At 60.7% G+C, this 57671-nt stretch carries 46 protein-coding genes and 1 pseudogene; 24 read left to right on the forward strand and 23 right to left on the reverse strand.

The genetic code is table 11. The annotated features are described in order from the left end of the window. Window positions 1-59 precede the first annotated feature (59 nt). From M0814_RS10350 to M0814_RS10360, 3 genes are read right to left on the reverse strand one after another with little or no spacing between them, the layout of a single operon-like run. Window positions 60-731: a GNAT family protein gene (locus M0814_RS10350; protein WP_103484641.1), complete on the reverse strand. Its 672-nt coding sequence runs from the start codon at window positions 729-731 to the stop codon at window positions 60-62. Between the two features lie 12 nt (window positions 732-743). Then, on the reverse strand, window positions 744-1190 hold the full coding sequence (locus M0814_RS10355) for a GNAT family N-acetyltransferase (protein ID WP_103484640.1): 447 nt from the start codon (window positions 1188-1190) through the stop codon (window positions 744-746). 10 nt (window positions 1191-1200) lie between these two features. Continuing rightward, window positions 1201-1824, reverse strand: a complete 624-nt coding sequence (locus tag M0814_RS10360) for an FMN-binding negative transcriptional regulator (protein WP_103484639.1) — start codon at window positions 1822-1824, stop codon at window positions 1201-1203. Window positions 1825-1916: 92 nt separating this feature from the next. Here M0814_RS10360 and M0814_RS10365 point away from each other — a divergent pair, with 92 nt between their 5' ends. Continuing rightward, a complete protein-coding gene (locus tag M0814_RS10365) occupies window positions 1917-3470 on the forward strand; it encodes a PLP-dependent aminotransferase family protein (protein WP_103484638.1) in 1554 nt (517 codons plus the stop codon). Window positions 3471-3485: 15 nt separating this feature from the next. On the opposite strand, the gene M0814_RS10370 is transcribed toward M0814_RS10365, so the two are convergent. The 4 genes from M0814_RS10370 to M0814_RS10385 form a co-directional block, all read right to left on the reverse strand. Continuing rightward, window positions 3486-8075: a DUF6543 domain-containing protein gene (locus tag M0814_RS10370; RefSeq protein ID WP_103484637.1), complete on the reverse strand. Its 4590-nt coding sequence runs from the start codon at window positions 8073-8075 to the stop codon at window positions 3486-3488. A gap of 140 nt (window positions 8076-8215) precedes the next feature. Then, window positions 8216-12757 (reverse strand): DUF6543 domain-containing protein, encoded by a 4542-nt coding sequence (locus tag M0814_RS10375; RefSeq protein ID WP_103484636.1) that lies wholly within the window; start codon window positions 12755-12757, stop codon window positions 8216-8218. Window positions 12758-12906: 149 nt separating this feature from the next. Continuing rightward, window positions 12907-14007, reverse strand: a complete 1101-nt coding sequence (locus tag M0814_RS10380) for a polyamine ABC transporter substrate-binding protein (protein ID WP_003229657.1) — start codon at window positions 14005-14007, stop codon at window positions 12907-12909. Further along, the gene (locus tag M0814_RS10385) at window positions 14004-15029 is read right to left on the reverse strand and encodes a histone deacetylase family protein (RefSeq protein ID WP_103484635.1); all 1026 of its coding nucleotides are present in this window, start codon (window positions 15027-15029) and stop codon (window positions 14004-14006) included. The genes M0814_RS10380 and M0814_RS10385 overlap by 4 nt, the downstream gene beginning before the upstream one ends. Before the next feature lie 617 nt (window positions 15030-15646). Between M0814_RS10385 and M0814_RS10390 the strand changes: the two genes are divergently transcribed. Further along, the gene (locus M0814_RS10390) at window positions 15647-16078 is read left to right on the forward strand and encodes a hypothetical protein (protein WP_103484634.1); all 432 of its coding nucleotides are present in this window, start codon (window positions 15647-15649) and stop codon (window positions 16076-16078) included. A gap of 166 nt (window positions 16079-16244) precedes the next feature. Here M0814_RS10390 and M0814_RS10395 read toward each other — a convergent pair whose 3' ends face one another. From M0814_RS10395 to aspA, 4 genes are all read right to left on the reverse strand, one after another. Then, entirely contained in the window at window positions 16245-17237 is a 993-nt protein-coding gene (locus tag M0814_RS10395; protein WP_003229651.1) for an AraC family transcriptional regulator, read from the reverse strand. Window positions 17238-17439: 202 nt separating this feature from the next. Beyond that, complete coding sequence (locus tag M0814_RS10400) at window positions 17440-18444, reverse strand: asparaginase (protein WP_003229649.1); 1005 nt, start codon at window positions 18442-18444, stop codon at window positions 17440-17442. A 170-nt stretch (window positions 18445-18614) separates the two neighbouring features. After that, complete coding sequence (locus tag M0814_RS10405; RefSeq protein ID WP_103484633.1) at window positions 18615-20060, reverse strand: alanine/glycine:cation symporter family protein; 1446 nt, start codon at window positions 20058-20060, stop codon at window positions 18615-18617. Window positions 20061-20665: 605 nt separating this feature from the next. Continuing rightward, entirely contained in the window at window positions 20666-22090 is a 1425-nt protein-coding gene (gene aspA, locus M0814_RS10410; protein WP_003229645.1) for an aspartate ammonia-lyase, read from the reverse strand. 180 nt (window positions 22091-22270) lie between these two features. Between aspA and M0814_RS10415 the strand changes: the two genes are divergently transcribed. Next, window positions 22271-23182 carry a LysR substrate-binding domain-containing protein gene (locus tag M0814_RS10415; RefSeq protein ID WP_045122682.1) on the forward strand — a complete coding sequence of 304 codons (912 nt, stop codon included), beginning with the start codon at window positions 22271-22273 and terminating at the stop codon, window positions 23180-23182. 60 nt (window positions 23183-23242) lie between these two features. On the opposite strand, the gene M0814_RS10420 is transcribed toward M0814_RS10415, so the two are convergent. Then, complete coding sequence (locus tag M0814_RS10420; RefSeq protein WP_003229643.1) at window positions 23243-23812, reverse strand: hypothetical protein; 570 nt, start codon at window positions 23810-23812, stop codon at window positions 23243-23245. 424 nt (window positions 23813-24236) lie between these two features. Here M0814_RS10420 and purE point away from each other — a divergent pair, with 424 nt between their 5' ends. The 4 genes from purE (at window position 24237) to M0814_RS10440 (ending at window position 26805) form a co-directional block, all read left to right on the forward strand. Beyond that, on the forward strand, window positions 24237-24728 hold the full coding sequence (gene purE / locus M0814_RS10425) for a 5-(carboxyamino)imidazole ribonucleotide mutase (RefSeq protein WP_003229641.1): 492 nt from the start codon (window positions 24237-24239) through the stop codon (window positions 24726-24728). Between the two features lie 10 nt (window positions 24729-24738). Continuing rightward, window positions 24739-25821, forward strand: a complete 1083-nt coding sequence (locus M0814_RS10430) for a 5-(carboxyamino)imidazole ribonucleotide synthase (RefSeq protein WP_103484632.1) — start codon at window positions 24739-24741, stop codon at window positions 25819-25821. 111 nt (window positions 25822-25932) lie between these two features. After that, on the forward strand, window positions 25933-26178 hold the full coding sequence (locus tag M0814_RS10435) for a GlsB/YeaQ/YmgE family stress response membrane protein (RefSeq protein WP_003229635.1): 246 nt from the start codon (window positions 25933-25935) through the stop codon (window positions 26176-26178). A 90-nt stretch (window positions 26179-26268) separates the two neighbouring features. Further along, window positions 26269-26805, forward strand: a complete 537-nt coding sequence (locus M0814_RS10440; RefSeq protein ID WP_103484631.1) for a DUF3299 domain-containing protein — start codon at window positions 26269-26271, stop codon at window positions 26803-26805. Between the two features lie 150 nt (window positions 26806-26955). Here M0814_RS10440 and M0814_RS10445 read toward each other — a convergent pair whose 3' ends face one another. After that, window positions 26956-27855, reverse strand: a complete 900-nt coding sequence (locus tag M0814_RS10445) for a D-hexose-6-phosphate mutarotase (RefSeq protein WP_103484630.1) — start codon at window positions 27853-27855, stop codon at window positions 26956-26958. Between the two features lie 58 nt (window positions 27856-27913). Beyond that, window positions 27914-28318 (reverse strand): acyl-CoA thioesterase, encoded by a 405-nt coding sequence (locus M0814_RS10450; protein WP_003229628.1) that lies wholly within the window; start codon window positions 28316-28318, stop codon window positions 27914-27916. A gap of 378 nt (window positions 28319-28696) precedes the next feature. Between M0814_RS10450 and M0814_RS10455 the strand changes: the two genes are divergently transcribed. The 8 genes from M0814_RS10455 to M0814_RS10490 all read left to right on the forward strand — a co-directional run bounded on the left by M0814_RS10455 (window position 28697) and on the right by M0814_RS10490 (window position 39472). Then, window positions 28697-29995, forward strand: a complete 1299-nt coding sequence (locus M0814_RS10455) for an MFS transporter (protein ID WP_103484629.1) — start codon at window positions 28697-28699, stop codon at window positions 29993-29995. 255 nt (window positions 29996-30250) lie between these two features. Next, window positions 30251-31255, forward strand: coding sequence for a phosphate ABC transporter substrate-binding protein PstS (locus M0814_RS10460; protein WP_003229623.1), 1005 nt, complete (start codon window positions 30251-30253; stop codon window positions 31253-31255). 426 nt (window positions 31256-31681) lie between these two features. Beyond that, window positions 31682-33715 (forward strand): ABC transporter permease subunit, encoded by a 2034-nt coding sequence (locus M0814_RS10465; protein ID WP_177434705.1) that lies wholly within the window; start codon window positions 31682-31684, stop codon window positions 33713-33715. A 15-nt stretch (window positions 33716-33730) separates the two neighbouring features. Next, the gene (gene pstA / locus M0814_RS10470) at window positions 33731-35401 is read left to right on the forward strand and encodes a phosphate ABC transporter permease PstA (RefSeq protein ID WP_003229620.1); all 1671 of its coding nucleotides are present in this window, start codon (window positions 33731-33733) and stop codon (window positions 35399-35401) included. A 161-nt stretch (window positions 35402-35562) separates the two neighbouring features. Continuing rightward, the gene (gene pstB / locus M0814_RS10475; RefSeq protein ID WP_103484627.1) at window positions 35563-36396 is read left to right on the forward strand and encodes a phosphate ABC transporter ATP-binding protein PstB; all 834 of its coding nucleotides are present in this window, start codon (window positions 35563-35565) and stop codon (window positions 36394-36396) included. A gap of 72 nt (window positions 36397-36468) precedes the next feature. Then, a complete protein-coding gene (phoU, locus tag M0814_RS10480; RefSeq protein ID WP_003229617.1) occupies window positions 36469-37230 on the forward strand; it encodes a phosphate signaling complex protein PhoU in 762 nt (253 codons plus the stop codon). A gap of 178 nt (window positions 37231-37408) precedes the next feature. Further along, window positions 37409-38368, forward strand: coding sequence for a response regulator (locus tag M0814_RS10485; RefSeq protein ID WP_003229615.1), 960 nt, complete (start codon window positions 37409-37411; stop codon window positions 38366-38368). Between the two features lie 207 nt (window positions 38369-38575). Next, on the forward strand, window positions 38576-39472 hold the full coding sequence (locus M0814_RS10490; protein ID WP_003229614.1) for a M23 family metallopeptidase: 897 nt from the start codon (window positions 38576-38578) through the stop codon (window positions 39470-39472). Between the two features lie 171 nt (window positions 39473-39643). Here M0814_RS10490 and M0814_RS10495 read toward each other — a convergent pair whose 3' ends face one another. From M0814_RS10495 to phoB, 3 genes are all read right to left on the reverse strand, one after another. Next, entirely contained in the window at window positions 39644-40984 is a 1341-nt protein-coding gene (locus M0814_RS10495) for a hemolysin family protein (RefSeq protein WP_103483757.1), read from the reverse strand. A 123-nt stretch (window positions 40985-41107) separates the two neighbouring features. After that, the gene (gene phoR, locus M0814_RS10500; protein ID WP_247868486.1) at window positions 41108-42394 is read right to left on the reverse strand and encodes a phosphate regulon sensor histidine kinase PhoR; all 1287 of its coding nucleotides are present in this window, start codon (window positions 42392-42394) and stop codon (window positions 41108-41110) included. A 74-nt stretch (window positions 42395-42468) separates the two neighbouring features. Next, complete coding sequence (gene phoB, locus M0814_RS10505) at window positions 42469-43158, reverse strand: phosphate regulon transcriptional regulator PhoB (RefSeq protein ID WP_003229608.1); 690 nt, start codon at window positions 43156-43158, stop codon at window positions 42469-42471. Window positions 43159-43309: 151 nt separating this feature from the next. Here phoB and M0814_RS10510 point away from each other — a divergent pair, with 151 nt between their 5' ends. Then, a complete protein-coding gene (locus tag M0814_RS10510; RefSeq protein ID WP_103483755.1) occupies window positions 43310-43693 on the forward strand; it encodes a hypothetical protein in 384 nt (127 codons plus the stop codon). 110 nt (window positions 43694-43803) lie between these two features. Here M0814_RS10510 and ubiA read toward each other — a convergent pair whose 3' ends face one another. Beyond that, window positions 43804-44694: a 4-hydroxybenzoate octaprenyltransferase gene (gene ubiA, locus M0814_RS10515; RefSeq protein WP_103483754.1), complete on the reverse strand. Its 891-nt coding sequence runs from the start codon at window positions 44692-44694 to the stop codon at window positions 43804-43806. Then, a complete protein-coding gene (locus M0814_RS10520) occupies window positions 44694-45254 on the reverse strand; it encodes a chorismate lyase (RefSeq protein ID WP_103483753.1) in 561 nt (186 codons plus the stop codon). Before M0814_RS10520 ends, ubiA begins: the two co-directional genes overlap by 1 nt. Window positions 45255-45454: 200 nt before the next feature. Here M0814_RS10520 and M0814_RS10525 point away from each other — a divergent pair, with 200 nt between their 5' ends. The 3 genes from M0814_RS10525 to M0814_RS10535 all read left to right on the forward strand — a co-directional run bounded on the left by M0814_RS10525 (window position 45455) and on the right by M0814_RS10535 (window position 47257). After that, entirely contained in the window at window positions 45455-45622 is a 168-nt protein-coding gene (locus M0814_RS10525; protein WP_003229600.1) for a rubredoxin, read from the forward strand. Between the two features lie 20 nt (window positions 45623-45642). After that, window positions 45643-46791: an FAD-dependent oxidoreductase gene (locus tag M0814_RS10530; RefSeq protein ID WP_103483752.1), complete on the forward strand. Its 1149-nt coding sequence runs from the start codon at window positions 45643-45645 to the stop codon at window positions 46789-46791. 190 nt (window positions 46792-46981) lie between these two features. After that, window positions 46982-47257, forward strand: coding sequence for an HU family DNA-binding protein (locus tag M0814_RS10535; RefSeq protein ID WP_003213368.1), 276 nt, complete (start codon window positions 46982-46984; stop codon window positions 47255-47257). 96 nt (window positions 47258-47353) lie between these two features. Here the strand turns inward: M0814_RS10535 and M0814_RS10540 are convergent, their stop codons facing one another. Genes M0814_RS10540 through tssI form a run of 4 tightly spaced genes read right to left on the reverse strand, consistent with a single transcriptional unit; the run spans window position 47354 to window position 52417 of the window. Then, window positions 47354-47710: a hypothetical protein gene (locus tag M0814_RS10540; RefSeq protein WP_103483751.1), complete on the reverse strand. Its 357-nt coding sequence runs from the start codon at window positions 47708-47710 to the stop codon at window positions 47354-47356. A gap of 13 nt (window positions 47711-47723) precedes the next feature. Next, window positions 47724-48425 carry a DUF2931 family protein gene (locus tag M0814_RS10545; RefSeq protein WP_103483750.1) on the reverse strand — a complete coding sequence of 234 codons (702 nt, stop codon included), beginning with the start codon at window positions 48423-48425 and terminating at the stop codon, window positions 47724-47726. Further along, the gene (locus M0814_RS10550; protein ID WP_103483749.1) at window positions 48412-49083 is read right to left on the reverse strand and encodes a DUF2931 family protein; all 672 of its coding nucleotides are present in this window, start codon (window positions 49081-49083) and stop codon (window positions 48412-48414) included. The genes M0814_RS10545 and M0814_RS10550 overlap by 14 nt, the downstream gene beginning before the upstream one ends. After that, window positions 49076-52417, reverse strand: a complete 3342-nt coding sequence (tssI, locus tag M0814_RS10555) for a type VI secretion system tip protein TssI/VgrG (protein WP_103483748.1) — start codon at window positions 52415-52417, stop codon at window positions 49076-49078. Before tssI ends, M0814_RS10550 begins: the two co-directional genes overlap by 8 nt. Window positions 52418-53131: 714 nt before the next feature. Between tssI and tssA the strand changes: the two genes are divergently transcribed. From tssA to M0814_RS10580, 5 genes and pseudogenes are all read left to right on the forward strand, one after another. Further along, complete coding sequence (tssA, locus tag M0814_RS10560) at window positions 53132-54694, forward strand: type VI secretion system protein TssA (RefSeq protein WP_003229588.1); 1563 nt, start codon at window positions 53132-53134, stop codon at window positions 54692-54694. 32 nt (window positions 54695-54726) lie between these two features. After that, complete coding sequence (gene tssB, locus M0814_RS10565; RefSeq protein ID WP_103483747.1) at window positions 54727-55230, forward strand: type VI secretion system contractile sheath small subunit; 504 nt, start codon at window positions 54727-54729, stop codon at window positions 55228-55230. Between the two features lie 25 nt (window positions 55231-55255). Beyond that, entirely contained in the window at window positions 55256-56731 is a 1476-nt protein-coding gene (gene tssC, locus M0814_RS10570; RefSeq protein ID WP_003229584.1) for a type VI secretion system contractile sheath large subunit, read from the forward strand. A gap of 9 nt (window positions 56732-56740) precedes the next feature. Next, window positions 56741-57148 carry a type VI secretion system baseplate subunit TssE gene (gene tssE / locus M0814_RS10575; protein ID WP_003229582.1) on the forward strand — a complete coding sequence of 136 codons (408 nt, stop codon included), beginning with the start codon at window positions 56741-56743 and terminating at the stop codon, window positions 57146-57148. Window positions 57149-57159: 11 nt separating this feature from the next. Then, window positions 57160-57453 (forward strand): annotated as a pseudogene (locus M0814_RS10580) (PAAR domain-containing protein); the annotation flags it as partial. Between the last annotated feature and the right edge of the window lie 218 nt (window positions 57454-57671).

Genomic DNA, 57671 nt, shown 5'->3' on the forward strand with positions numbered 1-57671 from the left:
TGGGATTGACGTTCACCCTGTAGGAGCTGCCGCAGGCTGCGATCTTTTGCTTTGACGATTTAACTACGGCATTCAACCAAGGCTTTCAGCTGCCCGTCGGGCGTCTGATTTTCATCGGACAGCCACCTCTCGAAACCTGCCGCAATCGCCGGCCACTCCGCATCCACAATCGAATACCACGCGGTATCGCGGTTCTGTCCCTTGACCACCATGTGCTGGCGGAACACGCCTTCGAAGCTGAAGCCCAGGCGTTCGGCGGCGTATTTGGAGCGGGCGTTGCCGTTGTTGCACTTCCATTCCAGGCGCCGGTAGCCCTGTTCGAAGGCGTATTTGGCCAGCAGGTAAACCGCTTCGGTGCTCTTCGGCGAACGTTGCATCGGCGCGCCGAAGGTGACGTGGCCGATCTCGATGCGACCCTGCGCCGGGACGATCGACATCAGGCTGAGGATGCCCTGCACCTGACCTGTGACGCGGTCGATGACGCTGAAGAAATACGGATCGCTGCTGGCCGCATGATTGTTCAGCCAGTCATTGAAAACGCTGCGCTGCGGGAACGGCCCATAGGGCAAATAATCCCAGAGCTTCGGGTCGGCGCCGGGGCCTTCGAGGGCATTGAATAACTCGTCGCCGTGGCGCGCCGGGTCGAGGCGTTCCAGGCGGATGAACCGGCCTTCGAGCAAGGTGGCGGTGGGGGCGGGGACGCCTTTCCAGTCGGCAAGTGCAGTGGTCATGTACGCGGCTCCTTAAATGGCTTTGCGAAACTGGATGAATCCCGGGCGTTCGGCGATGCGCTCGTAGAGCTGGATCGCGGTGGCATTGGTTTCGTGAGTCAGCCAATGCACCTTGCAGCAACCGTCGGCCTTGGCGGTGGCGTAAACGTGTTCGATCAGCAAGCGACCGACGCCGGTGCCACGGGTATCTGGCGCCACCAGCAGGTCCTGCAGGTAGCAGGAGTTTTCGATGCTCCAGTTCGAACGGTGGTAGATGAAATGCACCATGCCCACCGCTTTGCCATTGGCCCAGGCGAGGGCGGCGTGGGTCGGCTCGCTCGGGTCGAGGAAACGCTGCCAGGTGCTGTGGCTGACGGCGTCCGGCAATTCGCTGTTGTAGAAGCGCAGGTAGGCTTGCCACAGAGGCAGCCAGGCGGCGTGGTCGCCGGCAGTCACCGGGCGGATGTCGATCTGACTCATGCTGATTTCCTTAACGCATCAAGTGGGCGAGGGTCTGGTCATTGATGTCGGGGCTGGCAGCCAGGCCTTCACGCACGCCGGCAATGTCTTCGGCGCTGCGGTTCTGGCTGAGCTTGCGTTTGCCTTCGAGGCGATCGATGGGAATGGCGAAACCGACGATGGCCTTGAGCATGCCGTCGATATAGTCGGCCGGCGCATCGTCGACCTTCCACAGTTGCGCGCGGCCGGCTTCATGGCGATCCGTCAGCGTGCTGACGATGTCGAGCAGGCGCCCGCCGTCGCTGAAGGTTTCGGCGTGACCGTAGGCGTGCACCGCGACGTAGTTCCAGGTCGGCACGACTTTGCCGTGCTCGGCCTTGCTCGGGTAAAACCCCGGGCTGACGTAGGCGTCGGGGCCAGCGAATATCAGCATCGCTTCAGCGCCGTCGCGCAGGTCTTTCCACTGCGGATTGGCTTTGGCCAGGTGCCCGTACAGCGTGCCGTTCGGGCCTTGTTCGCGGTGCAGCAGTACCGGCACGTGGCTGGCTTGCAGGCCGTTTTCACCGTGGCTCACCAGAATCGCGAGACGGCTGGCGAGGATCAGTTCGTGCAGTTGCGACAGTTCGTCGATGGCAAAGGCGCGGGGCGTGTACATGGAGAGATTTTCCTTGGCGAATGCCTGCATCCTAGGCAGGCTATTGGTCTGTTGTAAGAGCCATTGATGACCAATTTCATAGGTCCATTGTCATGCCCGAATCGCCCACGCTGTCCATGCCGTTCAATCCGGCCGGTATCGAGCTCGACCGCCGTCAGGGTTTGAGCCGCCAGCTCTATCAGGCGCTGCGTCTGCGCGTGCTGGACGGGCGTCTGGCCAGTGGCACGCGGCTGCCGGCCAGCCGTGATCTGGCGACGGCGTTGGCGATTTCCCGCAACAGCGTGGTGCGCGCCTACGATCAGTTGTACGCCGAAGGCTTCATCGAAGGCCGGGTCGGGGACGGCACGTATGTCGCCCAATTGCCGCAAAGCGCATTGCCCACGAAAAAACTATCCACAAAAGTATCCACAGGGTTTTCAACAGGCTTACCCACAGCCTTATCCACAAATTGGCTGGATTTACCTGTGATTCCATCCAGTAAAGTTATCCACAGCGGTGCTGCGCAGCGCCTGGAAAACAACCATTTATCGTTACCGCCAAGTGGCCCGCCGAAGGCTTTTCGGGTCGGTGTGCCGGCCTTCGATCTGTTCCCGTTCGAGGTCTGGGCCAAGCTCAACGCGGCTTTCTGGCGCAAACCCGATCTGCAGCAACTGTGTTACGGCGATCCGGCCGGGGATCAGCGTCTGCGCGGATTGATCGCCGCGTATTTGCGCAGTTCGCGCGGCATGCAATGCACCGCTGAGCAAATAGTGATCACCAGTGGCGCGCAGCAGGGCATCAGCCTTTGTGCACAGCTGCTGGTGGAGCCGGGCGATGCGGTGGGCATCGAGAATCCCGGCTACCGCGCAGCCGGACATGCCTTTGCGGTAGCCGGGGGCCGGTTGCACGGGGTGCCTGTGGATCAGGACGGCATTGATTGCACAGCGCTGGGGCAAATTGCCGACTGCCGCCTGGCCTATGTCACACCTTCCCACCAGTACCCGACCGGTGTGGTCATGAGCCTCGCCCGGCGGCTTGAACTGCTGGCCTGGGCCGAGCGCAGCCAGGGCTGGATCATCGAGGACGATTACGACGGCGAGTACCGTTACAGCGGCGCACCGCTGGCACCGTTGGCGGCACTGGATCGTCAGGGCCGGGTGCTCTACGTCGGCACCTTCGGCAAAGTCGCCTTTCCGGCGCTGCGTCTGGGCTATCTGGTGTTGCCGCAGGGGCTGGTGCAGGCCTTCGCCCGACGCCGCGCGGTGGACGTGCGGCATTCAGAAGTCAGCACCCAGGCGGTGATGGCCGAATTCATGGCCGCCGGACATTTTCAACGGCATATCCGCCGGATGCGGCGCGCCGCCCTGAGTCGGCGCAACTGTCTGCTGGCGCACTGGCCGGAGTCCATCGAAGGCGTTGGCGGGCTGCCCGCGGTGGCCGCCGGTTTGCACCTGACGGTCGCCGTGGACAGCATTGCCCGTGAGCGTGAGCTGATTGCCCAGGCCGAGAGCGTCGGTGTCGAGGTCAATGGCCTGAGCAGCTACTGGTTGCCTGACTCGCGCACCCCGATGGATCGGCGCGCCGGTCTGGTGCTGGGTTTCGCCGCCGTGCCGGAGGCCGATATTCAAGCGGCTCTGGCACGGCTGCGCAGGGTCTGGTGCGCCTGATCGCGTCGACGCTTTTCAGCCAGCGGCCGGGTCCTGCTGGCGGGGGTGGATAAACAGGTCCCTGATGGTCGGGCTGACGATCCGCCGCAGCGCGTTATCCACGGCATCGAATCGCTCCAACTCCAGCCGGGTTTTAGCCGGCAGTTCCTGCAGATAGCCATCGGCGATTTTCAGGTGTGCGGCGGTGAAGCGGTCGCTCGGATCGGTCAGCGAGTTGTAGTGGAAATGGGCGACCCACAAGGGTTTGTTCTGGCGACGCTGGTCGAGAATCTGATACTCCTGAAAGTAGTCCTTGCGCTTTTTGGTGCGGATCCGCCCGTGGTCGTTTTTGACGATCTGTACCAGACCGTGTTGATGCAGCCATTGCAGATAACTCTCCCGGGGTCTGCGCCCGGTGAGCATGCTGCCGTAGACGCTGATACCTTCGCGACGCAGGCGCGCCGCCGCCTCGCGCAGTTCTGTAGGGAGACTGCCCACCGGCAGTTCGGCGCGCCGCCGGGCGAGTATCGCGTCGATATCTGCCGCCCGCTGATCGAGGCGGGTGGCCTGCTGGTCGAAGAGATCCTGCATGTCGGCGGGAATGCGCGACGGGCGCTGGGCATCGGTGCGCCAGCGCCGGATCAGCGGCTCAAGTTCCTGGAGCATCTGCATGGCACTGCCGACCATTTGCTCATCGCTGAGGTTTGGGGTCGTAGCCGGTTGTTTGTGAATGGTCCTGATCAGCGGCAGTTCTTCCTGTGCATGCGCCGTGGAGGTTGCGCTGGACGCGGGCCTGGAGGTTTCGATGACCCGCGGCCGGGACTTGTTGACCTTGCCGGTGGCGCGGGAAGTGGAGGGCGTGGGTTCGGCTCTGGCGGTGACGGTCGCCGGCAACTCTTGCGGTTCCGGCAGGAGCTTGAGCAAGTGCTCGCGCGCGATCTGGTGAAAATCGCTGACCAGATACTGAATGCGCTGGAAGCGAACCGGCTCCAACTGTGCGGACGAGCTTGCAAATACATCCTCAAGGCGGCGCTCTGCATCGGCGAGCCGGTCGACCACGCTGCTCAATTTCTCGACGTTCGGCGTGAGCTGGTGACGCCGCTCGACCAGTTGATGGCCGGCGTCCGCCGCGCTCTCGAAAATCGGTCCGATCAGCTCCCGTAACGGGTCCAGCACGCTGTCCGGCGCCTCCAGCATCGACAGCTCGATGGACATGCCGATCTCATTGGCGTGCAGGTCGCGGCGGCTAAACGAAGGCATCAGCCGCTTGAGATCAGCGGCCACCTTGCGCGTGGCTGAGGTGTGCTTTTGCAAGGTGTTCAGCGAGCTGTACAGATGCTCGAGACGCTCGACCATTTCGTCGCTGACGGCGATGGCCTTGCTCGCGGCCTGCATCTGCACTGACCGCGAACGGGTCTGTGCCGGCTCCAGCGGGCTGATTTGCGGCGCGACAATGTGCGCGTATTCGCGCAATTTCATGCGCATCCAGCCGCTTAGGAAGCGGTGCTGTTCGACGGTCATGCGCATTAATTCAGCTTGATAAACACCTCCGGTGCCGCCCGCCTCGCGCCACTTTTCCAGCTCTGCCAGGGCCTGACGGTAGCCTGTGGACAAATCGTCGGCCTTGGCGATGTAGGTGCTGATCGCCTCTTCAGACAACGGCGTGTTCTGGTCGCCAGTGTCCAGGGGCAACAGGGCCTCGTCCAGACCGGCCTTGCGGGGGGCCTCCTGTGCGAAGAAACGACGCAGTGCCGCCCAGGCTTCGTCCTTGCGCGCCTCCCGTTCCCGGACAAAGGCGTCGATACGCCGCGTGGGGCCACCGCCACGCAGGCGCAGGCGCAAATCCCAGTGCCAGCGCAGGGTTTTGGGGTCGAGCCGGATGCACAGGCCGGGGCGCGCCGGATGCTCCGGGTCGAGGATCTGCACCGGCTCGTCCGTCTCGGCGCGGACCTGGAACCAGCGTTCGCCGACCTGGGCGTACAGCTTTCCGGCGAACTCGTAGAGATGACGGGCGTTGGCCTGAGCGTTGGCGGCAAGGGCCGGCCTCGGCACTTTCAAGCGCTCGATCGTCAGCAGGAACGAGGGCTGCGTGTTGCGCGTGAGCGGGGTGGATACCAGCAGCGACGGCTGTGGCGCGGGATCAACGGACGTCAGTTCCACGGGGTCGTGAACGACGCGGGGTGGTGCCTCGTGGGGCATCGCGATCGCCGGCAATCGGTCGGAGCGCAGGCGGTATCCCGCAGTATTTTCGCTGCGCGGGCCGGAGGGCTGGATGCGCCGAATCGCCACCTTCTGCACCAGCAGAATGCTCAGTGTCAGCAGCACGTCGCCGATCGACGACCATTCAACCGAGGTTGCGCCTTGTTCATGGGCATCCAGCGCCTGCTGGATCTGGCTGATGGTTTGCCAGACCCAGACCGCCGCGCCCGCCGGGCCGCTGAGGAAGTTGGCGGCAACGCCGAACAGCGCCCAGCCGCTGTCCACCAGCAGGGCCCAGCGGCGCTCGGCGTTGGAGGTCGACTGGCGATCGGCAAGGTCGGCCATCGCCTGACTGTTGCTGGCAAACAGCGTGGCGAAGATATCGCCGCTCAGGGGAGTGTTGGCGAGGTCGACGGCGGCGGTCAGGTCGAGGTGAATGAACGGCTCGAAGGCCAGTTCGGTCACGGTCCATGGCGAGGGCAGGCCGCTGGAAAACACGTACTGAGCGTACTCGAAGCTCAGTGCCCGGGTCGGCAGCCAGGCGAGTATCGAGTCCTGCAGTTCGCCGGGCTGGTAAAACGCGTACAGCAGGTTCTGCGCGGAGGGGAACTGGCGCAGCGGTTGCTCGAGCAGCGGTCGATACAGCAGACACGGACCGCTGCTGCCGTCCCGTGGGCCGATGATGTACATGTTCGCCACGGTGTCGGACGTTTGGCTCAGACGAAAGCGCGGGACGAACGCCAGCGGACGGATCTGCACCGGCCACTGCGCGACGGGCGTCTGCGCGGTGATCGAATCGAGCAACTGGCGAACCAGACGATAACCCTGCTCGTCGACATCGCCCTGATGCTTGAGTTTGCACTCCAGCGCCAGGATCGACAGCAGCCATGGCAACTGGCGGCAGTAGCGGGTTTTGTGGCGCCGGGCTTGAACCGGGTCATCAATCAGGGTGCGCTTGATCAACTGCGGGTAGTGTTCACCGATGTTCACCTCACCGGCGATGCGTTGCAGCAGTTTGACCGTCAGCCAGGCTGGCGCGGAGGTGCCGTCGGCGTAGTCGATAGTCGTGAGGTAGGCAGGCGTGTTGCGCAGGGCAAATTCGCCGAGGCTCAACTCGCGGATGCTGTGCGGATCGGGCAGAACGAATCCGCCGGCCTCGAAGCTGTCAGTGAGGGTGATCCGCAGGTCATCCAGGCGCAGCAGTGAAGCCTGTTCAGGAGGCTGCTCGGCGAGGATGGCGGCGCGCATCTTCTGCTCGGCATAGTCGAGGATCAGCGGGACTTCCCGGACATCGAACGCGTCGCTGTCGGGGCCGCCCCGCAAGTTGCCCAAGGCGCTCAGGTCAGTGCTGTAGCGCTGGATATCTTCAAGCGATGCGTTCTTGAGCCATTCGGGGATGGCCTGCTCCAGCTGTTCGAAGCGTGCGTTGTCCTGCGACTCGATGACCTCGCCATAGGGCTGGCGTGCGCCGAACCGGGCCAGCGGCGAACGGCTGGCGGGATCCAGAGACTCGATTGCGTCGAGCTGACAACCCACCAGCGCCTGGACCATGGCATCGAAAATATTGCCGTCGGGTTCATACAACCGCCACTTCAGACCCCGGCCGCTCAAATCCATGTCGATGCGCTCAGGCAACGTGGCGGCCAGTTGCGCCAGTGAACTGAACGATTCGTAGCCATCTTCGATGGTGTACAGCGCGATCAGCTCTCGATCGCCGGCTGTTGCGGTCAGCACCAGCGCACCGGCGAGCATCAGGTGCCGGGTGCGGCTGCTCTCCGCCAGGTCGAAGACCAGATCGAGGTCAACCAGACGCGCGCGTATGTTGGTCAAACCGCCACCGGCCGTCGCGCGCAGCGTCTTCTCCGGCTGTTGCGCGACGTGCCGGGCGAGGCTGCACTCATCGACCGTCCAGCCGTTGGCGGTGCGTACGTTCAGGGCATTTCTCAGGTTGTCGGACAGCTGTTGCCAGCGCGGCTGGCGGTCAACGGTTTCATTCCAGTAGTGCAACTGGCTTTTGGCAAAACCGAGGAACAGTGCCGGGGCCGTTTCGTTGAGGATTGTGGTGATCGCGTCCATGCCGACCGGCAGGTGCACCGGCTCGGCGTCGTTCGGGGACAGGGTGAGGAAGTGCTCGCCTTCGATGTAGTTGGCGCTGTCCTGGGTGAACGCCTGCCGCGCCAGCGCATGGGTCAGCGATTCGAAGTGGCTGCTGTGGCTCACCAGACGTTCTCCCTGCGCCTGCCAGAGCGGGGTGATCAGCATGGCTTTGTCCGGGTCGATCGGCAGTTGCGGAATATGCTGCTTCAGGCTGATGCGCAACAGGTGTGCGGCGGCGTCGTGGAGGATCGGTCCGCCGCTGGTCTGCTCGATCAGGCGACTTTTGTTCTGCAGTTGGGGGACAACGTTGGTTCGGGTTGTGTCACTCATGGAATCTGCACCGGTAGGAGGGTGGATGGCGCGGCACCTGCCGCATGCAACCGACAGTAGCGAGGCCTCCACCGGCCCGGGTGGTAGATATGTATAGGGTGCATCCAGACCCGCGCGGTGTGCGCGGGCTTGGATGCCGGTCAGGCGAAGAACACCGCAGCGGCTTGCGTATGGCTGATGCTGCTGCGGTGAATCGCGATCAGCTCCTGGTTGCTGCGGTTGTCGCGTTCGACGTAAGCGCCGCCCAGGAGCCGTTGCTCAACGGTTTTCAGGTGCGCGGCGGTGAAGGCGGTCAGCGGGTCTGTCGGCGCAGCGTAGTGAAAGTGCGCGTACCACAGGACTCGGCCGCTCGGTCGGTCGAGAATCGAGTATTCCAGCAGGTAATCCTTGCGCGGCCCTTTGAGGCGCCGGCGCTCGGTGGTTTTGCCGATGCTCACTTCGCCCTTGCCGAGCAGCCACTCGACGCGCGCGGCCGTGGGCGGTTGTTGTTTGGTCAGGCTGATTCGGGCGCTGCGCCCGGTGGCATACAGTGCCTTGGCCTCGGTATCGAGTTGCTGGCGCAACGCCGAAGCGGAGACCGTGCGGCTCTCGGTGTGGTTGCCGGCGACCAGTGCCTGATCGACTTTTTCCATGGCCTCGTGCAATCGCGTGGCGTGCAGATAGTAGGTTTCCTCGATCTCCGTCGGATTGCGTTGCGCCCGATCAATGTGCGCCTGGGTACGCCGGCGAAACACCGGCAAGCCGTCGATCAGGGCTTGTCCGTCCTGCAGGCTTTTCGCCAGATCGGGGCTTGGGCGAGGCGACGTACCTGGCCTGGCCGGTACCCGTTCGACCCAGTTGCCCGGGGTCTTCTCGTGGAACGTGGCGATCACGCGGCCGGTCAGCGGCGCGCGCACATCGACCAGATCGCTGTCCTTGCCGTCGGCACTGCGCCGGGGCTGGCCGACCAGCGTGCCCTTGTAACGGGTCTTGATGATTTTGCGCGCCGGGGGTGTCGGCGATTTCGAGGGGCCGGCCACCGGTTCCACCAGGCGTTGTTCGCGCAGCAGGTTGGACAACTGCTGCACGGCGTCCTGCTGGAATCCGCCCACGCGTTTTTTGATGTCCTCCAGCCGTTCGGTCATCAGCTCCTGCGGATACTCGGTGACGAGATCGGTGAAGCGCTGTTCGATGACGTCGAACTGTTCCACCAGATTGTTCATCGCGTCGATACGTTCGCCGAGCTGTTCCAGGCTCTCTTCAGCGCTCAGGTCCAGCGCGCTCTGAATATTCAGCGAGGCATCTTCGATCAGGCTTTCCAGATCGACACGGGCTTGCGCGCGGAACTCACCCGGCTCGGCCGTCAGGCACAGCTCTTGCCCCAGCGTGATCTGCAGCAGCTTCAGGTCGTCGAGGGAAAATTGCGGCAGCCGAGGCTTGTACTGTCGGATGGTATCCACCCCCTCTTTGCCCAGCAGGCTCAGTTCGGCGAAGCGCTCGTGGGCGAACTCGATTTTATCGATGATGCCTTTGGTCAATTCGGCCATTTTCTCGAAGGGATCGCTGCGATCGCTGGCCGCGTTGTCAGCGGTTTCATCGAGCAATCCAAGGGTGACTTCCATGCTCTGGCGAAAGGCCGGGTAGGTTTCTTCGATCCATGACTGCATCAGAAACAGTTGCAGGGAGATGCGGTCGACCATCGCGGTACGGTAGTTGGGCACCGCTTCAAGAATGTTCAGCTCTTTGAGGCCGTCGATGTGCACGCTGTAGGCCTGCATCTGGCTCTCGAGGGTATCGAGAAACTGCTGGCGCGCGGCTTCGGCAGTCTGCGGCGTGGACTCGAGCATGGCGCGGCGCACCGTGACAAGTTGGCTGCGCTGGTCTTTCAGGCTTGCTTCGAAGTCGCGGATGGCCTGTTTTTTCTGGCGTAAATTTTCCGCGTTCGCCTCCTGCAGCTGCTTGCGCCGGCTCTTCAGGCCGCCGGCGCGCAGGCGCAGGCGCAGGTCGATGAACCATTCACCGCGGGCATTACCGATCAGCAGGGGGCCGCTGCGGGGCGGTTGCTGACGGCTGTCGATGATCTGCACGTCATCGTTGTCGTTGAGTGCGACCTCGAACCAGCGGCTGCCGACCTCGGCGTACCATTTTTGTCCGGCACTGCGCAGATGGCGATGCGCGCCGTCGCTGGCGGGAGCGGACAGGGCTTCGGGCCGGCTGACTTTCAGGCTGTCGAGGAAGGTGCCGAGGTCCGCGGGTGCAGGGTGCAAGGCCCCGAGAATGTGCAATGACAGTTGATGGTCGTCCGGCAGTTGCGCACCGCCGATGTCCGGCAGGCGGGAGACGCGGATCAGCGGGCGGGTGGTGGGGCTGCTGATCGGGCGAGTCTGTTCATGGGGGCTTTCCACAGCCTTGTGCGGTACCGGTTTGCGGGTGGCGGCGCGATGGGCCAGAACCATGCCCAGCGACAGCAGCAGGTCGGTCAGCGCTGTCCAGTCCAGCGTCTGCTGTTGGTCCTCGGTGTCGGCGAGGCTTTGCAGGTCATCGAGGATTTGCCACACCCATGCAGCAGTGCCGACGCCGCGTCCCAGAAATGGCAGCGCCGCATTGAACAGCGCCCAGCCGCCCTGCTTGAGGCTGGCCCAACGCGCCTCGGCATTCGAGGTGCTGCTGCGATCGGCCTGGGTCACCAGTGCCTCGGCGTTGCGCTGAAACAGGGTCGCCAGCAGGTCGCCTTCAAGCACGCGGGTGCCCAGGGTCACATTGGCATCCGGGTCGGGCGCCGCCGTCGGGTCGATCAACAGCTGCGGGATCGTCCATACCGAGGGCAACGCCCCGGGGAACACATACTGTGAATAGTTGAAGCGCACGCGGTCCGGCAACCAGGCCAGCACCGACTGGCGCAACGTTCGCGAATGCTTGATGGCGTACAGCAGGTTGGCGGTTGACGGGTACTGCAACAGCGGTGCTTCGAGCAGCGGGCGATACAGCAGGCACGGGCCGGAGTCCGTCGCGCGCGGACCGATCACGAACATGTTGAGCACTTCGTCGCTGTTGCCGCCCATGACGAAGGCGAGCGGGCGAATCACGATGTCCTGGCCGTCGACCTGGCGGTCCGCCGGCTCAGCGGCCAACGCGGCGGCCACATAGCGATAACCCAGCTCATCCACACCGGCTTCGCCGCGGATCTTGTGTTGCAACGCCAGCAGCGGCAGTTCGATCGGCAACTGACGGCTATAGAGCTGGCGCAGGCGGGCAGCCTGGGTCGCGTCTGTGATCAGCCGGTTTTGCAGAAACTGGGGGTAGGCCTTGCCGATGTTCACCTTGCTCACCAGGGTTGTCAGATACACCGGGGTCATCCAGGACGGAACCGCCGTCACACCATCGCGGTAGCGCACGCTGAAGTTACCCAGCGGCAAGCCCGACAGATTCTGCAACGCCAGTTCAACCAGGGACAGGGTCAGGGTCTGTTCATGCTCCGGTGCCACGAACGTGCCCCAGACCACCACGCTGGTGTCGGTGAGTTCCACATCCTGCAATGCGAACTTCTTGTCCGGTGCCAGATGGATGGCGTCGTTCAACTTTTCCAGGGTGAATGCCTGAATGCCCGGCACCTCGGTCTGGAAGGTCTTCCCGGCGTTCTGTTGCTGCACGGCGACCAGATCCAGCAGATGCCGGCTGTAGCGAGCCTGATCGGCGGGCGCAGCGCTGGCCAGCCATGCCGGCAACGATTGCTCGACGCGGACGATGGCGGCCGAAGGGTGGGGGGCGACGCTGTCGTCATCGCGACGGGAGCGCGATATCCCGCGCCCGGTACGCTGGAAGAAGTCGATGTCACCAATCGCCTGGGCTTCCAGCGCAATCAGCGCGCAGGCCTGGTGAGCGAAAAAATTGCCCTGGGGTTCGAACAGTCGCCACTTCACGTGGATGTCGCCAACGCCGCCTGCCACGGGCCAGTGCAGTGATTGTTGCAGCTCGGCGAAGCTGTCGAAACGCTGGAAACCTCGGGGTAGCGAATGGCTGATGATCAGGGTGCGCGGGCCGACGGTTCCGACCAGCACGACCGTGTCGAGAATGTTGAGGTGGCGGCGGGTGGATGCTTCATCCAGGTCCAGATCAATCAGGCAGGCGCGGGTCTGATAGGGATCAGTGGGGGCGCGCAGGCGTTTGTCCGGTTGATTGAACACGGCACGCGCCATAGCACGCTGATCGGCGTCCCAGCCGTTGTCGTCGCTGACGTTCCACAGCTGCTGCAACGACTGCGAGAGCTGATGCCAGCGCGGCACGGAGGGGCTGACGATATCGTTCCAGTACTCGATCTGTTGCTCCTCATAGGCCTTGAACAACAGCGGGGCGAGTTCGTTGAGCAGGGCGCCGATGGCCTCGATCTTCACGGGCAGCTGGATACCCGATTCCTGGGTCAGAAAGTGTTCGCCGCCGATGAAGGTGACCGCTGTGCCCGACAGGCTCAGGCGGACCAGCGCATCGGTCAGCGATTCGATCTGGTAAGGCCCGACCTCGATCCCGTCGTCATCGACCAGCCAGGTCGGGGTGGCAATCAGCGCCAGCGCCGGGTCGATGGTCACCGGCGGATCCATCCCGGCGAGAGCGGGGCGCAGGGCCCCTGAGGCGACTTCGGTGAGCGAGGGGCCGCTGACCAATTGTGTGAGTACATCGACAGCGCTGGGGGCGGTGCTTTCGGGCATGACCAAATCCTTGTCTGACGTTGGCGGCCTGCGGTGTGCAGTGCCGGACAAGGGCGAAGGTAGGGCGCTGGTCAGGACGTCGGGTGGTACATAGATATCGCCGGCAAAAAAAGACCCGCAACGGTGCGGGTCTCGGGTTCAGCGGCGGCTCAAGTGCCGGACTTGATCTTGGTCCAGGCCCGGGTGCGTGCCCGCTCGGCATCCCGCGGCAGCGGTTGCAGGGTGTAGAGCGTGCCCATTGCCGCATCGGTCGGGTACAGATTGGGGTTGTTACGGATCGCCGGATCGACCAGTTGCGTGGCGTCCTTGTTCGGGTTCGGGTAACCGACAAAGTCGCTGACTGGCGCAATCACCGCCGGTTGCAGCAGGTAGTTGATGAAGGTGTAGGCGTCCTCCGGGTTCTTCGCGCCCTTGGGAATGGCGAGCATGTCGAACCAGATCGGTGCGCCTTCCTTGGGCAGGCGCATGTCGACCACGACACCGTTCTTCGCTTCCTTGGCGCGGTTGGCCGCCTGCGAGAAACTGCCGGAGTAACCGACCGCGACGCAGATGTCACCGTTGGCGATATCGGCCATGTATTTGGAGGAGTGGAAGTAGGTGATGTACGGCCGGATCTTCATCAGCAGCGCTTCAGCTTTCGCATAGTCCGCCGGGTTTTTGCTGTTGGGGTCCAGACCCAGGTGTTGCAGGGCCAGTGGCAGGATCTCCGACGGCGAGTCGAGCAGGGCGACGCCGCACTGCTTGAGCTTGCTGATGTTGTCTTCGTTGAAGATCAGGTCCCAGCTGTCCACCGGCGCGTTGTCGCCCAGCGCGGCCTTGACCTTGGCCGGGTTGAAACCGATCAGGATCGTGCCGTACATGTACGGCACGGCGAACTGGTTGCCCGGGTCGTTGGCCTCGATCAGCTTCATCAGTTTCGGATCGAGGTGATTCCAGTTCGGCAGCTTGCTGCGATCCAGCGGCTGAAATACGCCGGCCTCGATCTGCTTGGCGAGGAACACGTTGGACGGCACCACCACGTCATAGCCGGAGTTGCCGGTCAGCAGCTTGGCTTCCAGTGCTTCGTTGGTGTCGAAGATGTCGTAGACCAGTTTGGTCTGGGTGTTCTGTGCCTTGAAGTCTTCCAGCGCCTTGGGCGTGATGTAGTCGAACCAGTTGTAGACGCGCAGGGTGCGTTCTTCGGCGTGGGCGCCGACGCTGAGCAGCGCCGCGCACAGGGCTGGCGCAATGCAGTGCTTGAGTCGGCTCATTGTGCAAAACCTTCCAGCACATTTACTGCGTTGATGCCGATTTCTTCCACCGCGTAGCCACCTTCCATGACGAACAGCGTCGGTTTGCCGAGGGCGGCGATGCGCTTGCCCATGGCCAGGTAATCCGGGCTGTCGAGTTTGAACTGCGAGATCGGATCGTCCTTGAACGTGTCGACGCCCAGCGACACGACAATGATGTCGGCGCCGTAGCTGTCGATCTCGTTGCAGGCCTGTTCCAGTGCAGCGCTCCAGGTGTCCCAGCCGGAGCCGGCCGGTAGCGGATAGTTGAAGTTGAAGCCTTCACCGGCACCTTCACCGCGTTCATCTTCGTAGCCGAGGAAGAACGGAAACTCGGCTTCCGGGTGGCCGTGGATCGAGGTGAACAGCACGTCGCTGCGCTCGTAGAAAATCGACTGAGTGCCGTTGCCGTGGTGATAGTCGACGTCGAGGATCGCGACTTTCCTGTGGCCGGCATCGAGGAATGCCTGGGCGGCGATGGCGGCGTTGTTGAGGTAGCAATAACCGCCCATCAAATCGCCGGCGGCGTGGTGGCCCGGTGGCCGGCACAGGGCGAAGGCGCTGTGCGCGCCGCGCTGGATTTCGGCCTGGGCGGTGAGGGCGACTTGTGCTGCGCTGTAGGCTGCTTGCCAGGTGCCGGCGGTGATTGGCGCGCCGCCGTCGAAGCTGTAGTAACCGAGCTGGCCGTGCAGGCTGGTCGGTTTGATCTGCCGCAGGGTGCGCGCTGGCCAGGTGTAGGGCAGCAGGTCGCCGTCGGTGTTGAATTCGGTCCAGCGCGCCCATGCGCCTTTGAAGAAGTCGAGGTAGTCGCGGCTGTGAATCCGCGCGATCGGCTCCAGGCCAAAATCCTTCGGCGCTTCCACCGGGCCGAGATTCTGATTCTTGACCCGTTGCAGCACGTGGTCGGCGCGCGACGGCATTTCGAAGCACGGCTTGAGCTGTCCATCGATGAGTTCGCAGCGGCCGTGGTGCAGGTGGTGATCGTCCGAGTAGATCGTCAGCATTTGTTGTTCTCCGCAGGGGCTGATTTGGTTGCCCCCAGTGTTGCGGCGCGCGGCGAATCGGAGAACGGCAGGAAAGGCCAAAAGGGGATCGATATGGCCAAAAACTCTGACCGCAATTCGCCCCTCCTCTCAATGCAGTCAAGCTCCGACTCAGCCATGCAATGCGTCCTTGTGGGAGCGGGCTTGCTCGCGAATACGGTATGTCAGATGCAATGATGGCGACTGACACTGCGCATTCGCGAGCCACATTAAAAACTCAGAAAATTATGCGCAGCTAATCATGGTTGATAAGTTGGAAATGATCTTGAAGTTTGGTTTTTAACAGTGAGTGAGAAGTTTTAAGTCGGTCTATAATGATTTTTTATTATTGTATTTAGTTGGCTTAAGGCATGACGCATGCCAATTTTAAAGTTGAAAACATGCGCGGTCTACTGTCAGAAATTACAGGTTTCTCTCGAATTTAATACCGTTTGTCGCATATTTTTATTTATATATTTGTTTTTTGACAGCCTGATAAGTTGGGTCTAGGTTGCCAAATGCTTACCTCTGGCTGTTTGAGGGTAGAGGTGGGCTATTCCTATGAACATTGACTTGATGATTTGCAAAAGGAGATTTGTATGAGTACTTCAAAGTTTGAAAAATATTCGCCGGAGTTCTTTCGGGGCATCAAAAAGGCAACCGAAGGTCAATTCGACATTAAAATTAACGGTAAAAAGCATTCCCTTCCGGTCAGTCATGCCGAAATACGCGAAAAAGACATTGTTCTGAGATTCGATCTGAGTGGGGGGAATCCTGAAGTTAACCACCTTATTTCAATAATTATTGAGAAGCAGTATTTGAATAAAAAAGTGGAATTTACCGGGGGAGGTGAGCCCGTTTATTTCCTGTTTCAGAATGCCAAGCAAGAGTGGTTGGCGGAAAAAGGCTGGATTCATGTGGATTGGCAAGAGAACAGCAAGAAAATCACTGGGCTGGTGGACGATGTGGAAAGCGGCCGGCCTGGTGACTCCAAACTGGAGCAAGGTAAATTTGAAGTAACCTTAGCTTGATTGTTAAACCTTCCTGCGTGAGTTTTGCAGGAAGGTTTATTGATGCTCCGAATCGCATTTTCCAGTTTTTATCAGATCAGTTCGCCACACAGGTCGAATTCGATCAGTCGGCTCACGTCAGCCGACTCCAGTCTGGGAGCTGCCCAAGCCAGCGATCTTTTGATCTTCAGGGTCTGTACTGACTCGGCGCAACACCGCTCCAGCGCACGAACGCATGGCGGAAACTCGCGGTCTCGCTGAAACCCAGCGTTTCGGCAATCCGGTAGATCGGCAACTGATCCTCACACAGCATCTGCTTGGCCCGCTCGAAGCGCAGTTCGTCGAGCAGTTCCTGATAACTGCTGCCCATGTCCTTCAAATGGCGGCGCAAGGTGCGCGGCGAACATTTCATCTGCTGGGCCAGTCCCTCAAGCCCCGGTGCTGCATTGAGCTGGGCACTGAGCAACTGGCGGATCCGCCCCAGCCACGCTTGCCGTCCGGTGAACTCGATGTTCTGTTTGCGGCAGCGTTCGGCCATGGCCTGGTGGGTGATGCTGTCGGCCAGTGGCAACGGTTGATCGAGCCAGCGCCGGTCGAAGGCGAAGGCGTTGTCCTTGGCGGCGAAATGCAGTGGGCTGTTGAAGTGCTCGGCATAGCTGTCGCGATAATCCGGCGCGGCATGTTCAAAACGTGTCGCCCGCAACGGTAGCGGATGTCCGAGCAAGTCGTCGCAGATGACCTTCAACGACACCAGGCAGAATTCCGCGTTGAACACCGCCATCGACGGACTCTCGCGGTAATCGGCGGCGACGAACCAGACCTGCTCCCCATCGTCTTCCAGGCTCAGTTCGAAAAGTGTTCCCAGCAGCGCCGGATAGCGAATCGCCAGGCGCAAAGCGTCACCTAAGGTGGCACTGGTGAGCAGCGCGTAACCGAGGATGCCGTAGCAGGACACGTGCATCCGCCGCCCCAGTTCCAGGCCAATGTCATGCTTGAGCGCGACCGCGTTGGCGCAGACCTGCATTTCCTGATTGGTGGTGATGCGCGTGTCGGCACGGGCCAGATCTGCCGTGCTGATGCCGCTGCCGGCCAGCAGCGCGTCGCTCGACAAACCTTCAGCCTTGAAGGTGTTGAGCACCAGCGAGACGGCGTTGAGCGTGGTGAGGTGGGAGTGCAGCATAAGATCTTCCAGCCTGGGGATGCTGGAAACGGCAGCAAGTTATATGCCGTACGCGGATCAAACAGTGTGAGGGCTGCTGTGGCGAGGGAGCTTGCTCCCGCTGGGGCGCGCAGCGGCCCCAAAACACTGCGACGGCTGCGCAGTCGAGCGGGAGCAAGCTCCCTCGCCACAGGGGCTCACTCCTGCAAGGTATTGCGTTGCGTCAGATCAGTTCGCCACACAGGTCGAGTTCGATCAGGCGCCGCACTTCGGCCGATTCCAGGCCTGCACCCAGCAGTGCCTGCAATTTGCCGAACGCCGCTTCGCGGGTCATGCCGCCACCGGACAACACGCCAACGCCGCGCAAACGGCTGCCGGCTTCATACACATCCAGCTCGACACCGCCTTCATGGCACTGCGTGACCGCGACCACCACTACACCGTTGTCCCGCGCGCGGCCGAGGCTGGCGAGGAATTCTGGATTGTCGCTCGGCCCGGTACCGCTGCCGTAGCACTCCAGCACCAGACCTCTGATACCGCTGGCCAGCAGGCCATCAACCACCTCGGCGCCGATGCCGGGGAACAGTGGCAGCACAGCAACCTTGGCCAGTTGTTTCGGCTGGTTGTAGTTCAGTGCGGCCGGAATCGACGGCGCTTTCACCCCGCCGCCCTGACGTTCGAGGCGCTTGAACGGATGCCGGCCGAAGCTGCGCACTTTCGCGCAGCGGGTCGGCGCCAGCAGCTCGCCATGGAAGTACAGGTGCACGCCCGGCGCCAGACCCTGACCTAGAGCAACCAGCGCGCCACCGAGGTTTTCCCAGGCATCGCTGTCGGTGACGCCGGCCGGCAGCATCGAGCCGGTGAAACACACGCGGGCATGCAGGCCGAGCAACTGGAAACTCATCGCCGCAGCGCTGTAGGCAAGCGTGTCGGTGCCGTGCAGGATCAGCACGCTGTCGCAGCCTTGCACGTCCACCGCATCGACCACTGCTTCACGCAGTTGCTGCCAATAGGCCGGGGTCATGTTGGCGCTGTCGATCAGCGGCGCCATTTCCCGGAAGCGCCACTGCGGCACCACCAGCTCAGGCTGGCTGTGCAGGTAGTCGCGCATGCGGGCTTCGAAACCGGACGCCGGGGCCAGACCGTTGGCGCTGGCCTGCATGCCGATGGTGCCACCGGTGTAGAGCACCATGACGTGTTGGGCGGCGGGATAAGTCGAAGGGTTCATAGGATTCTCCGAAACGATGAGTTCCTGTGGGAGCGGGCTTGCTCGCGAATGCGGTGGGTCAGATACAAAAATGTCGACTGATTCACCGCATTCGCGAGCAAGCCCGCTCCCACAGGTAATGCATTGCACTGTAACTGACGGGCGCAGGGGATGCGCCCGTCATTCACCTGTCAGCGTTGCGCTGCAGGCACGCCTTGCGGCTCGGCTGCGGTCTTGCCGGCGGCTGGCGCCTCGGCCGGCCAGGCCTTCAGGTCCAGGTCCAGATCGGCAAATTTGCTCGAGTCGAACACGGGCTGCTTGATGCCGGCGCGGCGCTGTTCGTCGTAGTCGCGCATCACGCGCATGCCGACCTTGAACAGCATGGCCAGGGCCATCAGGTTGACGAAGGCCAGGCAGGTCATGGTGATGTCAGCGAAGGCGAATACGGTCGAGAGGTCTTGCATCGAACCCCATACCACCAGCGCCAGCACCAGGCCGCGGAAAACCATCAGCAAGGCGCGGTTGCGGCTGAGGAACTGCAGGCTGTTCTCGCCCAGGTAGTAGTTGTAGAGGATGCAGGTGAAGACGAACAGCGACAGCGCGACGCTGACGAAGATGCGGCCCCAGTCACCGACCACGGCGGCCAGCGAGTTCTGGGTCAGGACGATGCCGTCACCTTCGAAGCCCGGGGTGTAGAAGCCCGACAACAGGATCAGCAGCGCGGTGCAGGTGCAGATCACGAAGGTGTCGAGGAACACACTGAAAGCCTGAACCACGCCCTGAGCGCCCGGGTGTTTCACCGAGGCCACGGCGGCGACGTTCGGCGCACTGCCCAGGCCCGCTTCGTTGGCGAACACGCCACGCTTCACGCCCATGACGATGGCGCTGCCGAGCAGGCCGCCGAAGGCCGGGTCGAGACCGAAGGCGCTTTTGAAGATGGTTTCCAGCATGGCTGGCACGTGTTCGATCTGGGTGCCGATCACGTACAGGGTCACGCCGATGTAGGCCAGGGTCTTGACCGGTACCAGCAGGTCGGACACCGCGGCGATGCGCTTGATGCCGCCGATGAAGGTGATGGCCAGCAGCACCGCCAGGACGATCCCGGTGTGGCGTGGGTCGAAGGCAAAGGCGTTCTGCAGCGAGTGGGTCACGGTGTAGGACTGCAGGCCGATGAAGGCGAAGCCGTAGGTGACCAGCAGCAGGATCGAGAACACCACCGCCATGCCTTTCAGCTTCAGGCCGTGCTGGATGTAGTAGGCCGGGCCGCCACGGTACAGACCGTCGCCATCGGCGCGCTTGTAGACCTGAGCCAGGGTGCATTCGAAGAAGCTGCTGGACATGCCGACCAGTGCGGTCACCCACATCCAGAACACCGCACCTGGCCCGCCGAGGGTTACGGCGATGCCGACACCGGCGATGTTGCCTGCACCGACACGGCCGGCAAGGCTGAGCATCAGGGCCTGGAACGAGCTGAGTTGCCCGCCGCTGCTTTTGAGGCTGTCGCGGAACACCGCGAACATGTGGAAGAAGTGCCGCAATTGAACGAAACGCGAGCGAATCGTGAAGTAGCTACCGAGCCCGACAATGAGCACGATCAGTACTTTCCCTGAGAGGAAGTCGTTGATGACTTCGAGCATGGATTTTTCCTCGCTGTTTTTTGTGTAAGCAAATACTGGACGGTGGAAACATCGTGTTACACCGGTGTGCACGCGGCACGACAGGTGAGGCGATGGTTTCGTCCCGGATCCATTTCGCGGGTTTGTTATTAGTTCGGGTTTCGCATGGGTTATGGCCTCGTTACCGACGACCGCTCACGCGAAGAGGGGCGGCACTATACCGATCAGTGCGGCGCCCGTCTGCACGCTCGTGGTGCAAGCGACGAAACGAAGCGTTGAAACACCCGGCGTTACCGGCGCCGGGCTTGTGCGGGAACTGCATTTGTGTTGATGCAAACCCTGTGGCGAGGGGATTCATCCCCGATCGGCTGCGAAGCAGTCGCAAATCATTGCACGCGGTGTATTTGTTACATCGCGAATGCAGGTTTTGGGGCCGCTTCGCGACCCATCGGGGATGAATCCCCTCACCACAAGGCTCACCTCTACATTGATCAGTCCCCAGACATACGGGTCTCAGGGTCAGAAAGTTAAAAAAAAGGGCTTGGGGACTGATCCCCAAGCCCTCAAAAGGTGAGAGGTGTCTAGTCCCTCGACCTGGTGAGCGGTGCTACAAGTAACGCGTCGGCTCAGGCTTTGAGCGGAACCAGACGCGGGGCAATCATGTTTTCCGGGCGCAGGATGTCGGCGAGCATCGCTTCGTCGAGCAGGCCTTCTTCGCGCACCAGTTCCAGCACGCCGCGGCCGCTTTCAAGGGCGATACGGGCGATGCGGGTGGCGTTTTTGTAGCCGATGTACGGGTTCAGCGCGGTGACCAGACCGATCGAGTGCTCGACCAGTTCGCGGCAGCGCGCTTCGTTGGCGGTGATGCCGACGATGCAGTGCTCGCGCAGCATGTCCATGGCGCGTTGCAGCAGGCGGATCGAGTCGAGGATCTTGAACGCGATCAGCGGCTCCATCACGTTCAGCTGCAGTTGGCCGCCTTCGGCTGCCATGGTCAGCGCCAGATCGTTACCGATGACCTGGAAGGCCACCTGGTTAACGGCTTCCGGAATCACCGGGTTGACCTTGCCGGGCATGATCGAGCTGCCTGGCTGACGCGCTGGCAGGTTGATCTCGTTGATGCCGGTGCGCGGGCCGCTGGACAGCAGGCGCAGGTCGTTGCAGATCTTCGACAGCTTGACCGCGGTGCGCTTGAGCATGCCGGAGAACAGCACGAAGGCGCCCATGTCGGAGGTGGCTTCGATCAGGTCGGCGGCGGGCACCAGCGGCTGACCGCTGATCAGTGCCAGGCGTTGTACGGCCAGAGCCTGATAACGCGGGTCGGCATTGATGCCGGTGCCGATCGCGGTGCCGCCCAGGTTCACTTCAGTCAGCAGTTCCGGGGCCAGCGTCTTCAGACGGGCCAGGTCTTCGCCCATGGTGGTGGCGAAAGCACGGAACTCTTGACCCAAAGTCATCGGCACGGCGTCTTGCAGCTGGGTACGACCCATCTTCAGGACGTGGTTGAATTCTTCACCCTTGGCCGCGAATGCCTGAATCAGGCTGTCGAGGCTGGCCAGCAGCGCGTCGTGACCCAGCAGCAGACCCAGGCGGATCGCGGTCGGGTAGGCGTCGTTGGTCGACTGCGCCATGTTGACGTCGTCGTTCGGGTGCAGGTACTGGTACTCGCCTTTCTGGTGACCCATTGCTTCGAGTGCAATGTTGGCGATCACTTCGTTGGCGTTCATGTTGGTGGAGGTACCGGCGCCACCTTGAATCATGTCGACCACGAACTCTTCGTGGAAATCACCGCGGATCAATCGGGCACAGGCTTCGCTGATGGCAGCGTGCTTGGCTTCGCTCAGATGACCCAGCTCACGGTTGGCGTCAGCGGCGGCCTGTTTGACCATGGCCAGACCGACAACCAGTTTCGGGTAATGCGAAATCGGAACGCCGGAGAGACGGAAGTTGTTCACCGCTCGCAGGGTCTGGATGCCGTAATACGCTTGAGCCGGTACTTCGAGGGCGCCAAGCAGGTCATTTTCTGTGCGGAAAGATGCAGCGGAGGACATGATAGAAATCATCTCGATATGGACCCGGTCTATGCCGGAACGCTGCGAATGCTAGGCTTCCGGGATTTTTTGGGCCAATGCTGTTAAACACTGGCCTATGCACATTCGGCATAATGCCGGTGTGACGCCGCGTGCGCGGCAGACGTGTGACCTGTTTTGGTGCGTGTCCGGGAGGACGTGATGAATCTGGAAAGCAAATGGCTCGAGGACTTCAGTGCCCTGGCCGCCACCCGCAGCTTCTCGCAGGCGGCCGAACGGCGCTTCGTGACCCAGCCGGCCTTCAGTCGGCGAATCCGCAGCCTCGAGGCCGCACTGGGGCTGACGCTGGTCAACCGTTCGCGCACGCCGATCGAGCTGACGGCGGCCGGGCAACTATTTCTGGTGACCGCGCGCACGGTGGTCGAACAGCTCGGTGAAGTGCTGCGTCATCTGCATCATCTGGAAGGCGGGCAGGGCGAGGTGATCCAGGTCGCGGCGGCGCACTCGCTGGCGCTGGGCTTCTTCCCGCGCTGGATCGCGCAACTGCGCAACGAAGGCTTGAACATCGCCACGCGGCTGGTGGCGACCAACGTTGGCGACGCGGTGCACGCGCTGCGCGAGGGTGGCTGCGACCTGATGCTGGCGTTCTACGACCCGGACGCGGCAATGCAGATGGACCCGGAAATCTTCCCGTCGCTGCACCTGGGCCAGACCGAAATGCTGCCGGTGTGTGCAGCGGACGCCGATGGCAAACCGCTGTTCGATCTGGAAGGCGAAGCCAGTGTTCCGCTGCTGGCCTATAGCGCCGGGGCGTTTCTCGGGCGTTCGGTGAATGGTCTGCTGCGCCAGCGTCAGTTGCGCTTTACCACCATTTACGAAACCGCCATGGCCGATAGCCTCAAGAGCATGGCGCTGGAAGGCCTCGGCATTGCCTGGGTGCCGCAATTGAGCGTGCGCGCCGAACTTGGCCGAGGTGAACTCGTTGTTTGCGGCGGCCCGCAATGGCATGTGCCGCTGGAGATTCGTCTTTATCGCTGCGCACTGGTGCGCAAGGCCAACGTGCGCTTGTTGTGGCGCAAGCTTGAGGGCGGGGCAGCCGGCCCGACGACTTGAGGGGCCCAGGCGTGAAAGTCCCAATGGGCTTTCACGCTGTTGTTCATGATTTAAAGCGTTTCAAGCATTTTCTTCGAGATACTTGCGGATTCTTTCCCGGTTTTTATCACTGAAGCGTTTGGCATTGCCTCTGAGAGAGGATTCAAGCGATCCGGAGGCCATGATGGTTTCATCCCACCAACCGTTGTAATAAACCTCGAAGTCTTCATGGCGTGCGCCGAACATATGCCCCACTTCATGCGCGGGCGTCTGGTCACCGTTAATGGATGCAATGGCAACAAAGCCCGTTTGACTTGCAATCCCTGCAACCGTGCTGCTGAGATTGTCGCGTGTCAGCAGAAGATACTTGCGCGTGTGGTTGGTATAAGTGTCGGCGGGTTGGGTCTGTTTATGCTGTTCGACTTTTTTAGACCAGGAAAGAAGTGTCTGTTCCGGGCTGTCAATCTTGTAGCTCAGGTCTGTGAGGGCCGGCGCGTCTGAGGGTGACTTGAAAAGGATTGCGAGCGGCCGTCCGGAAAGTGTTTCGAATTCCTTGGCCAACCATTTGAATTGTTTTTCGTAAATATCATCAGCGTCATGATCTGCCAGATCCTTATGAACAAACACTAATAACAGCAATGGGTGTGGCATTTAAATGCTCCGATGGTTTCTGGATTCGGTGGTGGGTGCCGAAAATATTGATGATTTAATAAGGGCGAAATATTTTATTAAGTTGAAGTTCGCAAGTTGCCGCAACTTCACGTTGTTTATATAACATTGGTAGCGTGTGACGCGGCTGGTTAGTGTTTTAGCTTTTATTTCCTGATGCTCTTTACTTGGCGTTTATCGGGTGCAGTTCAGGAGGGATGTTCTTGATTCTCGAGTCAATAAAACCGCTGTATTGCCTCGGCTGACAGATGGTCGAATCGGGGGCTGTTTATTGCTTTCTTTGCGGTATACTGCGCGGCCTTCGGCCGGCACGTCCGGCCATTTTTCGTACAATCAAGCCACGCAATCCTGCGTGGCTTGTTGTTTTTGACGCGCCTGCGGGCGCCCAGAGAGAAGAGGCGCGACGATGAGTGCACTGGTTGGCGTGATCATGGGCTCCAAGTCCGATTGGTCCACCCTTAGCCACACCGCCGATATGCTGGAAAAGCTCGGCATCCCGTACGAGGTCAAGGTGGTTTCTGCCCACCGCACCCCGGATCTGCTGTTCCAGTACGCCGAAGAGGCTGAGGGCCGCGGCATCGAGGTGATCATCGCCGGTGCCGGTGGCGCAGCCCACCTGCCAGGCATGTGTGCGGCCAAGACCCACCTGCCGGTGCTGGGCGTTCCGGTGCAGTCGTCGATGCTCTCGGGCGTCGATTCGCTGCTGTCGATCGTGCAGATGCCGGCCGGCATTCCGGTTGCCACCCTGGCCATCGGCAAGGCCGGCGCGATCAACGCTGCGCTGCTCTCGGCGAGCATTCTCGGCGCCAAGCATCCACAGTTCCACGCGGTACTGAAAACCTTCCGTGCCGAGCAGACAGACAGCGTCCTGGACAATCCAGACCCACGTATTGCCTGAGGTTGTTGAGATGAAGATCGGTGTAATCGGTGGCGGCCAGTTGGGCCGCATGTTGGCGCTGGCGGGCACTCCGCTGGGCATGAACTTCGCTTTCCTCGACCCTGCGCCGGACGCTTGCGCCGCGGCATTGGGCGAACACCTGCGGGCCGATTACGGCGATCAGGATCACCTGCGCCAGTTGGCCGATGAAGTCGATCTGGTGACCTTCGAGTTCGAAAGCGTCCCGGCCGAAACCGTGGCGTTCCTCTCGCAATTCGTGCCGGTGTACCCGAGCGCCGAAGCCCTGCGCATCGCTCGCGACCGCTGGTTCGAGAAGAGCATGTTCAAGGACCTGGGCATCCCGACCCCGGCCTTCGCCGACATTCAGTCGCAAGCCGACCTGGATGCCGCCGTGGCTGCCATCGGTCTGCCGGCCGTGCTGAAAACCCGCACCCTGGGTTACGACGGCAAGGGCCAGAAAGTCCTGCGCAAGCCGGAAGATGTGGTTGGTACGTTCGCCGAGCTGGGTAGCGTTGCCTGCCTGCTGGAAGGCTTCGTGCCGTTCACTGGCGAAGTCTCGCTGATCGCCGTACGTGCCCGCGATGGCGAAACCAGGTTCTATCCGCTGGTACACAACACCCACGACAGCGGCATCCTCAAGCTGTCGGTGGCCAGCACCGATCACCCGCTACAGGCGCTGGCTGAAGACTATTCCAGCCGCGTGCTCAGGCACCTGGATTACGTCGGCGTGATGGCGTTCGAGTTCTTTGAAGTCGACGGTGGCCTGAAGGCCAACGAAATCGCCCCGCGCGTGCACAACTCCGGGCACTGGACCACCGAAGGCGCCGAGTGTAGCCAGTTCGAAAACCACCTGCGTGCCGTTGCCGGCCTGCCGCTGGGTTCGACGGCCAAGGTCGGCGAGAGCGCGATGCTCAACTTCATCGGCGTGGTTCCGCCGGTGGAGAAGGTCATCGCCATCGAAGATTGCCATCTGCACCACTACGGCAAAGCCTTCAAGGCCGGGCGCAAGGTCGGTCACGCCAACCTGCGCTGCGCCGACATGGCCACGCTGCAGGCGCAGATCGTCAAGGTCGAAGCGCTGATCGCCGAGTAAAAGCAGTTTCATCTGGCCGCGGCGGAACCATTGCGGGGCCGCCGTTCTCTGATGGCAGGATGCGAAAGTCTGACTAGGCTTTCGCATATCTACTATTCAGAGGGAAATGCCATGGGAATTATCGGAACCATCTTTATCGGCTTGATCGTCGGCCTGCTGGCACGCTTTCTCAAACCGGGCGATGACAGCATGGGCTGGATCATGACCATCCTGCTCGGTATCGGCGGTTCGCTGGCAGCCACCTACGGCGGCCAGGCCCTGGGCATCTATCAGGCAGGTCAGGGCGCAGGCTTCATTGGTGCACTGGTCGGCGCGATCGTGCTGCTGGTGATCTACGGCCTGATCAAAAAGAACTGATCCAAGCGACCAAGCCCTCTCTGCCAAAACGGTGGGGAGGGCTAGAATGCGCGGCGACTGTTCGTCCCTTCTTTTTTACCGAGCTCCTCCATGCGCCGCATTTTGTTGACTCTCCTTTTTCTGGGCAGCGGTTTGGCCCACGCCGGCGAACTGCCGGAAACCGACTGGCTGGAACTGATGCCCAAGTCGGACCAGAAAGCCCTCGAGGCCATGCCTGAAATCGATCACAACTCCCCGGAAGCCACCGGCACTTTCACCCAAAAGGGTGGCATGAAGCAGGCCAAGGGTTTGCCGGCGGTGATGTATTCGACCAAGACCGTGGCGGCGATGAACGACAAGCACATTCGTATCGGTGGTTATCCGGTGCCACTGGAGTCCGATGCCAAGGGCCGCAGCACGGTGTTCTTCCTCGTGCCGTACCCGGGCGCTTGCATCCACGTGCCGCCACCGCCGCCGAATCAACTGGTGCTGGTGCGTTATCCCAAAGGCTTGAAGCTGGACGACATCTACACGCCGTTGTGGGTGACCGGTACGCTGAAGATCGAGAAGGTCAACAACGATCTGGCGGACGCGGCGTATGCGCTGGATGCGGATAAGGTGCGGGTGGTGCAGGAGTCCGATCTCTAAATACCTGGCGCAATGTAGTGAGGGGATTTATCCCCGATGGCCTGCGGAGCAGGCCCTGCTCCTGATTCAAAGCGGGGTCGCTTCGCAACCCATCGGGGATAAATCCCCTCACCACAAAGTCTCCCAACCATACGGGTATTGCGATGCCGGTCAGAGCGGTTTGCTGCCGACGCTGACACCCATCGTATGGCTCACACCCGAGCCCAGCGTGACCACGTCATCCATCACATTCGCCGTCTCGATGCACAGCATGCGCTGCCAGCCATCGTTGTCCATGTCGCTGAACGCCGCTGCGCGGTCGATCCACGGGTTCCAGATCACCGCGGTGCGTGAGCCAGTGGCGGTCAGCACGATGCGCCGTTTCCAGGTCGGATCGACGATGCTCAGTTGCGGCGGAGCGTCGAGGTAGATGCGGTCGGTTTCCCCGGCGAAGCGCAGATCACCCTGCTGTTTGTGGGTATTCCAATTGTCCAGAGTCTCGATGTAGTCCAGGCCGTCCACACCGTCGACGTGCACGTTGCGCACATCGCTGACCGCGAAGTAACTGTGCAGCGCCTGGCTGATGCTGACGCTTTCGGCGCCCCGGTTGTGGCTGGTCAGGCTGATGTGCAACTGATCATTCAGGTGCAGGGTCAGGGTCAGATCGACCTGGTGCGGCCAACCCGGGAAGCCACCTTCGGGGTAGGGCAGCTTGAACTCGACCTTGATGCCATCGTCCTCGGCTTCGATGCCGCCCAGTTGCCAATCCATCGCCCGGACGAAACCGTGGGACGCTGCCGGTTCTTCGCTGACGCGCATGGCTTGCACGCTTTGCGGGTTGCGATCAAACACACCGAACCACGGCCAGCACACCGGCACACCGGCGCGGATGCTCTTGCCGGTCTTGAACAGCGCCTTGTCGTTGAGCCAGATGATCGGCGGCTGACCGTCAACCTGATAACTGAGGATGTGCGCGCCTTGCTGGGCCACCAGCACTTCGGCCTGACCGTGGCGGATGCGCCAGCAGTTCAGTTCATCCAGTTTCACGGCTTCAACGTTGGGCGTGTTCATGGGACAGCTCTCGATCAGACACTTGGGACGACTATCGACCGCAAAACCGCGGCGAGGTTTAACGCGCGCGTGGCGGTACCGAACGGGTACGACCGCTGCCGTCGATGGCGACGAAGACGAACACCGCCTCGGTCACTTTACGCCACTCGCTGGACAGCGGATCGTCGCTCCACACCTCGACCATCATCTGGATCGAGCTGCGCCCGATTTCCAGGGTCTGGGTGTAAAAGGACAATTGCGCGCCCACCGCCACCGGCACCAGGAACGCCATGCGGTCGATGGCCACGGTCGCCACACGGCCACCGGCCACGCGGCTGGCCATCGCAGTGCCGGCCAGATCCATCTGCGCCACCAGCCAGCCGCCGAAAATATCGCCAAAGCCGTTGGTTTCGCGGGGGAGTGCGGTAATTTGCAGGGCCAGGTCGCCTTGCGGGATCGGATCTTCTTGTTCGAGCTCTATCATGCCGGGGGTGCCTCTGACCCGTGACTCTTCTTTGGTATTGCTGGTGGTAGCCGTCTTCGGGAAAAACGATTCAGCACCGAACATACTGCGTTCGTCACGTTTTCCATAAGGCAACTAAAGGGGAAACTCTGCGAAACCGGCTGATCCCGTTCAAAGGCCGGGCCAACGACGTTTTCGCACAGCAACCCCCTACAAACCGGAGCAAGGTTGCGAGTATATCGGTCGGTAGACTCCGCGACGACCATCGGGTTCTGATTTTGACCGTCAAATACGCGCCTCTATGTGCTTTTTCGAACAATTTGCTATGGTGCCGAACCTGCCGAAGCCACAGCCAGCGTTGTTGTGGCGGCGGATCCGACTATAAGAGAAGCCCTTGCCATGACCACAGCGCCTTCGAGCCTCGCGCAGCCCGAGCAACCTGCACGCCCCCTGACCCGCAATGACTACAAGACTCTGTCGCTATCGGCCCTGGGCGGTGCGCTGGAGTTTTACGACTTCATCATCTTCGTGTTCTTCGCCACCGTGGTCGGCAAGCTGTTCTTCCCGGCCGACATGCCCGAGTGGCTGCGCCTGATGCAGACCTTCGGCATTTTCGCCGCCGGCTACCTGGCGCGGCCGCTGGGCGGCATCGTCATGGCGCACTTCGGCGACCTGCTGGGACGCAAGAAGATGTTCACCCTGAGCATTTTCATGATGGCCGTGCCGACCCTGATCATGGGCCTGCTGCCAACCTATGCGCAGATCGGTATGTGGGCGCCGATCCTGTTGTTGCTGATGCGAGTGATCCAGGGCGCGGCGATTGGTGGTGAGGTGCCGGGGGCGTGGGTCTTCGTTTCCGAACACGTGCCGCAAAAGCACATCGGCTACGCCTGTGGCACTCTGACCAGCGGCCTGACGGCGGGTATCCTGCTCGGCTCGCTGGTCGCTACGGCAATCAACAGCATTTATACGCCGGGGGAAGTCGCGGATTACGCCTGGCGCATCCCGTTCCTGCTCGGTGGTGTGTTCGGTCTGTTCTCGGTGTATCTGCGTCGCTGGCTGCACGAGACCCCGGTGTTCGCCGAGCTGCAACTGCGCAAGGCGCTGGCCGAAGAAGTGCCGCTGCGCGCGGTGCTGCGTGACCATCGCGGGGCGATTGCGATCTCGATGCTGCTGACCTGGCTGCTGTCCGCCGGGATCGTCGTGGTGATCCTGATGACCCCGACCGTGCTGCAGACGGTCTATCACTTCTCGCCGACGATTGCGTTGCAATCGAACAGCCTGGCGATCGTGTTCCTGAGCGTTGGTTGCATCATCTCCGGTGCCCTGGCGGATCGTCTCGGCGCCGGCCGGGTATTTGTCTTCGGTTCGCTGGGCTTGCTGATCAGTTCCTGGACCTTCTATCACAGCCTCGCTGATCACCCGAACTGGCTGTTCCCGCTGTATGCGCTGACCGGTCTGCTGGTCGGCACCATCGGTGCGGTGCCATACGTGATGGTCAAGGCGTTCCCGCCGGTAGTGCGCTTCAGTGGGCTGTCGTTCTCGTACAACGTGGCGTACGCGATCTTCGGTGGCCTGACGCCAATGGTGGTCAGCCTGCTGCTTAAAGAAAGTGCGATGGGCCCGGCTTACTATGTGGCGGTCCTTTGCACGATGGGGATTCTGGTGGGGGCGTGGCTCTGGAAGAAGGGGCGCTGAAAATCTTTACCTGTGGGAGCGGGCTTGCTCGCGAATGCGTTGTGTCAGTCTGCATATGAATAGGCTGACACGGCCTCTTCGCGAGCAAGCCCGCTCCCACATTGGTTCTGTGTTGTTCTCTGAGATCTTCGAATCATCTTGCAAAACCCCGATACTGGCCTTTCATCCAATTGTCATATTTCAGCCATAGAGTGTTCACACGGCCTGCTGATACTTGGCCCCGACTTAACACCCCCTATCTGCTAGGAGTAAGGCATGAAACTGAAGCGTTTGATGGCGGCAATGACTTTTGTCGCTGCTGGCGTTGCGACTGCCCACGCGGTAGCCGCTGGCGTTGACCCGTCAATTCCGGCTTACACCAAAGTCACCGGTGTCTCGGGCAACCTGTCCAGCGTTGGTTCCGACACTCTGGCCAACCTCATGACCCTGTGGGCTGAGAACTACAAGAAAGAATACCCGAACGTAAACATCCAGATTCAGGCCGCTGGCTCCGCCACCGCGCCACCTGCGCTGACTGAAGGCACCTCCAACCTGGGCCCGATGAGCCGCAAGATGAAGGACACCGAACTGGCGGCCTTCGAGCAGAAATACGGCTACAAGCCAACCGCAATCCCGGTTGCCGTGGACGCCCTGGCGGTGTTCGTGCACAAGGACAACCCGATCCAGCACCTGACCATGGAACAGGTTGACGCGATCTTCTCGTCCACCCGTCTGTGCGGCGCCAAAGCCGACGTGAAAACCTGGGGCGACCTGGGCGTAACCGGCGACCTGGCCAACAAGCCAGTGCAACTGTTCGGCCGTAACTCGGTATCCGGTACCTACGGCTACTTCAAGGAAGAAGCCCTGTGCAAAGGCGACTACAAGCCTAACGTCAACGAACAGCCAGGTTCGGCGTCGGTCGTGCAGTCGATCAGCTCCTCGCTGAACGGCATCGGTTACTCGGGCATCGGCTACAAGACCGCCAGCGTGAAAACCGTTGCTCTGTCGAAGAAAGGCAGCACTGACTTCATCGAAGACACCGAAGAAAACGCCCTGAACGGCAAGTACCCGCTGTCGCGCTTCCTCTACGTTTACGTGAACAAGGCCCCGAACAAGCCGCTGGCCCCGCTGGAAGCCGAGTTCGTGAAACTGGTTCTGTCCAAACAGGGTCAGGAAGTCGTAGTGAAAGACGGCTACATCCCGTTGCCAGCCAAAGTTGCTGCAAAAGCACTGGCTGACCTGGGTCTGCAGGAAGGCGGCGCTGAAGTCGCAAAAAAGTAACAAATTGAGTCAGGGGTGAACCCCGCCTGACTCAAGTGTGGGGCCCGGCCCGCAAGCGGCCGGCTCCCACACCCTCCGAATTTTTCTATCCACTGCCAGTACCCCGCTGGCGGCGGATTTGGTGCGTCACTGCATTGTCATCTTTCTGTCATACAGGATCGCTAGGGTGTGCGCATGAATGATCTGGCCAATTCCCCAATGACTACGACTTCCCCTCCCAAGCGCATTGATTTCAATACGCCTGAGCTGCAACGCAAGCGCCGCATTCGCGCGCTCAAGGATCGCTTCACCCGCTGGTACGTCCTCGTCGGCGGCCTCGCCGTGCTGGCAGCCATCACCCTGATCTTCTTCTTCCTCGCCTACGTCGTTGCACCGTTGTTCCAGGGTGCGAGCCTGACTGCGAAAGATGCCATTACCCCAGCCTGGATGCAGGACGCCGGCAAGCCGCTGATGATTTCGCTCGAAGAGCAGAATCAGGTGGCGATGCGCGTTTCCGACAAGGGCCAGGCGCTGTTTTTCGATATCGACAGTGGCGCTGAATTGAAGCGCGTCGATCTGCCTGTGCCAGCCGGTACCACCGTGACCTCCATTGGCGAAGACCAGCCAGGTCATCCGCTGGTAGCCGTGGGCCTGTCCAACGGCCAGGCGCTGGTGTTCCGTCACACCTATAAAGTCAGCTACCCCGATGGCAAGAAAACCATCACTCCGGCCATCGAATACCCGTATGGCGAAGCGCCGATCGCGGTGAACGAGGGCGGCGGGGCGCTGGAGCACGTCAGCCTCAACGCGACCGATTCGACGCTGATGCTGGTGGGTTCGACCGGTTCGCAGCTCAATGTGCTGGCGCTGACCAGCGAAGAAAACATGATGACCGGCGAAGTCACCAACGAGCAGAAGCGTATCGAGCTGCCGCAGATGACCGAGCCGGTGAAGAACATCTTCGTCGACCCGCGCCAGCAATGGCTGTACGTGGTCAACGGGCGGGCCCAGGCCGACGTGTTCAGCCTGCGCGACAAGAGCCTCAACGGTCGCTACAAACTGCTGGAAAACGCCGACGCCCAAGTCACGGCCTCGACCCAACTGGTGGGCGGTATCTCGCTGATCATCGGTGATTCCACGGGTGGTCTGGCCCAATGGTTCATGGCTCGCGATACCGATGGCGAGTTGCGTCTGAAACAGATCCGCACCTTCCAGATGGGCACTGCGCCGATCGTTGAAATCACTGCCGAAGAGCGTCGCAAGGGCTTCGTTGCCCTCGATGCCAGCGGCAAGCTCGGCGTGTTCCACAGCACCGCGCACCGCACCCTGCTGGTCGAGCCGGTCGCCGAAGGCCAGGGCCTGTTCGGTCTGTCGCCGCGTGCCAACCGGGTGATCGTCGAGGCCGGCGGCAAGCTGCAACCGCTGCTGCTCGACAACCCGCACCCCGAAGTATCGTGGAGCGCGTTGTGGAGCAAGGTCTGGTACGAAAACTACGACGAGCCTAAATACGTCTGGCAATCGACCGCCGCCAATACCGATTTCGAACCGAAACTGAGCCTCTCGCCACTGACCTTCGGCACCCTGAAAGCCGCGTTCTACGCGATGTTGCTGGCCGCGCCGCTGGCGGTTGCCGCAGCGATCTACACCGCGTACTTCATGGCCCCGGGCATGCGCCGCAAGGTCAAACCGGTGATCGAGCTGATGGAAGCGATGCCGACGGTGATCCTCGGTTTCTTCGCCGGTCTGTTCCTCGCGCCGTATGTGGAAGGGCATCTGCCGGGCATCTTCAGCCTGCTGATGCTGCTGCCGATCGGCATTCTGGTCGCCGGTTTTACCTTCAGTCGTCTGCCTGAGTCGATCCGCCTGAAAGTCCCGGATGGCTGGGAAAGTGCGCTGCTGATTCCGGTGATCCTGTTTGTCGGTTGGTTGTCGCTGTACATGAGCCCGTACATGGAGAACTGGTTCTTTGGCGGTGACATGCGCATGTGGATCTCCCACGACCTGGGCATCACCTACGACCAGCGCAACGCTCTGGTGGTTGGTCTGGCGATGGGTTTTGCGGTGATCCCGAACATCTACTCGATCGCCGAAGACGCCGTGTTCAGCGTGCCGCGTGGCTTGACCCTCGGCTCCCTGGCACTTGGTGCCACACCGTGGCAGACCATGACCCGCGTGGTGATCCTCACCGCCAGCCCGGGCATTTTCTCGGCACTGATGATCGGCATGGGCCGTGCGGTCGGCGAAACCATGATCGTGCTGATGGCTACGGGTAACACCCCGGTCATGGAAATGAACCTGTTCGAAGGCCTGCGCACCCTGGCCGCCAACGTCGCGGTGGAAATGCCCGAGTCGGAAGTCGGCGGCAGCCACTACCGCGTGCTGTTCCTCTCGGCGCTGGTGCTGCTGTTGTTCACCTTCGTCATGAACACCCTGGCAGAACTGATTCGTCAGCGTCTGCGCAAGAAATACTCGTCGCTTTAAGAAAGGTAGAAGTCTGTGAAACAGAACTCCCTGAATGGATGGTTCAAGAGCGGCGCCCCGGGCGTCTGGATCAGCGGTGGCGCGGTGTCCATCGCGGTCATCATGACCATTGGCCTGCTGGCGGTGATTGCCGTGCGCGGTCTGGGTCACTTCTGGCCGGCGGACCTGATCCATGCCAGCTACGACGTACCGGGCCAGGCCAATCACCTGGTCATCGGCGAAGTGGTACAGAAAGAAGAAGTGCCGCGTGCACGCCTGAAAAGCGCCGGCCTGCCGGTGCCTGATCAGGGCCCGGAATTCATGACCCGCGAGCTGATCAAGGTCGGCAACCGTGACCTGAACGGCAACGACTTCACCTGGGTGGTCGGCGAGTGGCTGACCAACCAGACCACGCCGCCGGAACTGATGGCGATCGAGCGTCGCGAGTGGGGCAACTTCTACGGCTACCTGGTCAACGTCAAACAGGACGGCAAGGTGATCGCCGAAGGCGAAGCGGCCTGGCCTGAGCTGCAAGCGCGGATCGACCGCGTGAACAAGCTCGCCGCGCAGCTCAAGTCGCTGGAAAAGACTGATATCGGGGCGATCAACGCAGGCCTGGAACGCATCCGTCTGCACGGTCGCAAACTGGAGCTGGACGGCAAGCTTGATGCCACTGCGCAAGCGGACATGGACGCCGAACGTGCCGAGCTGAACGCGCGTTATCAGGACATCGAAGCGCGTCTGGCCGATCTGCATGCGCAGTTCAACCGCGACGCTTTGACCGCTCGCGATGCCAACGGCAAAGAGATCGAAATCGGCCTGGGCAAAGTCGTTCACGCCTATCAGCCGAACGCGATGAGCACCTTCACCAAGGTCGGTTTCTACTTCAGCAAGATCTGGGAATTCCTTTCGGATGACCCGCGTGAAGCGAACACCGAAGGCGGCATCTTCCCGGCGATTTTCGGCACCGTGATGATGACCCTGATCATGGCAATGATCGTGACTCCGTTCGGCGTACTGGCGGCGGTGTACCTGCGCGAATACGCCAAGCAGAACACCCTGACGCGGATCATCCGGATCGCGGTGAATAACCTCGCCGGTGTTCCGGCGATTGTCTACGGCGTGTTCGGTCTGGGCTTCTTTGTTTATGTGTTGGGTGGTTCGGTCGACCGTCTGTTCTTCCCGGAAGCACTGCCGGCACCGACCTTCGGTACGCCGGGCCTGCTCTGGGCGTCGCTGACTCTGGCGCTGCTGGCGGTACCGGTGGTGATCGTGGCGACCGAGGAAGGTCTGGCGCGTATCCCGCGCACCGTCCGTGAGGGTTCGCTGGCCCTTGGTGCGACCAAGGCGGAAACCCTGTGGAAGATCGTTATTCCGATGGCCAGCCCGGCGATGATGACCGGCATGATCCTCGCCGTGGCCCGCGCCGCCGGTGAAGTGGCGCCGCTGATGCTGGTGGGTGTGGTGAAACTGGCGCCGTCGCTGCCAGTGGACGGCAACTACCCGTACCTGCACCTGGACCAGAAGATCATGCACCTGGGCTTCCACATCTATGACGTCGGCTTCCAGAGCCCGAACGTCGAAGCGGCACGGCCACTGGTGTACGCCACGGCGCTGCTGCTGGTGCTGGTGATCGCGATCCTCAACCTGTCGGCGGTGTGGATTCGTAACCACCTGCGTGAAAAATACAAAGCTTTGGACAGTTGATATTCCTGTGGGAGCGGGCTTGCTCGCGAAAGCGGTGGGTCAGGCGACATTGATGTCGAGTGTGCCGGCCTCTTCGCGAGCAAGCCCGCTCCCACCCTAGATTGAGTACAGCCGCACCAAGCGGCTAACCGAACCGAATTTGTTAGCACAGGGAGCCTCCCATGCAGCACGAAACACCTACCCACGGCATCAACATGTCGGCCCTGGGGCGCGACAAGCAGAGCCTGAATCTCGAGCAGGAAACCGTGGCCATCGAGGTACCGGGCCTGAGCCTGTACTACGGCGACAAGCAAGCCCTGTTCGACGTCAGCATGAACATCCCGAAACAGCGCGTGACCGCGTTCATCGGCCCGTCCGGCTGCGGCAAGTCCACGCTGCTGCGTACCTTCAACCGCATGAACGATCTGGTTGACGGCTGCCGTGTCGAAGGCGCGATCAACCTGTACGGCAACAACATCTACCGCAAGGGCGAAGACGTCGCCGAACTGCGTCGTCGCGTCGGCATGGTGTTCCAGAAGCCCAACCCGTTCCCCAAGACCATCTACGAAAACGTGGTCTACGGCCTGCGCATCCAGGGCATCAACAAGAAGCGCATCCTCGACGAAGCGGTCGAGTGGGCGTTGAAAGGCGCGGCGCTGTGGGACGAAGTCAAAGACCGTCTGCACGACTCGGCACTTGGCCTGTCCGGCGGTCAGCAGCAGCGTCTGGTGATTGCCCGCACCATCGCCGTTGAACCGGAAGTGTTGCTGCTCGACGAACCGTGCTCGGCCCTCGACCCGATCTCGACCCTGAAAGTCGAAGAGCTGATCTACGAGCTGAAGTCCAAGTTCACCATCGTCATCGTCACCCACAACATGCAGCAGGCCGCGCGGGTTTCCGACTACACGGCGTTCATGTACATGGGCAAACTGGTGGAATTCGGCGACACCGACACCCTGTTTACCAATCCGGCGAAGAAGCAGACCGAAGACTACATCACCGGTCGTTACGGCTAGCAGACGCTGGTTGTCGCTCACTGAATTGACTGCGGCCCGCCGCACCTTACCGGACGCTCCAAGGACGCCAACATGATTAGTAAAGAAGGCCTTACCCACCACATTTCCGCGCAGTTCAACGCTGAACTGGAAGAAGTGCGCAGCCACCTGCTGGCCATGGGCGGGCTGGTCGAGAAGCAGGTCAACGACGCGGTCACCGCGCTGATCGAGGCCGACTCCGGCCTGGCCCAGCAGGTGCGCGAGATCGACGACCAGATCAATCAGATGGAACGCAACATCGACGAAGAATGCCTGCGCATTCTCGCCCGTCGTCAGCCGGCGGCGTCCGACCTGCGTCTGATCATCAGCATCTCCAAGTCGGTGATCGACCTGGAGCGCATTGGCGACGAAGCGACCAAGATCGCCCGTCGCGCCATTCAACTGTGCGAAGAAGGCGAAGCGCCGCGTGGTTACGTCGAAGTGCGTCACATCGGCGACCAGGTGCGCAACATGGTCCGTGATGCGCTGGACGCGTTTGCCCGCTTCGACGCCGATCTGGCGCTGTCGGTGGCGCAGTACGACAAAGTCATCGACCGCGAATACAAGACCGCGCTGCGTGAACTGGCCACCTACATGATGGAAGACCCGCGCTCTATCTCGCGGGTTCTGAGCATCATCTGGGTGCTGCGTTCGCTGGAGCGGATCGGCGACCACGCGCGCAACATCTCGGAACTGGTGATCTACCTGGTGCGCGGCACCGACGTGCGTCATCTGGGCCTCAAGCGCATGAAGGAAGAAGTTGAGGGCACAAGCGGCGAAACCGCTAATGTTCCGGGCAATGCTGACGATAAGTAAGATTGCCTGAGAAAAGCGCCCGGCCCTTTGGCCGGGCGTTTTTGTTTGGGCGCTTGAATCAGGAAACCGAATTAAAAAGCAGCACCCGCGAACGAAAAGTCCCGGCGTGACTGAAGATTGTTGGCAATGTGCCATCAGCAAAGCGGTATGCTTGCCGGGATTTTTATAGGGGTGTTGGATGAGCAAGATCAGTGTGTTGGTCGTGGACGACGCTTCGTTCATTCGCGACCTGGTGAAAAAGTGCCTGCGTAACTACTTCCCGGGGATTCGTACCGAGGACGCCATCAACGGCAAAAAGGCCCAGGCGATGCTGGCCAGGGAAGCGTTCGACCTGGTGCTGTGCGACTGGGAAATGCCGGAAATGTCCGGCCTGGAACTGCTGACCTGGTGCCGCGAGCAGGACAACCTCAAGACCATGCCGTTCATCATGGTCACCAGCCGTGGCGACAAGGAAAACGTGGTGCAGGCGATTCAGGCTGGCGTTACCGGCTACGTCAGCAAGCCATTCACCAACGAACAGCTGCTGACCAAGGTCAAGCAGGCGCTGAACAAGGTTGGCAAGCTCGATACCCTGATGAACAGCGCGCCGACCAAGATGAACTCGGCATTCGGTAACGACTCCCTGAGCGCGTTGACCGGCGGCAAGCCTGCCGTGGTCGGTACTGCGCCGGCGGCCGCTGCTGCGGTGAATCCGTTCGCCAAGCCTGCTGCAGCTGCTCCGGCGCCTGCTGCTGCGCCGTCGCGTGGCTTGCTCAACAGCCCGCCGGTGCAGGCACCGGCTGCCTCGAAAGCGCCGGCCGGTGGTCGTGGCCAGGGCCAGTTGCGCTTGCCGAGCGGCACCCAGCAATGTGTGATCAAGGCCCTGAGCATCAAGGAAGCGCTGTTGGTGGTGAAACGCACCGACACCCTGCCACAGATCCTCGACAGCGCCGTGCTCGACCTGGAGCAGGGCGACAACGCCGAAATCGCCCGTCTCAATGGCTATCTGCACGCTGTGGTCGCCCACGAGCCGAAGCCGGACAGTGAATGGCTGCAACTGACTTTCCGTTTCGTCGACCAGGACGCGCAGAAGCTCGATTACATCTCCCGCCTGATCGCCCGCGGCACGGCGCAGAAGCACTTCGTTCCGGGCGCTTGATCCTCGTCGCCTGACACACCGCTTTCGCGAGCAAGCCCGCTCCCACATTGGAATGCATTCCAAGGTGGGAGCGGGCTTGCTCGCGAAGGGGTCATCACTGACGACGTGCATTTTCCAGACTGCCCAATTTGAAACATCTGTCGACTAGCCTGGTCTGTCTCAGCTGCTAGGCTCTTTTCCAGGCCTTACTCGACAGAACCTTTGCCCATGCTCGCGCGCCTGCTGTTTTTCTGTGGTCTTTTCCTGGCCTCCACCTCGACTGTGGCCATGACCATCTACAAATCCACCGATGCCAACGGCGTGGTCTCGTACAGCGACCGGCCGAGCAAAGGCTCGCAGGTGTTCGTGTTTCAGGACCGCATGGTCGAGCACCTCGAGCGCCAGGTGTATCTCGATATCAAGAAGCAGAAGGGTACCGACGTGGTGTTCGTGCGCAATGACCTGTATGCGCCGGTCGAGGTGGCGCTGGCGTTCACCGGCATGAGCAATGTGCGTGGTGCCCCGGCACAAACGATCCGCCGGGTGCTGCCGGCGCGCAGCAATACCCGGTTGGCACTGCTGACGGCGATTAGCGGCAGCCAGCCGCTGGTGTATACGCCGCAGTTCCAGTACTCGCTGGGCGACCCCGCTGGCGCCGCGCAGAGCTATCGCTATCCGTTGCCTTGGCGGGGCGGGCCGTTCCGTCTGAGTCAGGGCGCCAACGGCCAGTACAGCCACTACGGGCCGAAGAACAAGTACGCGATGGACATCGCCATGCCGGTGGGCACGCCGATCATTGCCGCACGGGCCGGGGTGGTGGTGAAAACCGAAAACTCGCAGAGCGGGCGCGGCAATGATGCGTCCGGCAATTTCGTCCGGGTGCTGCATGACGACGGCACCATGGGCGTGTACCTGCATCTCAAGCAAGGTTCGGTGAGCGTACGTGAGGGGCAGCGAGTGACGGTCGGCAGCCCGCTGGCGCTGTCCGGCAACACCGGCAACAGCAGCGGCCCGCACCTGCACTTTGTGGTGCAGCGCAATACGGGGCAGGGGCTGGTGTCGATTCCGTATCAGTTCAACCAGCCGCTGGGGGCGCTGCCCAACTTTGCGTTGGGCAAACAGTAAAGGCAGTGGAGCTCAACTGTGGCGAGGGAGCTTGCTCCCGCTGGGCTGCGAAGCGGCCCCAAAACCCTGAAACCGCGTTCGATCAGATACACCTGGCACACAGTTCTGCGACTGCTGCGCAGCCGAGCGGGAGCAAGCTCCCTCGCCACAAAAGCTGTCCTGCAATCGCGATCAATCCAGCATCAACACCTTCGCCAGCACAATCTTCGGCCCTTTCATCTTCTTGATGATGATTCGCAGGCCTTCGACTTCCAGCACTTCTTCCTCTTCCGGCACCCGCTTCAGGGTTTCGTAAACGAGGCCAGCCAGGGTTTCGGCTTCGATGTGGTCCAGGTCGATCCCCAACAGGCGCTCAACCTTGAACAGCGGCGTATCGCCACGCACCAGCAGCTTGCCCGGCTGATACGCGAGGATCCCGCGCTCGGCCTTGCGGTGTTCGTCCTGAATGTCGCCGACCAGCACTTCCAACACGTCTTCCATGGTCAGGTAGCCGATGATGTTGCCGTCGGCCTCCTCGACCACGGCGAAGTGCGAGCCGCCCTTGCGGAACTGCTCCAGCAGCTGCGACAGCGGCATGTGCCGCGACACGCGCTCCAGTGGACGGGTCAGTTCAGCCAGGTTGAACGACTCCGGAATGTGGTCCAGCGCCGCCAGTTCCAGCAGCAGGTCCTTGATGTGCAGCAGGCCGACGAACTCCTGGCGCTCGCTGTCGTACACCGGATACCGGCTGAACTTGTGGCGACGGAACATCGCCAGAATTTCTTTCAGCGGCGCGTTGAATTCGAGGGTGATCAGGTCTTCGCGGGAGTTGGCCCAGTCGACCACTTCCAGTTCGCCCATCTCTACCGCCGAGGCCAGCACGCGCATGCCTTGGTCGCTCGGATCCTGACCACGGCTGGAGTGCAGAATCAGTTTCAGTTCTTCGCGGCTGTAATGGTGTTCGTGGTGCGGGCCGGGTTCGCCTTGACCGGCGATCCGCAGAATCGCGTTGGCGCTGGCATTGAGCAGGTAGATCGCCGGGTACATCGCCCAGTAGAACAGGTACAGCGGCACCGCCGTCCACAGCGACAGCAGCTCGGGTTTGCGGATCGCCCACGACTTGGGCGCCAGTTCACCGACGACGATGTGCAGGTAGGAAATGATGAAGAACGCGGTAAAGAACGAAATGCCCTTGACCACTTCCGTCGACTGCACGCCGACCGCGCTCAGCAGCGGTTCGAGAATGTGCGCGAACGCCGGCTCACCGACCCAGCCGAGGCCGAGAGAGGCGAGGGTGATACCGAGCTGACACGCCGAGAGGTACGCATCGAGCTGACTGTGGACGGTGCGCAGGATGTGCCCGCGCCAGCCGTTCTTGTCAGCGATGGCCTCGACCCGGGTCGAGCGCAGTTTGACCATGGCGAATTCCGCCGCAACGAAAAAGCCGTTGAGCAAAACCAGGATCAGAGCGAAAAGAATCATGCCGAAATCGGCGAAAATCGTAGCGAGGGACAAGCCAGGGGAAGGGTCCATGATGGAGTTTTGCAGGTTCCGTGTGATTCGTAAGAGAGAAGAAATCGCGCCTGAAAGGCAGACGCAAGTCATCCAATGTAGCGGCTGACATGGCGATTGCCTAGTGGCGCGTGCTGGCCGGTATCACTCGGCGGCGCTGATGGCCCGTGCCTGGGCCACCTGGGCCGGGGCGAAATGGCAGGTGAACGTGCTGCCATGACCGGGCACGCTGCTGATCTCCATTCGCGCGCGGTGGCGCAGCAACACGTGTTTGACGATCGCCAGACCGAGCCCGGTGCCGCCGGTGTTGGAGTTGCGGCTGGAGTCGACGCGGTAGAAGCGTTCGGTCAGGCGCGGCAGGTGTTTGCTGTCGATACCGATCCCGGAATCCTGCACTCTCAGGTGCGCGCCTTGCTCGTCGCCCCACCAGCGAATGCGGATGTTGCCCTCGGCCGGGGTGTACTTCACGGCGTTGAACACCAGGTTGGAGAAGGCGCTGCGCAGTTCCGCCTCGCTGCCCTTGAGCAGGATGCGCGCATCGGCTTCGAGGGTGATTTTCTGGTTCTTCTGCCCGGACAACTGCTGGGCGTCGCTCTTGATTGACTGCAGCAGGGCGTCGATCTGCACTGGCTGGTTGTCCGACGGGTAATCGGTGGCTTCCAGTTTCGCCAGCAACAGCAGATCGTTGAGCAGCGTCTGCATGCGTCCGCCCTGTTGCTGCATCTGCTGCAGGGCGCGGCTCCAGCGCGGGTTCACTTCCTCGACGTTGTCGAGCAGGGTTTCCAGGTAGCCGCAGATCACTGTCAGCGGTGTGCGCAGTTCGTGGGAGACGTTGGCGATGAAGTCTTTGCGCATCTGTTCCAGCTGATGGATGCGCGTAACGTCGCGCACTAGCATCAAGTGTTCGTTGTTGCCGTAGCGTGTGAGGTACAGCTGAATGCGCACGCGATCATTGGTCGGCGAAGGGATTTCCAGCGGTTCGGCGTAGCTTTCCTGCTCGAAGTATTCCTTGAAGCGCGGATGCCGTACCAGGTTGGTCACCGGTTGGCCGCTGTCCTGCGGGGTCTTGAGGCCGAGCAGGGTTTCCGCGGCGCGGTTCCACCATTCCAGGTTGCCGTCGCTGTCGAGCATGATCACCGCGTCTTTGAGCGCGGCGGTGGACTCCTGCACCCGGTCGATCACCGCTTGCAGGCGCCCGCGTACCCGTTGATCGCGGCGTTGCAGGTGGTAGATGCTGTCGAACACCTCGCCCCACAGGCCATAGCCGTCGGGCGGTGCTTCATCGGGTTGGTGCAGGCGCAGCCATTCGTGCAGACGCAGCAGTTGCTTGAGCGTCCAGGCCAGGTAAATCCCCAGGCCTGCTGCGAGGCTCCAGCCGTAGTAGCCGGTGATCAGGCCGATCACCAGACACGCTGTGACCAGCAACAGCATGTGGCGAATCAGGGTGCCATGCCAGTTTTGATTCACGGAAAATACGGTCCTTGTCAGCGAGTCTGGCGGTTGGATCAGGCCTTGGTGGAAAACCGGTAGCCGGTGCCGCGCACGGTTTGTACCAGATTTTCGTAGGCGTCGCCGAGGGCCTTGCGCAGGCGGCGAATGTGCACGTCGACGGTGCGCTCTTCAACATAGACGTTGCCGCCCCAGACCTGATCCAGCAACTGCCCGCGCGTGTAGGCGCGTTCCTGGTGGGTCATGAAGAATTGCAGCAGACGGTATTCGGTCGGGCCCATCTCGGCCGGACGGCCGTCGATGGTCACGCGGTGGCTGATCGGGTCGAGCAGCAGGCCGCCGACTTCGATCGGCGCTTCGCCATCGGTCGGACCGGCGCGGCGCAGCACAGCCTTGAGGCGGGCGACCAGTTCGCGTGGGGAAAACGGTTTGGTGATGTAGTCGTCGGCGCCGACTTCAAGACCCTGGATCTTGTTGTCCTCTTCGCCCTTGGCGGTGAGCATGATGATCGGGATGTCCCCGGTCAGCTCGTCACGCTTGAGGCGGCGGGCCAGTTCGATGCCGGAGGTGCCGGGCAGCATCCAGTCGAGCAGGATCAGGTCCGGTTTGCGGTCAACGATGATGGCGTGTGCCTGCTGCGAGTTCTCCGCCTCGAGGCAGTCATAGCCGGCCATTTCCAACGCAACGGCGATCATTTCGCGAATGGGCGCTTCGTCGTCGACGATCAGAATGCTCCTGCCAACCATGCCTTAATCCTCTTGTCATTTAACTGTCTTGCGCCGCATTAGATAACGGAATTATTGCAGTCGTGTGACAGTATTTTAGTCGCCCGGCGGTTGGCGTGATCCTGGACTAAGCTCTAAGTCCGAATCCTGACAACCACAAAAGAAGGTTTCCATGACACAAATGACTGCTTCTTTCAAAGCTCTGCTGCTGGCTGCTGCACTGGCATTGCCTGGATTAGCCATGGCGGCCGAGCCCGCCATGATGAAGGACGGCATGATGGTCGACCACAAAGGCATGACCGTTTATACGTTCGACAAAGACGCTGGCGGCAAGTCGATGTGCAACGGTGATTGCGCCAAGAACTGGCCACCGATGATGGCGCCAGCGGGTGCCAAGGCTGAAGGCAAATGGACGGTCATCAAACGCGATGACGGCATGATGCAATACGCTTATGACGGCAAGCCGTTGTACACCTTCATGAAGGACGAAAAACCTGGAGAAATGAAAGGTGACGGCATGAAGGAGATGTGGCACGTGGTGCACGAGCACAAGTAAACGCAAACCCCCTGTAGGAGTGAGCCTGCTCGCGATGACGGTGTATCAGTTAACAGCAATGTGGCTGATACACCGTCATCGCGAGCAGGCTCACTCCTACAGGTTTGTGTTTAGCGCAACGCGTAATCCAGCACGATCCCGACAAAAATCGCCAACCCGGCCCAGTGGTTGTGCAAAAACGCCTTGAAGCAACGCATCCGGTCGCGATCACGGGTGTACCAGAACTCCCACGCATAGCATCCAGCGGCCACTAACAGGCCGAGATGGAACCAGATGCCCAGCTCGAACTTCGACCCGGCCAGCAACAGGCAGCCCAGCGACAGCGCCTGCAACGTCAGGATGATCACCCGATCCGCATCGCCGAACAGAATCGCCGTGGATTTCACGCCGATCTTCAGGTCGTCGTCACGGTCAGTCATCGCGTAATACGTGTCGTAACCCACCGTCCACAGCAGATTGGCGATCCACAGCAGCCAGGCGGCGGCGGGCACCGCGCCGGTCTCGGCGGTGAACGCCATCGGCATGCCCCAGGAAAACGCCGCGCCCAGCACCACTTGCGGGTAGTAGGTGTAGCGCTTCATGAATGGGTAGGTGAACGCCAGTGCCAGACCGCCCAGCGACAGCCAGATCGTCGGCGCATTGGTGCACAGCACCAGCAGGAAACTCACGCCCATCAGCAGCGCGAAGAACACCAGTGCCTCTTTCGAACTGATTTTGCCGCTGGCCAGCGGTCGTTGCGCGGTGCGTTTGACGTGGCCATCGACCTTGCGGTCGGCCCAGTCGTTGATCACGCAGCCACCGGCACGGGTCAGCACCACGCCGAGGACAAAAATCGCGATGTTGGCCAGCGATGGCGAACCCTTGCCGGCAATCCACAGTGCCCACAGCGTCGGCCACAGCAGCAGGTAAATGCCGATCGGCTTGTCCATGCGCGTCAACTGAATGAAATCCCAGGCGCGCGGGTTCAAGCGGTTCAGGGACTTGAGCAGGCTCTGGTACATCAGCAGTTCTCCGGATGGGCGCGGGCGGCGTTCCACAGGGTCGGCAGGAAAATCTCCGCCACCAGTACGCTCAAGGCGCCACGGTCGAAACGCGAGCGCCGGCCCCACAGCTCGGGGGCGCGGCAGGCTGGCGGCAACCAGTCCTGCGGGTAGTGACAGACCTCGATGGCGCGGCGCTGGAAGGCGTGGTCGCAAAACAGCAGTTCGCCCAGCGAGCGGCTGCCGAGTTCGTCCATGTGCAAGCCGTCGCCTTGCAGGGCGGCGCGTGAAGCCACGCTGCGGGCGAACACCCAGGCTTCGCCGTGACCGCGCAAATACACCTCGCGCACCCAGCCTTCGCTGCCTTCGGCCAGATCCAGTGCTGCGCATTCGTCGCTGCGCAGGGTGTCCCAGCCTTCGAACAATGGCATGACGCTGAAGCCGTCGTTCGACAGCCGCGTCAGGCGGCGGGTCAGCGAACCTTCGTCGAACAACCAGTCCAGGGTCAACGAATCGGGAAGGGGCGTCAGTCGGCTTTGAGTCAGCCAGAGCGGGGCCGGGCAGGCATTTGAATGTTGCACAATGAGTCATTATTGGCCGCAAATGAGGCGGCGAGCTTAACATGGCGTGCTGCGAATTGGATGGATCCGGGGCGCCGTTGCGCCGAACAGGCTTGCATCTGCCCGGCACCCTCAGTACAAAACGCCCTGAGCCGGATGGCAGCGCAACCACCATCGACCATCCGCGCCGACAAAAGCCTGAATCTTGAGGAAGTACCTGAATGAAAAAGTGGCAATGCATCGTCTGCGGCCTGATCTACAACGAAGCTGACGGTTGGCCGGATGACGGCATCGCGCCGGGCACCCTGTGGCAGGACGTGCCGGAAGACTGGCTGTGCCCGGACTGCGGCGTGGGCAAGTCGGACTTCGAAATGATCGAAATCAACTGAGAAAAACCAAGGAGTAAGGCATGAACGCACCTGTCGTAATCGTCGGCACCGGGCTTGCGGGTTACAACCTGGCCCGGGAGTTTCGCAAACTCGATGGCGAAACCCCGCTGCTGCTGATTACCGCCGATGACGGGCGCTCTTACTCCAAGCCGATGCTCTCCACCGGTTTCGGCAAGAACAAGGACGCCGATGGCCTGAGCATGGCCGAACCCGGCGCCATGGCCGAGCAGTTGAAGGCCGAAGTGCGCACTCACACGCGCATCAGCGGCATCGACGCCGGCCACAAGCGCCTGTGGATCGGCGAAGAAGCGGTGTACTACCGCGACCTGATCCTTGCCTGGGGCGCAGAAACCGTGCGTGTGCCGATCGAGGGTGATGGCTCCGAGCTGGTATTCCCGATCAACGATCTCGAAGACTATGCGCGCTTTCGTGCAGCCGCTGCGGGCAAACGCCGCGTATTGCTGCTGGGGGCGGGCCTGATCGGCTGCGAATTTGCCAATGACCTGATCCTCGGTGGTTACGAGGTGCAACTGGTCGCGCCGTGCGAGCAAGTGATGCCGATGCTGCTGCACCCGGCCGCTGCGGCCGCCGTGCAGGCCGGGCTGGAAAGCCTGGGCGCGCGTTTTCACCTCGGCCCGGTGCTGACCCGCCTGCAAAAAGTCGCAGACGGGCTGGAAGCGCATCTGTCCGACGGGCAGGTGATTGCCTGCGATGTGGTGGTGTCGGCCATTGGCCTGCGCCCGCGCATCGATCTGGCCGCGGCGGCCGGAGTGCAGGTAAATCGCGGTGTCGTAGTCGACCGCTACCTGAAGACTTCCCACGCCAATATCTACGCCCTGGGCGACTGCGCCGAGGTCGATGGGCTGAATCTGTTGTACGTGATGCCCCTCATGAGCTGTGCGCGTGCGCTGGCACAAACTCTGGCGGGCAATCCGACGGCCGTGACTTACGGCCCGATGCCGATCACGGTGAAAACTCCGGTGTGCCCGTTGGTCGTTTCGCCACCGCCTCGGGGCAGCGAAGGCGTCTGGACCGTCGAAGGGCAGGGCGCCGACATCAAGGCTCTGTGCCACGGTGCCGATGGTCAGTTGCTCGGCTATGCACTGACCGGCGCGGCGGTGATGGAAAAACTTGCTCTGAACAAACAGCTTCCGGCCCTGCTGGCGTAAATACCGGTCGTTCTGTCGGAATCACCCCGCTTTTGCCCCTACAAAGGTCGCGGGGAGACTGGCGCCGCCGGTATCCGCGTGCCATTCTCACTCCCGTCTGCCGCAGAGTAGAGCCTGCGGCGCCTTGGGCGCTGTTCCAACGAGAACAGCACGGACATAACAACAAAAAACCGTCAAAGGGGCTTCACTAATGCGTAAACCAGAACTCGCCGCTGCAATCGCTGAAAAAGCGGATCTGACCAAAGAACAGGCCAACCGCGTTCTCAACGCCGTCCTCGAAGAAATCACCGGCGCTCTGCACCGCAAGGACAGCGTCACGCTGGTGGGCTTCGGCACCTTCCTGCAACGCCACCGCGGCGCCCGCACCGGCAAGAACCCGCAAACCGGTGAGCCGGTGAAGATCAAGGCCAGCAACACCGTGGCATTCAAGCCAGGCAAGTCGTTGAAAGACAGCGTCAATCCTTAAATTGCGGCGAACTCCCTGAATGACGGGGAGTACCGCAATAAAAAATGGGCACACCGATTGCGGTCGGGTGCCCATTTTTTGTGGCCGTAAATCGGCTTATTGACGCCGAAAGCAGGCCTTTCCGTTGCCGAAATCCACGGCCAGACAGTTCGGTTCGATCGCCAGTTGCAGATCCTGAAACAGGCCGGACAAATCGCTGTCCGACGCCGGTTTAGTATCGCTCTTCAGCGTCACGGTGTTGTTTTGCATCTGCCAGGTGCCCTTGGCAAAGCCGTCTGCGCTGCCATACGACACGCCGGCGTCAAACGTGCCGTCCTTGCGCAGCAGCAATTCGGCGCCCATTTCCATTGCACCGGTCAGATAATAATGACCGTCCAGTGGCGGGGTGTCTGCAGAGGCTTGAGTGACGGGAAGCCACAGCAGTGCTGCGAACAACAGGGGTTTCAATTCCATGAGGTAAAGCTCCTTACCAGCTCCCGAAGGGGATGCCGAATTTTTCGATGTAGGTTTTTGAGGCATCAGAAAGAGGTCGATGTTTACCGCCGGATTTGCCTTCGTAGGGGCCTTTGGGGTTGATGGTTCCTTGCACGCGGACAATTTCGACCGACTTCAAACAGGCTCCCCCTAGCCAAACCTTTGCAATGCCGCCGGGGGCCAGACCGATACCCATATTGTCACGGGATTCGGTGATCCACTCTGAGCCAAACCTGCAGTACGCTTTTTCGGGTTTGCGCATGATTTCCCGTGCAGATTCGGGAATTACGATGTACGCCTCGTAGGTTTGGGGTTCGGCCAGTGACTGCCATCGCACGTAGATCAGGCGAGGTAAATCGGCGCCGGTCATATATTTGCCTTTCCCGCTGCCGGGGTTGTCCGGCCAGCCAGCGGGGTTACCTTTTTGATCGTCAGGCCTCTGTACTGAAGCAATGCCTGATCCTGCCCGCCGGAACACTCTTTCTTGGATATCCACCACATCGGCCGTTTCAATCCAGACCTCCATGTAATCCGGTGCTCCAAAGCCAAGGAACCAGGGCAGTTTGTCTTTCGCTTGCGCATGAATTTGAGTGCAAACCGCCAGCAGTAGTCCTGTAAACAGGCTTGTGAGTGTCTTGATGCGAAGGGTCGACCTTCTCGGCGTGATCACCGGGCTGTCCTTACCAAGAGCCATAAGGAATTCCAAATTTTTCCACGTAGGCCCTGGACTCCGGCTCAAGGGGCAGACCATAGCGGCCTTCATTTTTCCCTTGGTATGGACCCTTTTTATTCACGGTGCCTACGATCCGGGCAATCTCGATTGCCTTGAGGCATGTTCCAGTGAGCCATACTTTGGCAATGCCGCCGGGTGCCAGCCCAATCACCAGGTTTTTGCGCAATTCAGTAACCCACTTAGAGTCAAAGTTGCAGAACGCTTTTTCGGGTTTGCGCATGATCTCCCGGGCTGATTCGGGGATGACGATATAGGCTTCATAAGTCTGAGGTTCGGCCAGAGATTGCCAGCGTACGTAGACCAAGCGGGGCAGGTCGGCACCCGTTACATACTTGCCTTTTCCACTTCCAGGGTTTTCTGGCCAACCCGCGGGGTTGCCTTTGTGTTCCACGGGATTCTGTACTGATGCAATACCCGATCCGGCACGCTGAAACACTCGCTCCCGGATATCCACCACATCGGCGGTTTCAATCCAGACCTCCATGTAGTCCGGTGCTCCAAAGCCAAGGAACCAGGGCTGCTTCTTTGCAGCAGGGGAGACGTCTTGTACACAGCCGGCCAAAAATATGCCAAGCAGGAAACATATTGTTTTGCCGAGAGGTCGAGTGAAGTCATTCATGGGGGTGCACCACTCGTTGGTTGCTCTTGGCCGGGCGGTTGATGAAAACGATGTTCATGTCGCTGCTGTTCAAGCCCTTGGCTGCATTCCAGTGAGCGGAAAGATGGATATAGCGGCTACGTAACAATTCCCTTTCTTTGATGGTCAGGCCTTCGACAGATGATTTTCCAAGCGCATAAGCTTCAAGCTTGGCGTGTATCGGGATCAATTCCGTCGGTAAGGACAGTCTTGGCTCATTTTCGTCAATGACCTCGAATGGGACTCCATGTCTGACCGCCAGCTCACGCATGATGCGCAGATACACCAGAGACAGCTCCCCGTGTACTGGTCGCTCAATGCTGGCCGCCGCGTAAACCCGCTTCTGGGGATCCTGTCTGTATCCACCTTTTTCCGTTGGTTGAGTCACGGCTCTTTCCCAAAGTGCAACGTGTAAATGGCTGCCCGCGGTGTCCTCTTCGATGACGCCTTTCGCATACCAGGCATAGGCTTCTTTTTCGGCAGCAGCATAGGCTGCACTGCGGGTCGCGTCCTTGTCTCGGCTGATAGTGCTGGTGAGCGGGTTGCTCAGCAGAAGTTTTTCCTTGGCTTTAGGCAAATAGCCGCCGCCCAGATCCGAGTGAGCGCCGGGCAAGACCAGATCGATGTCGCCCAGGCTGTTGAGTGCGAAGTTCTCGCGATATTCATCACGGGCAACCAGGTGGACTATTTTGTTGGCGCAACCATCAGGCAGCTTCAACTCGAGGCCGGGGTTTCTACTGTTGGCGCCGGTAAAATCGAGCAGCCATGGGTTGGCGATTGCTGCAACGGTGTCAAAAAGCCCAATGAAGTTGATCTCCGTATCGACCTTGAATCGCCAGTAGAAGCCTTCAGCCAAGCCGCTGGAAAGCGACTTGGCGAGTAGCCCCTCATTACCCTTAAGCACTTCATTTGCAAAGTGTCTGGCTGCTGCGGCTCCTCGGCTGAAACCGAAAATATCGAATTCGATTCGTTGAATTACCAATTCTGGGTTCCGTTCAATCAGCTGCTGTATTTGTTGTCTGATAAATGTCGGACTTTGCTCAACACGAGCGACTACTCCTGTTTCACCCCTACCTGTTGCTTGTGAGTAGAGAGAGTCGGCGTCATTGCTTTTGGTGCCGACGCCTTCTATGTAAACCGCTATCGATGCAGTTTTTGCGGACACTGGTAAAAGCTTGTAAGTGTCGTCGGTGTAAAGCTCATACAACCTCGCAATATTGCTCACATCATTCCCATAACTGTTATCCGGCGAGTTTCCATCACCGTCGTAACCGTAGGTGGCGCAGTGCTGCTGGATCTCTGCAGCCGCCTCCGCAAGATTGGCGTCCGGGGCGTAACATGCTGCGACCGTCTCGCTGTTGGCCTTGTTGTTCCCCGTGCCATCGAAAAACACCCCGATACGCAAAGTTATTCCCCCCGGCGTCTCATCCTCCAGGTCGACTTCTTCCTCCTCTTCCTCAAGCTCTTCCTCTGCGCGTTCGTGTACCGCTGGCGCACTGGGCAATGCGCCATCCAGTCCAGGCAGCAGCGGCTGGGGCGCTTCCCTGTCTTGCGGCTTGCGGCCCGGTTCGATCTCAGTGCTGGTGAAAATGCCACCGCTATCGATCACGAGGTGATGGCCGCCAGCCTTCAGCGTGATGCTGGCGCCGGCATCCAGCACCACACTGGCGCCAGCCTTGAGCAGCACTTGCTGGCCGGCCTCAATGTTGAGAGACCGGCCAGCATGGGTGTAACTGTTGCCATTGATGGTTTCGCGGCGCTCGTTGCCCACTTCCAGTTGAAGGCTGTTGCCGATTTTTTGCGCCATGTCGCGCTGTGCGCGCACATAGATGAGCTCTTGCCCGGCACGATCCTCGATCGACAGTTCGTTGTAACCGCCATTGCGCGGCGAGCTTTCGCTGCGCAATACAGTTCGGGTCTTGTGGTCGGGTAACGAGTAGGGCGGCGCGGTAACTCTGTTGGACACACAACCGGTGATCAGTGGTTTGTCCGGGTCGCCCTCCAAAAAGGACACCACGACTTCCATGCCAACCCGCGGAATGGTCACTGCGCCAAAATGATCGCCGGCCCAACTGCTCGCTACGCGTACCCAACAACTGCTGCGCTCACTGTTGAGTTCTTTGCGATCCCAGGGAAATTCGATCTTCACGCGACCGAACTCATCGCAATAAATCTCTTCGCCTTCGGGGCCGGTAACCCGTGCGGTCTGAGTCACCAGCGGACGACGTGGCGCCGGTAGCGGAGGCCGGAAAACCACCTCGGCGGGAATCACGCTGAAGCGATTTCGGTAACCCTGGGTGAAACCGTCGGCGGATTTGACATCGCTGGAGGCGGACTCCTCAAGCACTTGTGGCTGTCGGCCTTCATGGGCGACGCTGAGCAGAAGCCACAGGTCGTTGCACTTTTTTCGCGGGTGTCCGGTCAGCTCAAACAAGTGGCCGCTACGCAAATTCGTCTGATCGCTCGCTCCGTCGCCCAGTTCATAATCGCTGCGGTGGCGCTCCAATGCCTGCCGGGTAATTTGCTTGCCGCGCCTTTCGTTCTCGATCAGCAATGGATAACGGTAGTCCTCCAATGTTGGAGTGAATCCGGCGGTGAAGCGGCCTTCAAGCAACAGGCTCGGGCGTTTCAGGTCGTAGTCACGACGAGTGACGGTACTGGTGCGCGTGCTGTTGCGCACACAGAATCGGCTGACCACCTGATGCTCGGCCACCATGCCGGATTCTTGCAAATACGGCGTCACAGCCAGCTTTGGGAGAAACACTTGGTCATCGGTAAATACCAGCAAATGGCCGTCCGCCGAATGCTGGTGATGCCAGGCTATCCCGTCCTCGGCGCACAGGCGCTGTATGAATTCAAAGTCGCTTTCCGCGTACTGAGTGCAATAGTCGCGTGGCGGATTCGGGGTGACATGGAAGGTAAACGCATCACCTTGAATGCCATGCCTCTTGAGCACATGCGCGATGATCTGCGGCGCCGTACGCTGCTGAAAAACCCGCTGATCATGACTGAACTGCAAGTAATGCAACGCAGGCACCAGCGTCAGCTCATAGTGGGTCAAGCGCGTTCCGCTTTCACCCACCCGCACATCTTCAATGCGTCCGTGAATACCTTCGTTGTTGAACCCGAATTGCAGAAATGCCGGCTGACTGAGCAGGCTTTCCAGATCGATATCTGCACGTTCGCTGACCAGCTCGACTCGGATCGCGTACAGGCAGCTGATGGCTTCAGCACCCTCAAATGCGAGCACCTTGAAGTCGTGGCGAACGCCGGGGATGAGCAGAATAAAAGGCGCGCAACTGCCCGTGCTGAACATACGCTTGTCCTTAAGCAGGTGAGTCGATGCGCGGTGTTCGATCGTCCCTGATCGCCACGCGAAAAGAATTTGCTCAAGCAAGCTAGCAATGCGGGAAATAAATTGATGTAAGAAGTATCCCTGACATTTGTCAGAGTATTCCGGGCGTGAAAGTGTTGTTAAGACAGTAGGAAATGGCTGTAGGAAGGTGCTTCGATAAATATTGAGTTAGCACTAAAGTGCAATTACTTTCGGGGCTTCTAAAGTTCCAGAAAAATGAAATGACATCAAATTGATGGCACTTTTGTTGTCGGGTGTTGTCTTCGGTAAATTTTTATAAAATCCAGTGAATTTTCGGAAGAATCCTACTTCTATTTTTTTCGAGAATTGTCATGCTTGCCGCCGTGTAATGGGACGAACGCTCGGGTCGGTACGCTCAGGCGGGATCGCGCCGCTCTGGATCAAGGGTTTTGAGGGGGTAGGGCAGATGCGTGCAATATAAATCGATATCAGGGATTCCCCTGCAACATATAGGGCGATCTCCTACACGGCCCAATGAACACTTCGTCTTGTTGTTTAACCAGATGCTTGCTAGTGGCCATCATAGTGATTACGATGCGCGCACTTGAAAGAGCACATCTCAATTGGATGAGTCGCTTCACCGCTCTTCGATACTGTCCCGCGCCGTGGCAACTCCAATAGGCGCATGACTGTAATCCTAATTAAAGGCCATGGATGTCCTACTCAAGCAAACTTTCTGCCCATTACCTCGAACTCGCAAAAGTCTCTGTTTCCAAAGAGAATTTCGCGGGCGAAGACGTTCGTTTTTCGAGCGAATTCGAGGCGCTGGAAAGCGAGCTGGCCAAGGCTTCGTCGATGCACGAAAGCGGGCAGATCGACTGGCTGAAAATCCGTGAAAACAGCGAAAATCTGCTGCGTACCCAATCCAAGGATTTGCGCGTCGGCGCCTGGCTGACCTGGTCGTTGTACCAGCGTGAATCCTTCCCCGGGCTGCTGGCCGGCCTCGGTCTGCTGCACCATCTGTCGGAAAATCACTGGGCCGACGTTCACCCGCTCAAACCGCGCACCCGTGCCGCCGCTATCGGCTGGCTGGTGCCGCGTCTGGAGCAGGTGCTCACCGAAAACATCGCGATCAAGGAACAGCTGCCGATGTTCCGGCAGTTGTCCGAGCATCTGGCCGGCCTCGATGCCGCGTGCACCGAGCACTTGGGCGACGACGCGCCGCTGTTGCTGCCGCTCTCGCGTCGCTTGAAAACCATGATCCAGCGCGCCGCCGACAACCAGCCGGCCCCCGGTGTGGTGGGCGCAGCGGTGGCGCAGGTCAAGCAGGCCGCGAGCCAGTTGCTGACCCCCGGCGCACCGATCGACAACGAAAAAGACGCCTACAAGGCTCTGCGCGCCCAGCAGGAAAGCGCGCGTCCGTTGTGTGCCTGGTGGCTCAAGCAGAAGGCCACCGACCTGCGCGCCCTGCGTCTGAACCGCACTTTGCTCTGGCTGCCGATCGACGCGGTGCCTGAGCGCAATGCCGAGCAGATCACCGTGCTGCGCGGTCTGCCTGTCGACAAGCTCAAGCAGTATCAGGATCGCTTCGATCAGGGCAAATACGCCGACCTGCTGGTGGAACTGGAGGCGAGCCTGGCGAAGGCGCCGTTCTGGTTCGATGGTCAGAGGATGGTCTGGGAATGTCTCCAGAACCTCAACGCCGAGATGGCAATGCGCGAAGTGGAAATCCACTTCGCGCTTTTGGTTCAGCGCCTGCCCGGCATCATCGAGTGTCGTTTCCATGACGGCGCGCCGTTTGCCGATCCGTCCACCCGGGCGTGGATCGCCGGCAATGTCATGCCGCACCTGCAAAGCGCCAGCGCGCCGCGCAAGGTTGAAACCGACGACGTTGAAACCCAGCCGGCCTGGGAAAAGGCCTTGCAGGAAGTGCTGCCGCTGCTGCGCAAGGAAGGCCTCAAGCCTGCCGTGCAAATCCTCAAGCAGGGGCTGCAGTCGGCCCACGGTGGCCGCGAGCGGTTTTTCTGGCAGTTCGCCCTCGCGCGACTGTGCTTCATGGCCAAGAAATACGAACTGGCCAAGAACCAGCTGGAAACCCTCGATCAGACATTACAGGACTCAGGCCTGCACGCCTGGGAGCCCGATCTTGCATTGGAAGTGCTGCACCTGCTGCACAGTTGCTGCGAGTTGTTGCCGCAGAACCATGCAGTGCGTGAACGCAAGGAAGAGATTTATCGCAGGCTGTGCCACCTCGATCTCGAAGTGGTACTCGAATAGGCCCCAGGGCCACAACCGCAAGGAGAAAAGCCATGGCCAAAGAAGGCTCGGTAGCCCCCAAGGAACGCATCAACGTCACCTTCAAACCCGCCACCGGCGGTGCTCAGGAAGAGATTGAACTGCCGCTGAAGCTGCTGGCAATCGGTGACTACACCCACCGCAAGGACGATCGCAAAATCGAAGATCGCAAGCCGATCAGCATCGACAAGATGACCTTCGACGAAGTGTTGGCCAAGCAAGAACTGGGTCTGACGCTGAGCGTGCCGAACCGTCTGCAGGAAGATGGCGAGGCCGACGAGCTGGCTGTGCAACTGCGCGTCAATTCGATGAAGGACTTCAACCCGGCCAGCCTGGTCGAGCAAGTGCCTGAGCTGAAAAAACTGATGGAACTGCGCGATGCGCTGGTGGCCCTCAAAGGCCCGCTGGGTAACGCACCTGCGTTCCGTAAAGCGATCGAAGGCGTGCTCGCCGTCGACGAATCCCGCGGTCGCGTACTCGGTGAGCTGGGCCTGAACGCCGCAGCCCCGGACGCCTGAGACTCCAGCCAAGGAAGCCAACACAATGAGCACTAGCGCAGCACAAGAGAAGAGCGCCGAAAGCGGCGAGTACAGCATTCTCGACAGCATCATCGCCGAAACCCGTCTGACTCCGGACGACGAAGCCTACGACATCGCCAAGCGTGGCGTGTCGGCGTTCATCGAAGAACTGCTCAAGCCGCAGAACAACGGTGAGCCGGTCAAGAAGGCCATGGTTGACCGCATGATCGCCGAGATCGATGCCAAGCTCAGCCGTCAGATGGACGAGATCCTGCACCACCCGGACTTCCAGGCTCTGGAATCGTCGTGGCGTGGCCTGCAGTTGCTGGTCGATCGCACCAACTTCCGCGAAAACATCAAGATCGAAATCCTCAACGTCTCCAAAGAAGACCTGCTGGACGATTTCGAAGACTCGCCGGAAGTCATGCAGTCGGGCCTGTACAAGCACATCTACACCGCTGAATACGGCCAGTTCGGTGGTCAGCCGGTGGGCGCGATCATCGCCAACTACTTCATGTCCCCAAGCTCGCCGGACGTGAAACTGATGCAGTACGTGGCCAGCGTTTCGTGCATGTCCCACGCGCCGTTCATCGCGGCGGCCGGCCCGAAATTCTTCGGTCTGGAAAGCTTCACCGGCCTGCCGGATCTGAAAGATCTGAAAGACCACTTCGAAGGCCCGCAATTCGCCAAATGGCAGAGCTTCCGTACTTCGGAAGACTCCCGTTACGTCGGTCTGACCGTGCCGCGTTTCCTGTTGCGTAACCCGTACGATCCGGAAGAAAACCCGGTGAAATCGTTCGTGTACAAGGAAACCGTCGCCAACAGCCACGAGCACTACCTGTGGGGCAACACCGCTTTCGCGTTCGGCACCAAGCTGACCGACAGCTTCGCCAAATTCCGCTGGTGCCCGAATATCATCGGCCCACAGAGCGGTGGCGCAGTTGAAGACCTGCCGTTGCACCACTTCGAAAGCATGGGCGAAATCGAAACCAAGATCCCTACCGAGGTTCTGGTCTCCGACCGTCGTGAATACGAACTGGCCGAGGAAGGCTTCATCTCCCTGACCATGCGCAAAGGCTCCGACAACGCGGCGTTCTTCTCCGCCAGTTCGGTGCAGAAGCCGAAGTTCTTCGGCATCAGCGCAGAAGGCAAGGCGGCAGAGCTGAACTACAAGCTCGGCACCCAACTGCCGTACATGATGATCGTCAACCGCCTGGCTCACTACCTCAAAGTGCTGCAGCGCGAGCAACTCGGTTCGTGGAAAGAACGTACCGACCTCGAGCTGGAACTGAACAAGTGGATCCGCCAGTACGTGGCCGACCAGGAAAACCCGAGCGCCGAAGTGCGTGGCCGTCGTCCGCTGCGTGCTGCGCAAGTGATCGTCAGCGACGTTGAAGGCGAGCCGGGCTGGTACCGCGTCAGCTTGAACGTGCGTCCGCACTTCAAGTACATGGGTGCCGATTTCACCCTGTCGCTGGTTGGCAAGCTGGACAAAGAGTAAGAGCAGCTCATGGACGGATACGGCAGCCTTTTCGAACGCCTCAACGGCGATGCGGAACTACGCAAGGGCAGGAGCCTCGAGGCTTCTGCCATGGCGTCGGTGGCTGCCCATCTGGCCAAAATGCTCAGCACCCGGGCGGGCAGCGTGCAAACGCTGTCCGACTACGGGTTGCCCGATCTCAATGACATGCGCCTGAGCCTGCACGACTCCCTGAGTCAGGCCCGCCTGGCCATCGAAAGCTTCATCGAAGCCTACGAACCGCGCCTGAGCAACGTGCGTGTCATTTCCCTGCCGCGTGACCACGACCAGCTGCGGCTGGCCTTCAGCATCGAAGGCCTGCTGGAAGTCGAGGGTTTCAAGCGTCAGGTCAGTTTTTCCGCGCGCCTGGATGGCAGCGGTCAAGTGAAGGTCACCTAAGGAGATTCCCGATGTCTGGCAAACCCGCAGCACGCGTATCCGACCCCACCGCTTGCCCACTTCCAGGCCACGGTACCAACCCGATCGCCGCCGGTTCCGGCGACGTGTTCTTCGACGGCCTCGCGGCCGCCCGCCAAGGCGATGCCTCGGCGTGTGGTGGTGCGTTGGTTGGCGATCTGGCGACCACCGTTTTGATCAATGGCAAACCAGCTGCGACCGTAGGTTCGGTTGGTTCTCACGGCAATAAAGTCACGGCAGGTTCCGGGACGGTGATTATCGGTAATTCGCATTCGCCGGCGCCATTTTCGGGGCTTGCCGCTATAGCGGTTGTCGCGGCGCTGGATTACCGACTGGGTTTGCAGTCCGGTGGCAACTCGGTAATGACGCCGCTGGAAATTCCAGACTTCGACGAGCTGAAATCAGGAACATCGAAAAACCGTGAGTTGGTCGATTTCGTCGTCGAGAACCGCATGGACGCAGCTGACAGTGTGAAGCTGGAAGTGCTGGACGGCGAAAAGCCGGT

It is taken from the genome of Pseudomonas sp. MWU12-2020 (genome assembly GCF_023100605.1).
GTDB lineage: Bacteria > Pseudomonadota > Gammaproteobacteria > Pseudomonadales > Pseudomonadaceae > Aquipseudomonas > Aquipseudomonas fluorescens_H.

What these genes read in the sequence shown, in the direction of transcription:
- M0814_RS10405 (WP_103484633.1), bottom strand. Translation starts at nt 20,060, where the DNA reads ATGCTCGAAGTCATCAACGACTTCCTCTCAGGGAAAGTACTGATCGTG.
- tssA (WP_003229588.1), top strand. Translation starts at nt 53,132, where the DNA reads ATGTCCTACTCAAGCAAACTTTCTGCCCATTACCTCGAACTCGCAAAA.
- M0814_RS10415 (WP_045122682.1), top strand. Translation starts at nt 22,271, where the DNA reads ATGAATCTGGAAAGCAAATGGCTCGAGGACTTCAGTGCCCTGGCCGCC.
- M0814_RS10485 (WP_003229615.1), top strand. Translation starts at nt 37,409, where the DNA reads ATGAGCAAGATCAGTGTGTTGGTCGTGGACGACGCTTCGTTCATTCGC.
- M0814_RS10420 (WP_003229643.1), bottom strand. Translation starts at nt 23,812, where the DNA reads ATGCCACACCCATTGCTGTTATTAGTGTTTGTTCATAAGGATCTGGCA.
- M0814_RS10460 (WP_003229623.1), top strand. Translation starts at nt 30,251, where the DNA reads ATGAAACTGAAGCGTTTGATGGCGGCAATGACTTTTGTCGCTGCTGGC.
- M0814_RS10535 (WP_003213368.1), top strand. Translation starts at nt 46,982, where the DNA reads ATGCGTAAACCAGAACTCGCCGCTGCAATCGCTGAAAAAGCGGATCTG.
- M0814_RS10375 (WP_103484636.1), bottom strand. Translation starts at nt 12,757, where the DNA reads ATGCCCGAAAGCACCGCCCCCAGCGCTGTCGATGTACTCACACAATTG.
- M0814_RS10545 (WP_103483750.1), bottom strand. Translation starts at nt 48,425, where the DNA reads ATGGCTCTTGGTAAGGACAGCCCGGTGATCACGCCGAGAAGGTCGACC.
- aspA (WP_003229645.1), bottom strand. Translation starts at nt 22,090, where the DNA reads ATGTCCTCCGCTGCATCTTTCCGCACAGAAAATGACCTGCTTGGCGCC.
- M0814_RS10350 (WP_103484641.1), bottom strand. Translation starts at nt 731, where the DNA reads ATGACCACTGCACTTGCCGACTGGAAAGGCGTCCCCGCCCCCACCGCC.
- phoB (WP_003229608.1), bottom strand. Translation starts at nt 43,158, where the DNA reads ATGGTTGGCAGGAGCATTCTGATCGTCGACGACGAAGCGCCCATTCGC.
- M0814_RS10355 (WP_103484640.1), bottom strand. Translation starts at nt 1,190, where the DNA reads ATGAGTCAGATCGACATCCGCCCGGTGACTGCCGGCGACCACGCCGCC.
- M0814_RS10395 (WP_003229651.1), bottom strand. Translation starts at nt 17,237, where the DNA reads ATGCTGCACTCCCACCTCACCACGCTCAACGCCGTCTCGCTGGTGCTC.
- M0814_RS10430 (WP_103484632.1), top strand. Translation starts at nt 24,739, where the DNA reads ATGAAGATCGGTGTAATCGGTGGCGGCCAGTTGGGCCGCATGTTGGCG.
- M0814_RS10525 (WP_003229600.1), top strand. Translation starts at nt 45,455, where the DNA reads ATGAAAAAGTGGCAATGCATCGTCTGCGGCCTGATCTACAACGAAGCT.
- phoR (WP_247868486.1), bottom strand. Translation starts at nt 42,394, where the DNA reads ATGCTGTTGCTGGTCACAGCGTGTCTGGTGATCGGCCTGATCACCGGC.
- ubiA (WP_103483754.1), bottom strand. Translation starts at nt 44,694, where the DNA reads ATGTACCAGAGCCTGCTCAAGTCCCTGAACCGCTTGAACCCGCGCGCC.
- M0814_RS10445 (WP_103484630.1), bottom strand. Translation starts at nt 27,855, where the DNA reads ATGAACACGCCCAACGTTGAAGCCGTGAAACTGGATGAACTGAACTGC.
- M0814_RS10390 (WP_103484634.1), top strand. Translation starts at nt 15,647, where the DNA reads ATGAGTACTTCAAAGTTTGAAAAATATTCGCCGGAGTTCTTTCGGGGC.
- M0814_RS10465 (WP_177434705.1), top strand. Translation starts at nt 31,682, where the DNA reads ATGCAGGACGCCGGCAAGCCGCTGATGATTTCGCTCGAAGAGCAGAAT.
- M0814_RS10540 (WP_103483751.1), bottom strand. Translation starts at nt 47,710, where the DNA reads ATGGAATTGAAACCCCTGTTGTTCGCAGCACTGCTGTGGCTTCCCGTC.
- tssE (WP_003229582.1), top strand. Translation starts at nt 56,741, where the DNA reads ATGGACGGATACGGCAGCCTTTTCGAACGCCTCAACGGCGATGCGGAA.
- M0814_RS10360 (WP_103484639.1), bottom strand. Translation starts at nt 1,824, where the DNA reads ATGTACACGCCCCGCGCCTTTGCCATCGACGAACTGTCGCAACTGCAC.
- M0814_RS10400 (WP_003229649.1), bottom strand. Translation starts at nt 18,444, where the DNA reads ATGAACCCTTCGACTTATCCCGCCGCCCAACACGTCATGGTGCTCTAC.
- M0814_RS10365 (WP_103484638.1), top strand. Translation starts at nt 1,917, where the DNA reads ATGCCCGAATCGCCCACGCTGTCCATGCCGTTCAATCCGGCCGGTATC.
- M0814_RS10450 (WP_003229628.1), bottom strand. Translation starts at nt 28,318, where the DNA reads ATGATAGAGCTCGAACAAGAAGATCCGATCCCGCAAGGCGACCTGGCC.
- M0814_RS10385 (WP_103484635.1), bottom strand. Translation starts at nt 15,029, where the DNA reads ATGCTGACGATCTACTCGGACGATCACCACCTGCACCACGGCCGCTGC.
- M0814_RS10440 (WP_103484631.1), top strand. Translation starts at nt 26,269, where the DNA reads ATGCGCCGCATTTTGTTGACTCTCCTTTTTCTGGGCAGCGGTTTGGCC.
- M0814_RS10455 (WP_103484629.1), top strand. Translation starts at nt 28,697, where the DNA reads ATGACCACAGCGCCTTCGAGCCTCGCGCAGCCCGAGCAACCTGCACGC.
- M0814_RS10370 (WP_103484637.1), bottom strand. Translation starts at nt 8,075, where the DNA reads ATGAGTGACACAACCCGAACCAACGTTGTCCCCCAACTGCAGAACAAA.
- M0814_RS10495 (WP_103483757.1), bottom strand. Translation starts at nt 40,984, where the DNA reads ATGGACCCTTCCCCTGGCTTGTCCCTCGCTACGATTTTCGCCGATTTC.
- tssB (WP_103483747.1), top strand. Translation starts at nt 54,727, where the DNA reads ATGGCCAAAGAAGGCTCGGTAGCCCCCAAGGAACGCATCAACGTCACC.
- M0814_RS10510 (WP_103483755.1), top strand. Translation starts at nt 43,310, where the DNA reads ATGACACAAATGACTGCTTCTTTCAAAGCTCTGCTGCTGGCTGCTGCA.
- purE (WP_003229641.1), top strand. Translation starts at nt 24,237, where the DNA reads ATGAGTGCACTGGTTGGCGTGATCATGGGCTCCAAGTCCGATTGGTCC.
- pstB (WP_103484627.1), top strand. Translation starts at nt 35,563, where the DNA reads ATGCAGCACGAAACACCTACCCACGGCATCAACATGTCGGCCCTGGGG.
- M0814_RS10550 (WP_103483749.1), bottom strand. Translation starts at nt 49,083, where the DNA reads ATGAATGACTTCACTCGACCTCTCGGCAAAACAATATGTTTCCTGCTT.
- M0814_RS10380 (WP_003229657.1), bottom strand. Translation starts at nt 14,007, where the DNA reads ATGAGCCGACTCAAGCACTGCATTGCGCCAGCCCTGTGCGCGGCGCTG.
- tssC (WP_003229584.1), top strand. Translation starts at nt 55,256, where the DNA reads ATGAGCACTAGCGCAGCACAAGAGAAGAGCGCCGAAAGCGGCGAGTAC.
- M0814_RS10490 (WP_003229614.1), top strand. Translation starts at nt 38,576, where the DNA reads ATGCTCGCGCGCCTGCTGTTTTTCTGTGGTCTTTTCCTGGCCTCCACC.
- phoU (WP_003229617.1), top strand. Translation starts at nt 36,469, where the DNA reads ATGATTAGTAAAGAAGGCCTTACCCACCACATTTCCGCGCAGTTCAAC.
- tssI (WP_103483748.1), bottom strand. Translation starts at nt 52,417, where the DNA reads ATGTTCAGCACGGGCAGTTGCGCGCCTTTTATTCTGCTCATCCCCGGC.
- M0814_RS10435 (WP_003229635.1), top strand. Translation starts at nt 25,933, where the DNA reads ATGGGAATTATCGGAACCATCTTTATCGGCTTGATCGTCGGCCTGCTG.
- M0814_RS10530 (WP_103483752.1), top strand. Translation starts at nt 45,643, where the DNA reads ATGAACGCACCTGTCGTAATCGTCGGCACCGGGCTTGCGGGTTACAAC.